59 protein-coding genes and 3 pseudogenes (1 of these 62 only partly in view) are annotated in these 57,671 nt (G+C 39.4%); 8 read left to right on the top strand and 54 right to left on the bottom strand.

The window, feature by feature from the left end:
* Window positions 1-7: 7 nt before the first annotated feature.
* From BSR19_RS11850 to BSR19_RS03520, 20 genes and pseudogenes are all read right to left on the bottom strand, one after another.
* Window positions 8-154: pseudogene (locus tag BSR19_RS11850) on the bottom strand (TfoX/Sxy family protein); the annotation flags it as partial.
* A 41-nt stretch (window positions 155-195) separates the two neighbouring features.
* Entirely contained in the window at window positions 196-948 is a 753-nt protein-coding gene (locus BSR19_RS03610) for a CPBP family intramembrane glutamic endopeptidase (protein ID WP_002890489.1), read from the bottom strand.
* Window positions 949-1,116: 168 nt separating this feature from the next.
* Window positions 1,117-1,458: a GntR family transcriptional regulator gene (locus BSR19_RS03605; RefSeq protein WP_002890488.1), complete on the bottom strand. Its 342-nt coding sequence runs from the start codon at window positions 1,456-1,458 to the stop codon at window positions 1,117-1,119.
* Window positions 1,455-1,676, bottom strand: a complete 222-nt coding sequence (locus BSR19_RS03600) for a DUF1648 domain-containing protein (protein WP_002890487.1) — start codon at window positions 1,674-1,676, stop codon at window positions 1,455-1,457. Before BSR19_RS03600 ends, BSR19_RS03605 begins: the two co-directional genes overlap by 4 nt.
* Window positions 1,677-1,694: 18 nt before the next feature.
* Window positions 1,695-3,254: a putative ABC transporter permease subunit gene (locus tag BSR19_RS03595; RefSeq protein WP_156246582.1), complete on the bottom strand. Its 1,560-nt coding sequence runs from the start codon at window positions 3,252-3,254 to the stop codon at window positions 1,695-1,697.
* The gene (locus tag BSR19_RS03590) at window positions 3,247-3,957 is read right to left on the bottom strand and encodes an ABC transporter ATP-binding protein (RefSeq protein ID WP_156246581.1); all 711 of its coding nucleotides are present in this window, start codon (window positions 3,955-3,957) and stop codon (window positions 3,247-3,249) included. Before BSR19_RS03590 ends, BSR19_RS03595 begins: the two co-directional genes overlap by 8 nt.
* Before the next feature lie 108 nt (window positions 3,958-4,065).
* On the bottom strand, window positions 4,066-4,683 hold the full coding sequence (locus tag BSR19_RS03585; RefSeq protein ID WP_002890483.1) for a TetR/AcrR family transcriptional regulator: 618 nt from the start codon (window positions 4,681-4,683) through the stop codon (window positions 4,066-4,068).
* A 135-nt stretch (window positions 4,684-4,818) separates the two neighbouring features.
* Window positions 4,819-5,949, bottom strand: a pseudogene (locus tag BSR19_RS03580) (IS3 family transposase).
* 299 nt (window positions 5,950-6,248) lie between these two features.
* Window positions 6,249-6,869 carry a class I SAM-dependent methyltransferase gene (locus tag BSR19_RS03575; protein WP_084869760.1) on the bottom strand — a complete coding sequence of 207 codons (621 nt, stop codon included), beginning with the start codon at window positions 6,867-6,869 and terminating at the stop codon, window positions 6,249-6,251.
* 150 nt (window positions 6,870-7,019) lie between these two features.
* Window positions 7,020-7,346, bottom strand: a pseudogene (locus tag BSR19_RS11455) (23S rRNA (uracil(1939)-C(5))-methyltransferase RlmD); the annotation flags it as partial.
* 628 nt (window positions 7,347-7,974) lie between these two features.
* Window positions 7,975-8,634, bottom strand: a complete 660-nt coding sequence (gene catA, locus BSR19_RS03565) for a type A chloramphenicol O-acetyltransferase (RefSeq protein WP_061424521.1) — start codon at window positions 8,632-8,634, stop codon at window positions 7,975-7,977.
* Window positions 8,635-8,955: 321 nt separating this feature from the next.
* Window positions 8,956-9,420, bottom strand: a complete 465-nt coding sequence (locus BSR19_RS03560) for a GrpB family protein (protein ID WP_230310989.1) — start codon at window positions 9,418-9,420, stop codon at window positions 8,956-8,958.
* A gap of 22 nt (window positions 9,421-9,442) precedes the next feature.
* Entirely contained in the window at window positions 9,443-10,024 is a 582-nt protein-coding gene (locus BSR19_RS03555; protein ID WP_061424519.1) for a nitroreductase family protein, read from the bottom strand.
* A 48-nt stretch (window positions 10,025-10,072) separates the two neighbouring features.
* Complete coding sequence (locus BSR19_RS03550) at window positions 10,073-10,597, bottom strand: DinB family protein (protein ID WP_031577803.1); 525 nt, start codon at window positions 10,595-10,597, stop codon at window positions 10,073-10,075.
* A gap of 131 nt (window positions 10,598-10,728) precedes the next feature.
* Window positions 10,729-12,192 carry an ABC-F type ribosomal protection protein Msr(D) gene (msr(D), locus tag BSR19_RS03545; RefSeq protein ID WP_156246580.1) on the bottom strand — a complete coding sequence of 488 codons (1,464 nt, stop codon included), beginning with the start codon at window positions 12,190-12,192 and terminating at the stop codon, window positions 10,729-10,731.
* Between the two features lie 119 nt (window positions 12,193-12,311).
* Entirely contained in the window at window positions 12,312-13,529 is a 1,218-nt protein-coding gene (gene mef(A), locus BSR19_RS03540) for a macrolide efflux MFS transporter Mef(A) (RefSeq protein ID WP_000417519.1), read from the bottom strand.
* A 430-nt stretch (window positions 13,530-13,959) separates the two neighbouring features.
* Complete coding sequence (locus tag BSR19_RS03535; protein ID WP_084870166.1) at window positions 13,960-15,531, bottom strand: recombinase family protein; 1,572 nt, start codon at window positions 15,529-15,531, stop codon at window positions 13,960-13,962.
* Between the two features lie 3 nt (window positions 15,532-15,534).
* Window positions 15,535-15,948, bottom strand: coding sequence for a recombinase family protein (locus tag BSR19_RS03530; RefSeq protein WP_084870164.1), 414 nt, complete (start codon window positions 15,946-15,948; stop codon window positions 15,535-15,537).
* Entirely contained in the window at window positions 15,949-17,508 is a 1,560-nt protein-coding gene (locus tag BSR19_RS03525) for a recombinase family protein (protein ID WP_061424514.1), read from the bottom strand.
* 62 nt (window positions 17,509-17,570) lie between these two features.
* Window positions 17,571-17,786 (bottom strand): SHOCT domain-containing protein, encoded by a 216-nt coding sequence (locus BSR19_RS03520; RefSeq protein WP_061424511.1) that lies wholly within the window; start codon window positions 17,784-17,786, stop codon window positions 17,571-17,573.
* A 328-nt stretch (window positions 17,787-18,114) separates the two neighbouring features.
* On the opposite strand from BSR19_RS03520, the gene BSR19_RS03510 reads away from it, so the two are divergent.
* On the top strand, window positions 18,115-19,431 hold the full coding sequence (locus BSR19_RS03510; RefSeq protein WP_156246579.1) for an ISL3-like element ISSpn3 family transposase: 1,317 nt from the start codon (window positions 18,115-18,117) through the stop codon (window positions 19,429-19,431).
* Window positions 19,432-19,438: 7 nt separating this feature from the next.
* On the opposite strand, the gene BSR19_RS03505 is transcribed toward BSR19_RS03510, so the two are convergent.
* The 3 genes from BSR19_RS03505 to rlmD form a co-directional block, all read right to left on the bottom strand.
* Window positions 19,439-19,696, bottom strand: coding sequence for a hypothetical protein (locus BSR19_RS03505; RefSeq protein WP_156246578.1), 258 nt, complete (start codon window positions 19,694-19,696; stop codon window positions 19,439-19,441).
* Window position 19,697: 1 nt separating this feature from the next.
* Entirely contained in the window at window positions 19,698-19,907 is a 210-nt protein-coding gene (locus BSR19_RS03500) for a helix-turn-helix domain-containing protein (protein WP_084870157.1), read from the bottom strand.
* Window positions 19,908-20,378: 471 nt separating this feature from the next.
* Window positions 20,379-21,740: a 23S rRNA (uracil(1939)-C(5))-methyltransferase RlmD gene (gene rlmD, locus BSR19_RS03495; RefSeq protein ID WP_084869183.1), complete on the bottom strand. Its 1,362-nt coding sequence runs from the start codon at window positions 21,738-21,740 to the stop codon at window positions 20,379-20,381.
* Window positions 21,741-21,953: 213 nt separating this feature from the next.
* Between rlmD and BSR19_RS03490 the strand changes: the two genes are divergently transcribed.
* Genes BSR19_RS03490 through BSR19_RS03480 form a run of 3 tightly spaced genes read left to right on the top strand, consistent with a single transcriptional unit; the run spans window position 21,954 to window position 24,554 of the window.
* On the top strand, window positions 21,954-22,502 hold the full coding sequence (locus BSR19_RS03490) for a carboxymuconolactone decarboxylase family protein (RefSeq protein ID WP_002885920.1): 549 nt from the start codon (window positions 21,954-21,956) through the stop codon (window positions 22,500-22,502).
* 32 nt (window positions 22,503-22,534) lie between these two features.
* Window positions 22,535-23,599, top strand: a complete 1,065-nt coding sequence (locus tag BSR19_RS03485) for an acyl-CoA dehydrogenase family protein (protein ID WP_004182902.1) — start codon at window positions 22,535-22,537, stop codon at window positions 23,597-23,599.
* 16 nt (window positions 23,600-23,615) lie between these two features.
* Entirely contained in the window at window positions 23,616-24,554 is a 939-nt protein-coding gene (locus tag BSR19_RS03480) for an SLAC1 family transporter (protein ID WP_004182904.1), read from the top strand.
* A 14-nt stretch (window positions 24,555-24,568) separates the two neighbouring features.
* Here BSR19_RS03480 and BSR19_RS03475 read toward each other — a convergent pair whose 3' ends face one another.
* The 12 genes from BSR19_RS03475 to BSR19_RS03420 form a co-directional block, all read right to left on the bottom strand.
* Window positions 24,569-25,990 carry an LCP family protein gene (locus tag BSR19_RS03475; RefSeq protein ID WP_156246577.1) on the bottom strand — a complete coding sequence of 474 codons (1,422 nt, stop codon included), beginning with the start codon at window positions 25,988-25,990 and terminating at the stop codon, window positions 24,569-24,571.
* A gap of 11 nt (window positions 25,991-26,001) precedes the next feature.
* Window positions 26,002-26,826 (bottom strand): prephenate dehydratase, encoded by an 825-nt coding sequence (pheA, locus tag BSR19_RS03470; protein WP_002890467.1) that lies wholly within the window; start codon window positions 26,824-26,826, stop codon window positions 26,002-26,004.
* Complete coding sequence (locus BSR19_RS03465; RefSeq protein WP_014634149.1) at window positions 26,817-27,308, bottom strand: shikimate kinase; 492 nt, start codon at window positions 27,306-27,308, stop codon at window positions 26,817-26,819. The genes pheA and BSR19_RS03465 overlap by 10 nt, the downstream gene beginning before the upstream one ends.
* Window positions 27,301-28,584, bottom strand: coding sequence for a 3-phosphoshikimate 1-carboxyvinyltransferase (gene aroA, locus BSR19_RS03460; RefSeq protein ID WP_037603974.1), 1,284 nt, complete (start codon window positions 28,582-28,584; stop codon window positions 27,301-27,303). Before aroA ends, BSR19_RS03465 begins: the two co-directional genes overlap by 8 nt.
* Window positions 28,585-28,664: 80 nt before the next feature.
* Window positions 28,665-29,615, bottom strand: coding sequence for an L-lactate dehydrogenase (locus BSR19_RS03455; protein ID WP_156246576.1), 951 nt, complete (start codon window positions 29,613-29,615; stop codon window positions 28,665-28,667).
* An 88-nt stretch (window positions 29,616-29,703) separates the two neighbouring features.
* Complete coding sequence (locus BSR19_RS03450; RefSeq protein ID WP_002890462.1) at window positions 29,704-30,042, bottom strand: YlbF/YmcA family competence regulator; 339 nt, start codon at window positions 30,040-30,042, stop codon at window positions 29,704-29,706.
* A 9-nt stretch (window positions 30,043-30,051) separates the two neighbouring features.
* Complete coding sequence (locus BSR19_RS03445) at window positions 30,052-31,158, bottom strand: prephenate dehydrogenase (RefSeq protein WP_084869392.1); 1,107 nt, start codon at window positions 31,156-31,158, stop codon at window positions 30,052-30,054.
* Window positions 31,159-31,187: 29 nt separating this feature from the next.
* Window positions 31,188-32,354 carry a chorismate synthase gene (gene aroC, locus BSR19_RS03440; protein ID WP_070439237.1) on the bottom strand — a complete coding sequence of 389 codons (1,167 nt, stop codon included), beginning with the start codon at window positions 32,352-32,354 and terminating at the stop codon, window positions 31,188-31,190.
* Window positions 32,355-33,422 (bottom strand): 3-dehydroquinate synthase, encoded by a 1,068-nt coding sequence (aroB, locus tag BSR19_RS03435; RefSeq protein WP_084869395.1) that lies wholly within the window; start codon window positions 33,420-33,422, stop codon window positions 32,355-32,357.
* A 12-nt stretch (window positions 33,423-33,434) separates the two neighbouring features.
* Window positions 33,435-34,292 carry a shikimate dehydrogenase gene (locus BSR19_RS03430; protein ID WP_084869397.1) on the bottom strand — a complete coding sequence of 286 codons (858 nt, stop codon included), beginning with the start codon at window positions 34,290-34,292 and terminating at the stop codon, window positions 33,435-33,437.
* Entirely contained in the window at window positions 34,282-34,959 is a 678-nt protein-coding gene (gene aroD / locus BSR19_RS03425; protein ID WP_037603987.1) for a type I 3-dehydroquinate dehydratase, read from the bottom strand. The genes BSR19_RS03430 and aroD overlap by 11 nt, the downstream gene beginning before the upstream one ends.
* Window positions 34,956-36,119: a class I SAM-dependent rRNA methyltransferase gene (locus BSR19_RS03420; protein WP_037603989.1), complete on the bottom strand. Its 1,164-nt coding sequence runs from the start codon at window positions 36,117-36,119 to the stop codon at window positions 34,956-34,958. Before BSR19_RS03420 ends, aroD begins: the two co-directional genes overlap by 4 nt.
* A 161-nt stretch (window positions 36,120-36,280) precedes the next feature.
* On the opposite strand from BSR19_RS03420, the gene BSR19_RS03415 reads away from it, so the two are divergent.
* Together BSR19_RS03415 and BSR19_RS03410 are read left to right on the top strand one after the other, a co-directional pair.
* Window positions 36,281-38,461, top strand: coding sequence for an LTA synthase family protein (locus BSR19_RS03415; protein ID WP_156246575.1), 2,181 nt, complete (start codon window positions 36,281-36,283; stop codon window positions 38,459-38,461).
* Between the two features lie 170 nt (window positions 38,462-38,631).
* Entirely contained in the window at window positions 38,632-38,817 is a 186-nt protein-coding gene (locus BSR19_RS03410) for a hypothetical protein (protein ID WP_002890454.1), read from the top strand.
* A 149-nt stretch (window positions 38,818-38,966) separates the two neighbouring features.
* Here BSR19_RS03410 and eno read toward each other — a convergent pair whose 3' ends face one another.
* Window positions 38,967-40,271, bottom strand: a complete 1,305-nt coding sequence (gene eno / locus BSR19_RS03405) for a surface-displayed alpha-enolase (RefSeq protein WP_002886048.1) — start codon at window positions 40,269-40,271, stop codon at window positions 38,967-38,969.
* Window positions 40,272-40,476: 205 nt separating this feature from the next.
* On the opposite strand from eno, the gene BSR19_RS03400 reads away from it, so the two are divergent.
* Entirely contained in the window at window positions 40,477-40,932 is a 456-nt protein-coding gene (locus BSR19_RS03400) for a YueI family protein (RefSeq protein ID WP_048790536.1), read from the top strand.
* Window positions 40,933-40,962: 30 nt separating this feature from the next.
* Here the strand turns inward: BSR19_RS03400 and BSR19_RS03395 are convergent, their stop codons facing one another.
* The 3 genes from BSR19_RS03395 to ccpA are packed head-to-tail and all read right to left on the bottom strand — an operon-like array spanning window position 40,963 to window position 44,219.
* The gene (locus BSR19_RS03395; RefSeq protein ID WP_156246574.1) at window positions 40,963-42,078 is read right to left on the bottom strand and encodes a glycerate kinase; all 1,116 of its coding nucleotides are present in this window, start codon (window positions 42,076-42,078) and stop codon (window positions 40,963-40,965) included.
* Between the two features lie 12 nt (window positions 42,079-42,090).
* A complete protein-coding gene (locus BSR19_RS03390) occupies window positions 42,091-43,158 on the bottom strand; it encodes an MmcQ/YjbR family DNA-binding protein (RefSeq protein ID WP_156246573.1) in 1,068 nt (355 codons plus the stop codon).
* Window positions 43,159-43,217: 59 nt separating this feature from the next.
* Window positions 43,218-44,219 (bottom strand): catabolite control protein A, encoded by a 1,002-nt coding sequence (ccpA, locus tag BSR19_RS03385; protein WP_014634136.1) that lies wholly within the window; start codon window positions 44,217-44,219, stop codon window positions 43,218-43,220.
* Between the two features lie 313 nt (window positions 44,220-44,532).
* On the opposite strand from ccpA, the gene BSR19_RS03380 reads away from it, so the two are divergent.
* The gene (locus BSR19_RS03380; RefSeq protein WP_156246572.1) at window positions 44,533-45,615 is read left to right on the top strand and encodes a M24 family metallopeptidase; all 1,083 of its coding nucleotides are present in this window, start codon (window positions 44,533-44,535) and stop codon (window positions 45,613-45,615) included.
* A 98-nt stretch (window positions 45,616-45,713) separates the two neighbouring features.
* Here BSR19_RS03380 and BSR19_RS03375 read toward each other — a convergent pair whose 3' ends face one another.
* The 15 genes from BSR19_RS03375 to pbp2b all read right to left on the bottom strand — a co-directional run.
* Window positions 45,714-46,082: a S1 RNA-binding domain-containing protein gene (locus tag BSR19_RS03375; RefSeq protein WP_156246571.1), complete on the bottom strand. Its 369-nt coding sequence runs from the start codon at window positions 46,080-46,082 to the stop codon at window positions 45,714-45,716.
* 1 nt (window position 46,083) lies between these two features.
* Entirely contained in the window at window positions 46,084-47,490 is a 1,407-nt protein-coding gene (locus BSR19_RS03370) for a Cof-type HAD-IIB family hydrolase (protein ID WP_037599247.1), read from the bottom strand.
* Window positions 47,491-47,636: 146 nt separating this feature from the next.
* Window positions 47,637-48,101 (bottom strand): SsrA-binding protein SmpB, encoded by a 465-nt coding sequence (smpB, locus tag BSR19_RS03365; RefSeq protein WP_002885905.1) that lies wholly within the window; start codon window positions 48,099-48,101, stop codon window positions 47,637-47,639.
* Between the two features lie 21 nt (window positions 48,102-48,122).
* Complete coding sequence (rnr, locus tag BSR19_RS03360; protein WP_073950827.1) at window positions 48,123-50,576, bottom strand: ribonuclease R; 2,454 nt, start codon at window positions 50,574-50,576, stop codon at window positions 48,123-48,125.
* 62 nt (window positions 50,577-50,638) lie between these two features.
* Window positions 50,639-50,875, bottom strand: coding sequence for a preprotein translocase subunit SecG (secG, locus tag BSR19_RS03355; RefSeq protein WP_002886135.1), 237 nt, complete (start codon window positions 50,873-50,875; stop codon window positions 50,639-50,641).
* Window positions 50,876-50,920: 45 nt separating this feature from the next.
* Window positions 50,921-51,067 carry a 50S ribosomal protein L33 gene (gene rpmG / locus BSR19_RS03350; protein ID WP_002890443.1) on the bottom strand — a complete coding sequence of 49 codons (147 nt, stop codon included), beginning with the start codon at window positions 51,065-51,067 and terminating at the stop codon, window positions 50,921-50,923.
* Window positions 51,057-52,280: a multidrug efflux MFS transporter gene (locus BSR19_RS03345; RefSeq protein ID WP_156246570.1), complete on the bottom strand. Its 1,224-nt coding sequence runs from the start codon at window positions 52,278-52,280 to the stop codon at window positions 51,057-51,059. The genes rpmG and BSR19_RS03345 overlap by 11 nt, the downstream gene beginning before the upstream one ends.
* A 50-nt stretch (window positions 52,281-52,330) precedes the next feature.
* On the bottom strand, window positions 52,331-52,924 hold the full coding sequence (gene coaE / locus BSR19_RS03340; RefSeq protein WP_064520750.1) for a dephospho-CoA kinase: 594 nt from the start codon (window positions 52,922-52,924) through the stop codon (window positions 52,331-52,333).
* Window positions 52,921-53,742, bottom strand: a complete 822-nt coding sequence (mutM, locus tag BSR19_RS03335; RefSeq protein WP_156246569.1) for a DNA-formamidopyrimidine glycosylase — start codon at window positions 53,740-53,742, stop codon at window positions 52,921-52,923. The genes coaE and mutM overlap by 4 nt, the downstream gene beginning before the upstream one ends.
* A gap of 44 nt (window positions 53,743-53,786) precedes the next feature.
* Window positions 53,787-54,686: a GTPase Era gene (gene era / locus BSR19_RS03330; protein WP_013990908.1), complete on the bottom strand. Its 900-nt coding sequence runs from the start codon at window positions 54,684-54,686 to the stop codon at window positions 53,787-53,789.
* Between the two features lie 22 nt (window positions 54,687-54,708).
* A complete protein-coding gene (locus tag BSR19_RS03325; protein WP_080611473.1) occupies window positions 54,709-55,113 on the bottom strand; it encodes a diacylglycerol kinase family protein in 405 nt (134 codons plus the stop codon).
* Window positions 55,094-55,591 (bottom strand): rRNA maturation RNase YbeY, encoded by a 498-nt coding sequence (gene ybeY, locus BSR19_RS03320; RefSeq protein ID WP_002890437.1) that lies wholly within the window; start codon window positions 55,589-55,591, stop codon window positions 55,094-55,096. The genes BSR19_RS03325 and ybeY overlap by 20 nt, the downstream gene beginning before the upstream one ends.
* Window positions 55,592-55,807: 216 nt before the next feature.
* Window positions 55,808-56,647 carry a BglG family transcription antiterminator LicT gene (gene licT, locus BSR19_RS03315; protein ID WP_197092257.1) on the bottom strand — a complete coding sequence of 280 codons (840 nt, stop codon included), beginning with the start codon at window positions 56,645-56,647 and terminating at the stop codon, window positions 55,808-55,810.
* 101 nt (window positions 56,648-56,748) lie between these two features.
* Window positions 56,749-57,345 (bottom strand): recombination mediator RecR, encoded by a 597-nt coding sequence (gene recR, locus BSR19_RS03310; protein ID WP_156246567.1) that lies wholly within the window; start codon window positions 57,343-57,345, stop codon window positions 56,749-56,751.
* 140 nt (window positions 57,346-57,485) lie between these two features.
* A protein-coding gene (gene pbp2b, locus BSR19_RS03305; RefSeq protein ID WP_156246566.1) for a penicillin-binding protein PBP2B crosses the window boundary here: on the bottom strand, window positions 57,486-57,671 show its final stretch. The gene runs 1,929 nt beyond the window's last position; 186 of the gene's 2,115 nt are visible here — the last part of the coding sequence; its start codon lies beyond the right edge, outside the window; it ends in the stop codon at window positions 57,486-57,488.

The raw sequence follows: 57,671 nt of genomic DNA, 5'->3' as shown, positions 1-57,671 counted from the left end.
AATTTAATTATTTTATTCTAGGTTTAGATGTTGGCAGTTCCTCATACATACCATCCAGTAGTTCCGTAATTAAATCCGAATCCCCAAATCTGTCGAATACATGCATTAATGTCTTTGAACCTTCATAGGGATAACTCAACTCGGAATCCGAAAGATACGAATGATATCCATCCCAGAAAACTTCCTGTGGGTCTTTTACAATGTTTCTACCTGCTTTTCCTTACTAATTCTATTACTCGCCAATATAGTATAAATTAAATAACCAATAAAAATGATAATAAAAATAACATTTATTTTTAACACAAAATAGAGATTTAACAAATTTGCGAACGCATGAAATAATATACAGTACCCCACAGATTTGGTTTGACGATAAAGAAGCCCTAAAACAAAACTTAAAAATAATGTATATATAAAAAATAAAATAAAAGGAAATCCTTGATGACTTTCTCCCACTATAAACCATAAAGGCAGATGCCAAATTCCCCAAATTGATCCTACAATCAAATTAGATTGCCAATACGTATATTTTTTATCAAGTAACGGTTGTAATATACCTCTCCATCCTAATTCTTCATGTCCACCACCAAAAAAAATTAATTGAATAAAGAATAGTGGCATCAGATAAAGTGATACTCCGTTTAATTCTAAGGAAGATACAGAAAATAGGATCAAAATTGCTAACATATGAATAATGAAATAAATACTACTATTTTCTCTCTTATGAAATACAAAATGTTTAAATTTTATATTATTACTTTTCAAATAAGACCCACTTGCAATAGCTGGTCCAAGAGCACCAACTATATGTAATATTCTCCCTATAAAAGTCTCTAATCCCAAAATATGAGATTGTGTAAATATGGCAAGAAGTCCCCAAGCTATATAAGTAATTCCAAATGTAAAATAAAGATAATTTTTTAAATTCTTTTTATCAATTTCTGTCATTTATCTTCCTTATCTTGATTACTTTATGAATAATTTTTTTACTGCTTCTAAGTTGCTCTCGATGTATAACTAGCTATATTCTATCACAAAAATGCAAGAAAAAGCCTTGAAATCAAGGCTTTTCTATACTTTCACAAATAATCCTAATAAATTTCCATTCAACTTCTTCTAAGCATCTTTTCTAAAAAATAAATTGACAATCTCATCTTCTGAAAAGCCTAGCTCACCAAGTTTTTCAAACAAAATTTTAACTAGCTTGTTAGATTCTTGATATCTTATCTCTTTTATTTCTTGCTCGCTTGCTATGACAAAATATCCTAATGTTCCACAGCTAGTAACCAAATTCTGTTCTTCGAGAACTTTCATTGCTTTTTGGACAGTTGCCGGATTACACTTCTCGTTTTCTGCTAATCTCCTTATTGAAGGAATTTGTTGTTCAGGTGCATAATCACCTCTTAAAATCTTCGTTCTTAATTTTGATGCAATTTGTAAATATAGATGGTGTTTCATTTAATCTTTTTATTATCACTTTCCCTAACAAACTTCCAATATGCAGAATAAGGGATGACTGTAGCTAGTAGAAGATAGTATTTATTTGCAAACATATCTGCTACTCCTTTTGCATTGAAATGAATAGGAACTTTCTCAGGGAGAAACCCACAAATAATGACTATGATGACCATCATTCCCAACAAAACCAAAATATCTTTTAACAGTCTATTTTTCATCTTATTTTCCTCCTTTAACTAGATAAAATTTAACTTGGTCATTTTTATATAAACTCTAAACGAAATAGCCAGTAAAATTACTGATACTGCTTGCAAAACAAATATAATTGGAAGATTAAAAAACCAATTAAGCAAAATAGGCGTAATAAGCGTAATCATACTAATAATTCCAGTTACAATAACAGGAAGACTTTGTTTGACAACTATCATCTCACTGTCCCAATCATAGTTGGGATATTTTTTATTTAATGAAATTCCGATTACCATTATAAAAAGGGAGTAACATATAGGAACAATAACTAGATTCATAACTTGAATAGGACTCATATCAAGTTTCAGCATAAATACAGATACAGAAATCATATATCCAATCAAATGAAGTGTAAGGTTGACAGCTATCTTAGCATTTAAAATCGTTTTCACTTCAACTGGAGAACTTTTCAAAATCCAAATATTTTTACCTTCTAAAGATATAGATGAAGCTGCTGGACAACTGAGTGAAAGCATAGATGCAATAAAGACGGGAGCTAAGTTTGAAAGATACTCATTTATATTTTCAATTCCTGCTGAATTTCCTATTTGACCGACAGAATTAAACAGGAAACATATACTAAAGACACATAAAAGAATCACTCCAAGCCCAGCATTCAAGACTGCCATATAAGAACTTAAAAATCGTCCAAGCTCTTTTTGATACAAGGAAAAAAATACCGATTTTCTTTCATAAGATACTTTGTCATTAGCATAACTTGATTTTGTATTGGCAAGTGTATTAAGTAGTCCATACTTCAACGAAGCAATTTTGACAAATAGATAAAAGACGACTATTGAAAGAACTATATAAAATCCCATCCCATAGTACATTGGAAAATTGTAGTATGACATAAATAGTCTAGAAATTGGATACAGTCCAGTAATTTGCTTAGCCAGAGTAACCCCAATACTACTTTCATCACCTGATTGCAAAGCTGATAATGCAAAATATCCAATTATACCTAGCATCGCAAATGAAAAAATAAGAGAGATAACATTTTTTCTTTTAAAAAAAGATGAAGCGACAACAATAACGAGTCCCATGCATGCCGCTATACACATGGGGATCAAAGGGGCAAAAATTATAGAAGTAAAATACAATATAATCTGTAGGAGGTTTAAACTTCCGTTAAAGCCCCATATAATTCCACCCGGAAGCATAAACATCAAGCCTATTAAAAAATTCAATAAGTACATAAACATGAACTTGCTGGTGATAATATACGAACTTTTAACAGGTAAGGATTGGAGAATTTCCATATCTCGACTGCCAAATAAAATGCCATTCGAATAAAATACTGTCAAAAATAATATTGAAAAACTTGAGACAGATACCATATATGCTGGAATCAAGTTCTGCTGTCCGACGTGTACCAATGTTTTCGCTGTTATTATATTATAAACAAAGCAAAATAAGGAAAGAGTTATTATGCCAAAACTCGCAATAGCCATTGAACTTTGTTTTTTATTTCGTGAATCTCTAATCTCGTTAATAGGAAAGAAATTAATCAATTGCGCTTTAAGCAGTATCCAAATGTTACTCATTGTTCTGCACCTCCATGAAAAATGCCTCCAATGATTCATCACCTTTGACGTCTCCTGTATTGCCACTTGCAATTAACTTTCCATTTTTGATAATGGCAATCTTATTACATAATTTTTCCGCAACATCCAATACATGGGTTGAAAAGAAAATAGCACCTCCATCTGAAACACACTCATGCATAATTTTCTTTAGTAGGAAAGTTGCTTTGGGATCTAGCCCAACAAAAGGTTCATCTAAAATCAACAGTTTGGGAGAATGTACAAGTGCAGAAATAATGGCTGTTCGTTGCTTCATTCCATGTGAATATGAAGAAATAATCCCCGAAAGATGATCAGTCATATCAAATAAATCACCGTATTTTTGTATTCTCTCCTTGCGTATTTTTGTAGGAATTTCAAACAAGTCAGCAATAAAATTAATATATTGAAGTCCTGTCATATGTTCATACAAATCTGGATTATCTGGGATATACGCCATCATTTTTTTACAAATAACAGGTTCTTCTTTAATAGAATGACCGTTGATAATTATACTTCCGTCTTCAAAATCATGGATACCGACAACTGCCTTTATCGTTGTCGTTTTGCCTGCACCATTTGCTCCAATAAAACCATAAATATCTCTAGGCTGTACTGAAATAGATAGGTTATCCACAACCTTCTTGTCCCCATAACTTTTACTAAAATTCTTTATCTCTAACATATTTTCACCTCTATTGACAATTTGTCAGTTATATTTTGAAATAATACCGATAGCTTGTTTTGATTTAGCTATCGGTACATAGTTCTCTTTACAAACATTCTATTTTTTTTAATTGCTAAAGAGTCCTTTTGTATTTAGATTTTGTTCCAGCATTATCTTAAATGCATTCAAGTAATCTTTGACAGGTTCTTTCTTTGAAGTTTTTATACCTATGTTATTTGAAACAAAAACATAGGCTGTCATCAGAAATTCTGCTGTTTCTGATGGATATTTTACAGAAAATACTTTTTCTGAGATGCCTTGATTTATTATCCTCTCAAAATATATAGTCAGTTTTTCAATGAGCTTATGGGATAACTTATCTAACATATAACGATTCTCTTCAAGATCAACCGTCTTTTGTAACTCAGTTCCCTCCGCTGAAACGTTATCTGTAGAGATTATTGTGGCATCTATAAAGGCTCTTATTTTTTCAATAGCAGTTTTATCCTCATCATAGACAATCACATGAATATCTCTCAGTAATTTCTCTGAATAACGTTCAACAAGACAATATAGAATATCTTCTTTATTCTTAAAATGATAATATAACAAACCTCGTGATATATTTACTTTATCAACTATATCCTGAGTTGTTGTGTTCGTATATCCTTTCTCCATAAAGAGGAGCATAGCAGCATCCATAATCTCTGCCCGTCGAATTTCCGGATCTTTTACATCTCGCATTTTATCCCTCCTGATTATAAGTTATACTACTTTACTGACAAACTGTCAATTAAAAAATTATAGTTTTGAAACCAGTAAAAAAGCCCTGTCACCAAGGGGCACTGCACCCCAATAATGGGACAAGAGAAAAACCTCTTATGCGACTAGTTTTCTGTACTCTACAGGAGACTGGTCATTTAATTTCTGTTGAATTCTAGTTTCATTATAAAATATGATGTAATTTTTAACAATATCTGTTATACTATCTTTAGTTAGGTTTCTCCACTTATGGAGATAGAAGGGTTTCAGACTTGAGAACAGAATGGAACCATTCGATACAGGCATTATCTGCTGGTGTTCCTTTTCGGGACATGGAGCGGGTGATGCCTTTTTCTGTACAAGCCTGATAGTAGGCTTTTGAGGTGTAGACAGAGCCCTGGTCGCTGTGTAAAAGTGCTCCTTGAGGTAGCTCAAGTTGATTAAGTGTGTCGAGCACGAAGTCCGTATCTTGGCACTCGGAGATGGTATAAGCTACAATTTCACGATTATAGAGATCCATGATCGAAGATAGATAAAGTCTACAGTTTTCAAAATAGAGGTAGGTGATGTCTGTGACAAGTTTCTCCATAGGCTTGTCTGCCTGGAAATCACGATCCAGCTTATTGTCTGTTACATGGTAAGGCTTCCCTAATTTAGGTCCCTTCTTGGGACGAACACGGCAAAGGCAGCCCTTTTCCTTCATGATGCGATAGACTTTCTTGCGATTAACGACGAGCTTATACACTTTTTTGAGCAAGCGAGTAATAGTTCGATAGCCGTAAATAAAGTGATTTTTCATACAGAGTTGTTCGATTTTATCTGCTATTTCATCTCTTTTCTGAGAATTCTTACACTCCTGTTTCCAGCGGTAAAAGGTTGAGCGTTTGACGCCGAAACATTCTAAAATAATCGATACAGGGAACGTTTTCTTATACTCTTCCACTAGCTTGATAAGACTTACTTTGTCGATTCTCTTACCAAGCTCTGATACTTTTTTAGTAATTCTACCTGCAAACGTAACTGTTCTACTTTGGATAACTGTTTCATCCCTTTACCATAAGTATATTGTTTCCCCACAGGTTGGTGGAAACGGTACAATTCATCATTCTGATACCATTGCCACCAAGTCTTGACCTGACTAACATTTTTGATGCCGAGGGTGTCCATGATAACTTTATTTGATTTACCTGCCTTCTTCATTTCGATACAGGCTAGCTTAGTTTCTACTGAATATGCTTTTTTGACCATAACAAAACACTCCTGTTTCTAGTTTACCAGATTTCAACAGGAGTGTTTTCTTTTGTCTCATTTTATGGGTGCAGTGCCCAATTTTCTTCAGTCTATTTCTTTTACTAGAAAAAGAGAAAAACTCTTAAGAATAGCGCTAAAACAGCATTCCTAAGAGTTTTCGCTAAGTGGTACCCAACCGACAAAATGACAATTTTTCTATTCCTAGTAGGGTTTGTCTACGTTCTGAGACGATAGTTTTTCTATCGCCTTTGGTTACCATTTTGATGAAATTTTTTAAATCATAAGAATAGAATCTGTTAAGCCACTTTTTGAGCAATCATCACACCAATCGGTGCAAGACCTCCATGTGCCAATTTCATTTCAACTACTGAAAATCCATATTCTTTAATAAAATCTTCAAATTCCTTTTTATCCCATTCTTGATACATCTTAAATCCTAAAATAGACATCAAACTTTTTATCATTTTTCTTTGTTTTCCCTCTTTCCATAGAAAAGTGGGGGCGAACAAAGTCCCATTAGGTTTTAACACCCTATATATTTCTTTCATCGCCTCATCCGGTTTAGGCATAATATGAAGTGCATTAGCAATTAACACACAATCAAATTTTTCATGCGAATAGGATAATGATACTGCATCGGCTGTTTCAAATGTAAGATTTTCGTATTCCCCACGCTTTTTAGCTTCCTTAATCATTTGTTCGGAAAAATCTGTGCCAATCCAACTTTTCGTATGCTTTGAAAGATTAAACGATAATTGTCCTGAGCCACAAGCAAGTTCAAGTACCTCCATGTCTTTATTCAAATGAGGACGAATGTATTCGCAAACTTTATCATATACTCCTTTGTCTTTTTTCATGAAAGGAGCATATAGCTTAGCAAATTTATCCCAAAATTTTTTATTGCTTTTATCAATCATTTCAACGCTCCTTTAAATATAAAAATGATCCTATCAATCTTTATATTGAGCCTATTTTCTCATTGATACCTTGCAAGAAAGGAATAATAGCTGTTCCTATACCAAGTAGGAATGTCATAAATGCAGAAAGTCATATGCTGTCATTCTTTTCTATTCAATCATTTTGAAGTGTCTCAAGGCATCCATGATAGCTTCTTCTTTTTCAGGTGTACACTGTGGAATAATTTGTTTCTCCTTTTTAGACTTGCTGTAATGTTCTCGTAATTCTATTCCACATTTCCTTTTTATCTGTGCAATATATAATGTCGGAACTTATAATTCAAATTTATTCCAAACATATTCTTTGATTTGAGCATATGTTGCCTTACTTTCAGCACTGGTCAAATCAAGCTCATCCAGCTCAATTTCAACGTCTATATGCTTATCGACATCGAGTTTGGACAAAAGTGATACCGCCTCAACGTGATGCGTTTGTGGGAGTTCAAAGCTCCAGTGGAGCTTTGAAGCATCTCGCCTTGAAATGTAAAAGCGAGATGTTTAACTGCGTTTTACCAATAAACTCACACACTCAACATGGCTCGAGTGTTCATTATTGATGTCAGCGTCCATGGGAACATATCAACCGTTTTTTAGCTGTTTCGAGGTTTAGGGGAACATATCAACGGTTTTGGGCGTTTGTGGAAACATATCCACTAATTAAAATGATGATACGTATTATGATAGAAATTAATCTGCTCAAGAGAAGGAACATGATACCCATCCTCAACTCCCAGCATATCACCGGCAATTAGTGTTTTTGCTCTGCTTAGGATAAATAGCACCAAAATAAAAATTAAACTCGTGATTGTCATATTAAATTCTTAGGATAAAAATACCTAGAAAAAGGATTAGATTTCTCTAATCCTTTGAAATGATGGTTCTATAATGAATGAATATATTACTCCACTTAGCTCAGACTCCTTCCAATCGGTCTTCGCTGTCACTCGCCTTCTCGGGAAGTCCTTGCATAGATGGAACATATACTTCTTCGGTCGCTTTGCTTCCTCACGATCTTAACAATATTTTCGATCTTTGTTTATAACTCCCGAGCACAAGCATTTTAATATTATTTTTCTCCTAACCATGTCTCAAAATTTGAGACTAATTCCTGTACCTCATTAAAAAATCTGCTGGTATGGTAACCGTCGCAAACCGCATGATGCACCTGTACAGACATAGGTAATAAAATTTTATTATCCTGCTGAAAATACTTACCCATAGTAAAAATAGGGATTAGATATGTTGCATCATTATATATATTCAAGTTGAATCCGGTAAAATTCACCCAAGGAATGCTGGACACATTAATTGTGTTAGCAGGTTGACCTGCCTTAGGCATGAAATTCATAACGTCGCTATAGTTTCTGATATCCTCAAGGTAATTATAGTAGAAACGTGGGAAGTTCTCGTCATACTCTGTCCAAATACTTGAAAAAGTTTCGTTATCCTTATGAAAGATAGTATAACTTGGGTTCATACTATCCCAGTATCCTAACTTACCGTTTTGATCAAAACTGGTGCGGAACTCCTTGTGACGATTAACTACAGTTGTGATGATATAAATAAGCGTAGGGTACAGTTTCAGGCCCTTAAGTTTAATTTCACGCAGTAAACTAGTTATCTCTAAATTTGCAGTCATACTGTAAGTGCACCTTACCGCATTTAAATAATGCTCAAAGTATGGCTTTCTATTCCAATCCTCTATATCTATCAAATTAAATTTCATAAATTAGCCTCCTAAAATTTTATTATTTAATTTTAGAAGGCTAATTTAACTGCCATCATCATCTTGCAACCTCCTGCTATCCAAGCATCTATATTTATAAGCAAGTACATTATACCATATAGAATCATGTAAATCAAATAGGGTCATAGAATATAAAACAAATACACTTGCTACTACAAATATATCCTTTATTAATTCGTGTTATTCCACCAATACGAATCAGCATGATATGTAATTGTTAGTTATACGGATTATCCTCAGCTGCTTCTTGCAATCCTTTGAGAATTTGCCACCATTGCAAAGCATCTTTCTCTAGCTGCTTTATAAAAGCATTCTTACGTAGCCTTCAATATCATCTGGAAATCGAAAAGCCAGTTTCATCTTTAATTCACCATACTCTAAAGCGATGTCAGGATGTGTACGCAGAAAGTCCCTTACCGCTATATGCCTATTAATATCTTTGTGATTGCTTTGCTCAAAAATATGAATCTGGTGTGTTCTATTATCGCCACCCTTGCGGAAATATCTCCGTCTTTCAACACCAAATTCACCCATACACTCATATCCAATGGCTACAAATTCTTCGTTATGCTTATCAACCAAACTAATATTTGTCACTACAGGCATTATATCAATGATTGGCTTAGCGGATAACCCTTTAACTGCTGTACTACCAATATGGTAAATCTCCACCAATATATCCTTCAATATGTTCCTTATCATCTGTGATTCATTTTCATACTCTACTTCCCAAAAGGGGTCATACGGAACTACTCGTATAAACAATATTAAACCTCCAATCTCGTTCTCAACGAATAATATTTACGACATTTTTACGAAGGGCAGCCTGTTTCGGCTCCTCTGCAGCATAACCCATAACGACAGACCCGTAAACAATATGATTTACGGGAACATCAAGATCTGATAAAAGCTCACGGATTAAGGGCATGTTTGTGAGTCCTGGCAGCTGATTTAGCCAGCAGGAACCAATACCGAGTGAGTGTGCTGCCAGCATCATATTCCCGATGGCTAATGCTGAATCCGGCATAGAGTTTCCGTTGTCCTTTAAGTTAGAAACAATAATAAAGGTAGGGGCATGATACAGGAAATTTGAACTCTCGTCTTTCGCTTTTTCAACAAGGCTCACAACATAAGGATGCGTTTCTGCTACAACAGGTATAGATATAAGGGTTAGGCGAATAGCCTCATTCACTTTTGCAAGTACACTGGTTTTTTGAATGACTGTAAACTTCCAGCTCTGTGTTCCCATCCCGTTAGGCGCATAGCTTCCCGCTGTTAGAATGGTATTTAAATCCTCCTCTGATATCTGAGTCCCTCTAAAAGTTCGTATGCTTCTTCTTGTTAATATGTTTTCTATTATACTATTCATTGGTAGTCTCCTTCTTTAAAAAAATTATTCTCGTATTTATCGCTATCTCTATTTTTTACAAGCTGCATATAGAAATCGTCCATAACCTATTTCGGCTACATTTTTCATCAATTCTCCATTTAACCATAATGCAGTATCAGCAAAGCTTCTACCCTCAAGTGGCCATTTTGCATACTGCTGTGATTGATATTCTGCATCCGACATATTGATTAATTTTTCAACCCATTTATCATGAAGAGTTTTTATTTCTTCTTTTGCTTTTTCAACACTTCCAGGCCAAGTAATGTCTTCCTTTTTCAAGGTACCATCTCCAAAATTGTAATCTAACGTAGTGCGCCACCAATATATAATATGCCACATAATCCATGCAATACTGGACGGTCCAATCTCGTAACTTTCGATTTCAGGCCAATCTATACTCCATCCATCGTCTTGCCTTCTTATCTGCAGACCCATGGGACTGAATGTCCAAAGTGCCTCTGTCTCCTTTAGATTCTCTGTGTGATAAAGATAAAGTTGCCAGCACATGTCTATCTGAAATAGTATATTCTCTTTTATTTCGATATCTCTCATTGATTTTAATACTCCTTATTAAAATTATTTTAGTATACATTAATTTTTGCCAAAGAAAAAAAGTCTTTATACTTTTTAACAATGGAGCCGCCAGCCAGTACAGACTACATTGACCGGCGACTACCTTAAATTTAATGTTTCAGATTTATTTTCTTATCACTAATTTCATAAACCACATCAGCCACATTGTCGAGTAGCCGTTTGTCATGGGTGATAAACACTATAGTTCCAGTATACTCCTTCATAAATATTTCCAAAGCCTCTAAGCTTGGTATGTCAAGGAAGTTACTGGGTTCATCCATTATTAGGATGTTATATCTACCCATGAGCATTTTAGCAAGCAACAATTTTATAATTTCTCCACCGCTTAAAACAGATAAACTTTTTCCAATATCGTTCTGTTTGAACCCCATAGATGCTAGCACTGAACGAATTTCTGATATATTGTAGTCACAATCCTTCTGCATAAACTCCATAACATTCTGATTACTGTTGTACTTGTAACCATTCTGTGCAAAGTAACCTATTTTTGCCTTAGGCGAAATAGAAATTCCTTCTTCATGGTTTAAGATCATTTGGATTAAAGTTGTTTTTCCGATTCCATTACCACCAGTTAACGCCACTTTTGCTCCTAACGGAATTTGAAAAGATGCATTTTCAAACAGAGCCTTATCCCCAAATACTTTATTAATTTCTGCACCGACTATAGGGTATGGATTATGGAGCTCCAATGCTTTACTTTGCCTGAAACGAATTCTGCGAATGCCTTCCGGAGCTTCTACTTTTCCTAAGGCCGCAATCCTGTGCTCTAGGGTTTTAGCAGCATTATACATCTTTTTTTCCTTACTTCCTATTGATTTTTGATGAGCTAAACGCCCTCCGTCTTCAGTACTTTTTTTCTTTGAAGAACCTTTTGCCTTCTGTCCTATTTTACGAGCCTGTTTTCGCTTTTCCTCCGCAGCCCTTTCCAATCGGGCACGTTCCGCAATAAATTGTTCGTATTCTGCAGCTTGGCTCTTACGTTCTTCCTCTTTCTGACGAAGATAATCAGAATAGTTTCCCCAATACTCAGTGATTTTGCCATCTTTCAGTTCCCATATTTTATCTACTATTTCATCAAGAAAATAGCGGTCATGGCTAATAACTAACAGTGCACCTGTAAAATATTTTAGCTGTCCTATTAGAAAATCAATTCCTTCACGGTCTAAATGGCTCGTAGGTTCATCCGCTAAAATACCATGAACCTGTGCCGATAAGGCCTGTGCTATTTTAAGCCTTGTTTCTTCACCACCGCTCATAGTCTGTATATTTAATTGCTCAACACCTAGCTTGCCTACAAGTGCAAAATCTTTTTCCTCCTGCAGAGTTACTTCGTCCAACTGGGGAATATAGGCAAGTTCACCCAGACGATTCATTTTACATCCTGGGGGAGTTAATTCTCCTAAAAGTACCCTGAGTAAAGTGCTTTTTCCAGCACCATTTGCTCCTACTAAACCAATACGGTCATAATCATATACTTCTAATTCATTTATATCTAAAACATCGCGTCCTTTGAATTCCACACGAATGTCTTTTGCTTTTAATATTAATTCCATAACATTTCCTCCTGTCTATAATCGCATGCTTTCATTTGCTTGTATGCAGGGAAAACCCTGCGATTTTAGCAGGAAGAGTTACATGAAAATAAGATACATAAATATTCCTCCAATATTGTTTATTTTAAATCTAATTTTCTAACCTCAGTTATCATTTGGCAAACTATAGCAATGCCAATAATTAAAATACCTGATAGTAAAAACCAATGATTTACACCGATTTTATCAGCAAAGAATCCAGAAAGAATTAACCCAATTGGCATAGCAAGTGACATGATACTTCCGATCAAAGAAAATACACGTCCTAAATATTCAGGCTTAATTTTCTCCTGAAAAAGAGCTGTTTGCACACCGCTATAAAATGGCACCGAAAGCCCCATTATTGCACAGCAAACTACGAATATTACAAATCCATTTGGAGGAAGTATTCCCGAAACGGCTAAACTGGTCCCCATTATAAAAAATGAACTTGTTATTAGTAATACATGCTTTTCGAAGCCCCCTAATCTTCCTAATAATAAGCCTCCTGCTAGCATCCCAAATGCAAAGGAAATTTCCGTAATAGAAATATGCACAGGCGTTCCATTAAAGTGTTCCATGCTTATTAAAGGAAATAGTGCATTGATTGGCATATAAACAAAAGTATATAGTGTTCCTAAGAGTAATAAGGCAAACAATCCTTTGTTTTGTCTCAGAACCACAACTCCTTCTTTCATCTCCCTTATGAAATTTGGTTCTAAACTTTGCACTTGATTACCCAGCTTAGGTATACGTACAATTGCTACCGTAATAGATGCAATCACAGCACCCAATACGTCGATGGCAATAATAGCATTTAAATCCCAAACGGAGTATAAGAGTGCTGCAACTGCCGGACTAACAATATAGCTTATAGACTGCAAAGACTGACTATAGCCTGCGCATTTCGTTAGCTGTTCTTCTGGTACTAAAAGTGGTGTAACCGCATTGAGTGCTGGGGTATGAAAAGCTGTTCCAATGCTACGGATAAACAATACTATCATAATCATCCAGACAGGTAGCTCCATACAGAATGCAACAATAGCAAGCACTGCACCAGCTGCTGCGATAATTAAATCGGCACCAATCATTATCTTCTTCCTATCATGACGATCCACTAGCACACCAATGGCAGGTCCCAAAATCGCATAGGGTAAAAAACCTACTAATGAAGCCATAGACAAGACCATCGCAGATCCTGTTTTTTCTGTAAGGTAAAAAATAATCGCCATTTGCAGGATGGCACTAGTGATTAATGATACTGCTTGCCCTGCCCATATTGCATAAAATTTTCGTTTCCAATTGTTGTATTTTTCCATTTATATTATCTCCTGCATATTATTTTGCTTGAATTTCTATTTTGAATAGCATTCTAGGCAATAAAAAATGCAGGCCAAACCCCACAATGTGGCTTTTGGTCTGCATACATACAATTTGGAAACATTCATATTAAAGACATAGTTAAATAAAGGTATAGTTAAATAACCAATATCCTCACCGTAACTAATGAATGCTCAATATCGTATAAATAAGCACAACAAAAAAGCCTATCATCGGGTATAGATTCTGCTTTTTTTATTGCCAGCTTATCTTAAACGCATTGAGGCTGTCATAGTTTCGGTTCCTCCTAAATTCTTATTTGGATCATCATATATTTTAACACAACAAGTCGTTTTAAGCAACTTTAAAATTAAAAAAATCCAATATTAACCGCCAAAGGGTGTTAGCCCTTAATTGGCGGTTAATATTCTATATCTCTTCGTCAATCTCAATCCCAGACTTGAATTCAACGGTGAGCTTATCTTCATATATCGTTACTTTTTCAATAAGCCGCCTTACCAACTGCTCATCATATTCCTCCAACTCTGCGGATTGTTTATTCAAGAAATCAGTCATTTCAGCGATTCGTTGCCTTTTTCCTTCTCGCTCTGCATTTTCAACAAGTGCATTTTGCTTCAATTCTCGAAGGCGGTAAATTTCATCAGCCACATCTTCATAGTCATTCTTGGATTTTGCTTGAATAAGAAGCTGTTGTTGTAATTCTTCCAATTTGCTATCAATGTCATCAGTGGCATTATCATTTTCTCCATTAAATACAGTAGCTATATTTTTCTGTAGCACCTTGAGGAATGGGTCTTTGTTAGCCAAAAGTTCGTTAATAGCCTTAACAACTGCTTTCTGCAATGTTTCCTCATTTATGGTAGGGGCAGTGCATTCAGACCCTTTTTCCTCCAATCGGCTGACGCATCTCCAAACAATAGATTTGTAACCTCGGTTATTCCAATGTACTCGTCGATAAATATCACCGCAATGTCCGCAGTAAACAATACTCGATAAAGCATACTTACTGCTGTAAACTCGCTTTTTACAGCCCTTGCCACCGCGAAGATTTGCTCTTCGAACCATCTCTTCTTGAACCTGCATAAAAAGGTCTCGTGGAATGATAGGCTCGTGGCTATTTTCTACATAATATTGGGGAACGATGCCGTTATTCTTGACTCGCTTTTTAGAAAGGAAATCAACCGTATATGTTTTTTGTAGAAGGGCATCACCGATGTACTTTTCATTCTGCAATATCTTTTTCAGTGTTTCCGGTCTCCATTTGGCTTTGCCTGCCGCTGTAAGGATACCGTCAGCTTCTAGTCCTCTTGCTATCTGTAAAAGACTAGCACCTTCAAGGTACTCTCTGTAAATCCGTTTAACAACCTCAGCACCCTCTGGGTCAATCACCAGTTGCTTGTTTTCATCCTTGGTGTATCCAAGGAAACGCTTATGGTTGACCTGGACTTCGCCTTGCTGATATCGATACTGAATTCCCAGCTTAACGTTCTGACTTAAGGATTGACTTTCCTGTTGGGCAAGGGATGCCATGATGGTCAGCAATACTTCACCCTTAGAATCCATGGTGTTGATATTCTCTTTCTCAAAGAATACCGCGATGTTTTTATCCTTTAACTGCCGGATGTATTTAAGGCAATCTAACGTATTTCTGGCAAATCGGCTGATGGATTTTGTGATGATCATGTCAATATTTCCAGCCATGCACTCTTCAATCATGCGGTTAAATTCATCACGCTTTTTGGTATTTGTACCTGTGATACCGTCATCCGCAAAAATATCCGCCAATTCCCATTCCTTGTTCTTCTTAATATAATTTGTATAATGTTCAATCTGAATGTCATAGCTTGAAGCTTGCTCCTCACTATCCGTTGAAACACGGCAGTAAGCGGCCACTCGTATTTTGGGTTTGCTTTCACTATTTTTATTATTTCCGACTCGTTTAATTGCCGGAATGACTGTTACATTCCTACTCACTGCCACTTGTTATACCTCACTTTCTATCAGACTGTAGGCATATTCCGCCTGCTTGTATGGATCTTCATATTTTTGCACCAGAGGTTTTGATTTGAACTTTACAGGGTAATCCCTTACCGGTTCATCTTTAGGCTCCCATATCCTTCCGAGCTTTTCTGCTCGTTTTCGTTTTTCTACTCTGGCTTTTTCAAAGGTCTCTTCATCAATAATTGGAGGGTAGAATTCATCGCCCAAGTAATGCTTGTTCTGCAACATCTTACTTGCTGTGGCATGGTAGCAGTCTATCCCAGCTTTTTTAGTAGCACCCTTCAAAGAAAGTCCTGCCAAGTATCCTGAAAATAATTCTTTTACTTGTTCTGCTGCTATTTCATCTACAACAGCCTTTCCATCTTCAATTCTATATCCATAGGGTGTGTGACCCATCTAATTCACCAACCTTTCCTTCAATGTGATTCCACATTTTAATTCAAATCCAACTTCCTCTCGTGAAAATACCATAATCTTTTCTACGTAATTTTCAAACAGCTCATCCTCATAGGCTGTAAGCATTTGGGACTTAGTTGCAAACTTAAGCAGACGGTCAACCTCTTCAACTTTTGTAAAATTCCCATTGACGGAACGAGTAAGTTGATCCTTTTCGACAAGAAGCCTTTCTCTTTCTGCTTCCAATGAATTCTTTTCTTTATTAAACAGAGCAGGTTCCAGATATCCTTTGGCCATTAAACCCGTCAGCATCTGACTCTGCTCCATGTTGTTTTCAATCTTAGTTTCCAACTCTTCAATTCTACGAAAACTCGCTACATTATTCTGGTTACGTAACCTATTCAAAAGTGGTCTTAATATGAACTTCTGACCGTAAATGAGTTTATTCATCATCGTAACAAAAGCAGTCTTTATATCTTCATCTCGAATGAACTGCATAGAACATTCCGTTATATTGCCTATATGCTTACTACAGCACCAAGCAACATATTTTCTTCCAGATGAATGAATTCGTCTTTTAAAGGTACTGCCACATTCCGAGCAAATAATTTTGCCAGAAAAGGAATATCGGTTTTGATATTTACTGTTGCGCTTTTCGATGCCTTTTTCCTTTGCTCTCTGATTGAGAACGACATCTACAGCTTCAAAATCTTCATGGCTAATAATTGCCTCATGATGGTTTTCTACTAAGTACATATTTTTCTCACCGTAATTGGTGTGCCTGTTAAAATGGCTGTCAGTATAGGTCTTTTGCAAAAGTACATCACCAGTATATTTTTCATTAGTCAAAATTCCTCGAATGGTAGTAGCCGTCCAACGGCCACCTCTTTTTGAAGGGATACCCTTTTGATTAAGATCATTTGCAACTTTCTGTGTACCTTTACCCGATAACACTTCTGCAAAAATATACTTTACAATTTCAGCCTGCTTAGGAATTACTATCATTTGACCATCCATGTTTTGATAGCCATAGGGTGGATAGGAAATTTTAAAGGTTCCGTTTTGAAATCGTCTTTGAATGGCCCACTTCGTATTTTCTGAAATGGAAATCGATTCGCTTTCTGCAAGTCCGCTTAAAATAGAGAGCATCAACTCGCTTTCCATTGTCCCCGTATTGATGTTTTCTTTCTCAAAATAAATATGAACCCCAAGGCCGATCAGTTTGCGAACCATCTCCAAGCAGTCTGTAGTATTTCTCGCAAATCGGCTGATAGACTTGGTAATGATGAACTCTATCTTGCCGTCCTCACAATCAGCAATCATAGAAAGAAGTCCGGCACGGACATCCTTTTTTGTACCCGTGATTCCTTCGTCATAGTAAAGACCCACATACTCCCATTCGTCATTGGAACGGATGTAATTTTCATAATGGGCCTTTTGTGCCTCAAGGCTGATAAGCTGCTCATCACTGGCTGTGGATACACGGCAGTAGGCTGCAACCTTCAGCTTTTTCTTTTGAATCAGGGTTTCGTTTACCCCGATTTTCGTTATCTTTTTCATCAACTCACCTCGCTTTTTGGGTAGTGACATATTCCCGTACTATCGCAGAAATATCAAGTTATTTAGCCCATAATCTCTGACAAAAACGGGGAGAAAGTTTTGCGATTTACAGCCGATATTTTGTGGAATTCATCCACAGAAATCATGCCGAACATGAACATGGTTTCGAGCATTTTCTGTGCCATGTAAAAGTCGTATTCACGCTGCAATTCCTCCTGCGTAATCTCGTGTGCCACGGCGTTAGGTATCTTAAAATTCTCAATCTGTTTTACTTCCATTGTGATTCCTCCAGTCCGGGGAACGGTGGAAATGTTCCCTCTGCCTATAAGCGAAAAGACAGGCTGAATCGAACCCCCTAAAGGCAAAAAAATAATGCCCTTCAAGGAAAAATCCTCAAAGGGCATCGTGTTAGTTCGGAATTTTGAGTTTCCAACCGCTATAAATCACATTGGAAGAAAGTCCATTCAGTTTCTTGATTTCGGTGTATGGTTCTATAATTTTTAGGGTTGATGGAATTTTTCCACCAACCCTATTTTGTGTATACAAAAAGGCCAACATCCATTATATTAAAAGCGCTGAAACCTAAAACAAAAGGATGATGACCATATGAACAATATACTAGAAGCTACACTACTAATCAAAGATAAAAACATGATTTGGGATAATAAAGTTCAAGAGAAGGTATTTAAAAAGAGAAAATCTTTATTTTATTCAGCTACATATACGCATAAACCAGAATTTTGTACTGTTTGTGGATGTGTTAGCCAAAATAATAATATCGTTAAAAACGGCACGAAAACATCTCGTATCACTCTCTGTTCTGTTTCAGGCCTTCCGGCCTACTTAAATCTACGCAAGCAGAGATTTCTCTGTAGAGAATGCGGCTCTTCATTTACCGCAGACACTAGTCGAATCGTAGAAAAACACTGTCATATCTCTAAAAGATTAAAAAATGAAATCAAATCAAAAATTAGTGAAACAGTATCTGAAACATATATCGCAAAAGAAACAAATGTTTCAGTTCATACTGTAAGACGTATCATAGATGATACAGCACGATTATTGACCATTAAACCATTACACGATTTACCTGAGCATTTGTGTTTTGATGAATTTAAATCCGTTAAATCTTCCGATAGTAATATGAGCTTCATTATTTGTGATAGCACTACACACAAGCTGGTCGATGTTGTACGAGATAGAAAATCTTACAGTTTGAAACAATATTTTTATCGTTTTGAGCCTAAGACTAGATTAAAGGTAAAAACCATCTCTATCGACATGTACGTACCGTACATTCAATTAATAAAAGAAATGTTTCCTAACGCTAAAATTATCATTGATCCTTTTCACATCGTACAAGCCTTAAATAGAGAATTAAATCGAACTCGGGTACGTGTCATGAATCAGCATCGTTATAAAGACGCTAAATTATATCGAAAGTTAAAACATTATTGGAAGTTAATTTTAAAGAATCCTAATGAACTTCAGAACTATAAATATAATCGTTATAAGCTTTTTGAAAGCTTTATGACAACCCAAGGAATTGTGGATTATATCTTAGAAAACAATCCATCTCTTAAACATGATTATGAGGTTGTACATTCACTTCGTGAATGTATACAGGATAGAGATTATATAGAATTCAAGGAAACGATTGAAGCAGCTACGCAATTAGACCTATCTCCTGGGTTAAAAAGAGTATTAAAGACTCTTATGACTTACTTGCCATATATTCAAAATACTTGTGAGTATCCAACTAGAACAAATGGCCCTATCGAAGGAATAAACAATAAAATAAAAGTGCTTAAAAGAAATGCCTACGGTTTTAAAAACTATTACCATTTTAGAAACAGGATTATCTTAATAACAAAAATGTTTGGCCCAAAACAAAAAGGAATTAAGCAACAATTAGTTGCTTAATCCCTTCCTAAAATTCTTCATCAACACTATTTGACAAAGAGCCAATAAAATCAGCATTTTCTTTCTTAAATGATATTTTTATTTCCACAAGTAAAGCACGATCTTTTGATTCGGCTAAAACGTATATATCTGTTTTAGGCTCCCCCTTTGAGCAGGTAGGTTTTCCAGATTTTCTGATTATGTAATCTACCCCAGATAATACAAACGATTGTCCAATCGCCAATAATCTTTGTATATTTCTCTCTGCATCTCCAAAAGTCGCCATATTATTCAACCCCCTTATTTTTATCAGCATTAGCTCCACCGCCGTTTTTAATCCATTCGTCAATTTCACTTATTTTAAATTTCCAAAGCCTTCCTACACGATGACAAGGAATACTCTTATTCTTAATCCAGCGATGCAAAGTGTCTTTATTGATACCAAGATGCTCTGCTATCTCTTTGCTTGATACCCAGTGTTCAACCTTATTATCCATTTGCACCCTCCTTAAATAAGATAATTAATTTTATCACATTTTTTTATGTTTGTATATAATTTAATTTGTTTTGATATGCATAGATATGTTTTAACATGTATAAGCACTTATTAAATATCGTGAATATCAGTAGACCAAAACAATAAAAAGCCAGAGTATATAAATACTTCTGGCAGATACTAAAACCAATTATTTATGATCTATTATCATTTATCGCGTACATACTAATAACTTTACACAACCAAACATGCATATAATTTCAATTTTACTTCATATATAACATCTATCCTATCTCCTCGACCCTACGAATTTATCTAACCTGTCAACTCAACCCCACGCACTTTATTACAGTCGACCTGTTTCCTCAATAAACAAAAACAAGGATTTTCAAGATTAAAAGGCACTGCCAGACATTAGGCAGAAAATCTTTCAACCTAGAAAACCCTTTATTTATCAGTGTTTTAAATACTCCTATTTCTCCACCCTTGACATCAATACTACGCACTCAACATGGTGCGTTTGAGGAAAAAGATCCACCGGCTGTACTTGTTTCAATTCATAGCCCAATTCTTGATAGCGTTTGATATCACGCGCCATGGTTGCTGGGTTACATGAGACATAGGTAATCTTCTCAGGTTGCATGGCAACACTAGCTTTGATGAAGCTTTCTGTCAAGCCCTTGCGTGGTGGGTCCACAATGATAACATCTGGTTTGATGCCATCCTTGCTCCACTTGGCCATGGCATTTTCAGCTGAGTAAGCCACATAGTGGGCATTTGTAATACCGTTGCGTTCTGCATTTTTCTTGGCATCTTCGACGGCTGTTTCGATGACTTCAACGCCGTAGACTTCCTTGACCTGTTTTGCAAATGACAAACCGATTGTCCCGATTCCTGAATAGGCATCAATAACAATGCTGTCGCTGTTTAAATCTGAGAAGTCAATAGCTGTTTGATAGAGTTTTTCAGCCATCTCGGTGTTAACCTGATAGAAAGACTGGGCAGAGATCTCATAGTCATTGCCCAACATCCTGTCTGTGATAGTGTCTTGGCCATAAAGGGTGCGGAACTCCTTACCAAAGATGGCGTTAGTGTTCTTATCGTTGATGTTTTGGATGATGGAAACAACACTCGGGAAGGCTTCCGTAATCTTAGCAATGACTTGGTCAATGCGGAAAACTTTTGGTCTGGTCGTTACAAAGACCAACATCATCTGACCTGAATAATGACCACGACGAACTACCAAATGACGAATCAAACCTGTCTGCTCCTTCTCATCATAAGGTTTGAGGTCATAGCGACGGAGAAGGTCACGGACAAAGACAATGAGTTTATCAATTTCCTTGTCTTGGATAAGGAAATCCTCAATTGGAATCAAGTCGTGCGAATTCTTACGGTAGAAACCTGTTTCAAGCTGACCTTTAACGCGGCGAACGGGCACCTGCGCCTTATTACGGTAAGCGTACGGTGTATCCATCCCCAATGTTTCAGCGACTTCTACGTCTGAGATACCTGCTGTCTTGTAGAGATTGTCCACAACTTGTTTACGTTTGAACTTGAGCTGCTCCTCGTAAGTCATATGACCAAAATCAGCAATTCCTGAACGGAGATAGGTTGCATCAATGTCCTGATTGCGGTTTGGTGAAAGAGTCACATACTCCTCAACCTTACCAAAGCCGATATTTTTCTTGAGCTTAAGCACTCGCATCTTGATGACTTCGCCTGGGAGGGCATTATCCACGAAAAAGACAAAGCCGTCCACCTTGGCAACGCCTGCTCCTTCATGTGTCAAATCAACAATTTCAACTTCTACAATAGCGTTTTTATTTAACATAATTCAACTTTCTTTACTCTTATAGGGCTTAAGCACATCTTCCAAAGCCTTTTACTACCCTCCATTATAGCACATATAAATCAAATTTATGGCTGGCCATAAATAATATAGATTTTTCAGAAAAGTCATACAGTGCTATCATAGGTCCATGACAAAAAATTTAACGGCTCGGCAACTTGGCTAGATGTCGTTTCTATCTAAAGGAGAATAATCATGCCAGATATTACCATTCATACAATCGAAACTGCACCAGAAGAAGTCAAAGACGTCCTTCAAACAGTCAAAGATGCCAATGGAGGATACATTCCAAACTTGATTGGTCTCCTTGCTAATGCGCCAACTGCGCTTGAAACTTACCGTACTGTCGGTGAAATCAACCGTCGCAATTCATTGACACCAACTGAACGTGAGGTTGTTCAAATTACAGCTGCTGTTACTAATGGTTGTGCCTTCTGTGTGGCAGGTCATACAGCCTTTTCAATCAAGCAAATCCAAATGACACCTCAACTTTTGGAAGCCCTTCGTAACCGTACACCAATCGAAGATGATCCAAAACTTGATACCCTTGCTAAATTCACTATTGCCGTGATCAATACCAAAGGTGCTGTTGGTGACGAAGCCTACAACGACTTCTTGGAAGCTGGCTACACTGCACAAAATGCCCTTGACGTTATCTTGGGTGTCAGCCTTGCAAGCTTGTGTAACTACGCTAACAATCTCGCACAAACACCAATTAACCCTGAACTTCAAGAATTCGCTTAATGCAAAGATAAACTAGAGGAGGACCTAAGCCTATGTCACATTTTTCAAAAGAATTCCTTACTTGGTTGGACACCAACGCTGACCATATTGACCAAGAGTCTGGACCAATTGCGGACCAACTTCTTGAAAAAATCGCTGAAAACGACGTCTTTAAGATCGGCGTACCTGCTGAGTTTGATGGCCTAGGTGGTGGTCCTACTCAAGTTGTTGATGTGCTTAATGAATTGGCACAACATTCTTTGACGGCTTCCTTTATTTCTTGGGGACACCGTACTTTCATCGAGTATATCCTAGCTAGCGACAATGCTTACCCTCGTGAAACATGGTTGAAAGAATTGTATACTGGTGAACGTGCTGGTGGAACTGGCTTGTCTAATGCAGTCAAATTCTTGTCTGATATTGAAGAATTGAATGTTACTATCAGCCAAGAAGGTGATGACTACTATCTCGATGGTCGTTTGCCTTGGGTGACTAACCTTCGTTCTGATAAATTCGCTGCTCTTTTTGCTGCTGACTTTAAAGACGGTAGCCAACCTTGGATTATCACCATTCCATCTGAAGCTGAGGGCCTCAGCCGTTCTGAAGATTTGGAATTTGTTTCCCTTCAAGGTGCTAACACTGCCTCTCTTACTTTTGATCACGTTAAGTTAGATCCTAATTGGGTCCTTTCAAAAGAGGGTACAGACTATATTGCTAAAACACGTCCGAACTTCCTTGGCTTCCAGTTTGGTCTTGCCTTTGGTTTGGCACAACGTTCTCTTGATGAGGTTGAAGCTAGTCTAAACAGTAACCGTAGCGTTCTTCGTGAGGAATTTGAAGCAACACGTGGAAATCTTCTTGCTATTCAAGACCAACTCTTTGCGGGTCTTAATGATGCTAATTATTTCATTGAAAAACCACGTGAACTTTTCCAATTGCGTATCGATATTGTCGACGTCGTAGCCAACAGCCTGCTCCTCGAACTTCAGGCTAGTGGTGGTCGTGGCTATTTGAAAGAATCAGAGTCAAGCTTTATCCGTCGTTGGAATGAAGGCGTCTTCCTTCCAATTGTATCTCCGAGTGCGGTACAGCTTCGTCACATTCTTGCAGCTAGCTAGAAAGGTCGGTAGACCAATGAAGGTATTTTTTAAGAAAATTCCCTTGGCCCTATCTAGTCTAGTTCTTGCCCTCTTTAGTTTATCCAATCAAATAAACCACTATGCCCTGATTGCTCAGGGCATTTGGTTTCTGGCAAGTATAGGTTTTATGCTTATACTAGGACGCTTGATTCTTGGCTTTGAACAAGTAAGGGAAGATTTGCACAATCCAGTCATTGCTTCGGCCTTTGCTAGCTACTTTATGGCTGCCTTTCTCTTTGCCAGCCGCCTTCCACTAGCTCAAATAGGCTTAAGTGTGACTTGGGTTGGGCTCCTTGGACTTTATATTGCCTATATTATTTTTTTCAGTCTGCGTTTTATGCGCCCACTATCTTTGAACCAAGTCTTTCCAAGCTGGTTCGTGATCTACGTTGGACCTGCTATCAGTCTTGTGACAGTACCAGCTAGTGTTCCAACTAGCATCAAGGGACTTATTCTGGGAGTAACGGCATTAGCGACTCTGGCCCTCTTTCCACTTGTTTTGTGGAGAATGAGACAGATAGCCATCCCTCACCTCTATCGACCTATACTTGCCATTTTAGCAGCACCTCTGGCCCTTCTCATTACCAGCTCAATCAAGAGTAATCAAAGACCTGCAACTATTATTTTACTTGCCCTACTCTTATTCTCGCAAGCATTCTTTTTCTATGCTCTTGATCTCTTCGTAAAACTGGTTAGAAAAGGCTTTATGCCACTTTTTGCAGCTTTTAGCTTTCCCTTGGTCAATAGTGTCAATGCTTTTAAGGCAGCCACTACCAGTCTTGGACTAGTCAATCCAGCTACCCAATTAGTTTATAAGGTAGAGTTCGTCTTCGTTCTTGGCATCATGACCTATTTGCTCTATCATTTTCTAAAACTCTTATACAAGGCGATTATACAAGCTCTTAATACCAAAAAACAAGCAGGTTCAGTGTGAACCTGCTTGTTTTCTTATCTAAATCCTAGTTCTTTTAATTTTGACTGATAGTTATCAAAATCAATTTCAATCCCTTGACCGCCATACAAATCATAACTGTCAATCCAATCACCATCCGAAGGAATGGTTTGCGAATTGATCCCTTTTTTGAAACTACCAGCATTTGAAAGTCCCAAATCCAACATATCAGTCATACTCATATTGGTTGAGGTCAGTGAGTAAACCTTCCCCAAAGCCTCAGGTCCATTGAAGAGATTAAGTGGATTCTTAAGCTGCTTCATAACAGCCTGCATCACTTGTTGCTGGCGCTTGGTACGGCCATAATCTCCCTCGTCATCCTTACGGAAACGAGCATAATTCAGAAGGGTGCGACCATCCATATCCTGCTTACCAACTTTAATGGTTTGATTTGGCACATGACCATTCTTGTCCATCTTCAAATCATCTGGGACTTGTACTGATGACACTTTTTTACCATCAATGGTCGCAAACTTCGCATTGATTTCCACACCATTCGGGAATAGGGTATCGACCCCTGTCGCAAAGGTTTCAAAGTCAACCATGGCATAGTACTTAATATCAATGTCAAAGTTTCGTTTGAGGGTCTCACGCATGAGCTCTGCCCCTTGATGATTATTTTGCTCACCAATATTGAAAGCCGTATTAAGTTTCAAGTCCTGAGAATAGTCGGTTTCTGAAGCCCCCTTGATATTGACCAAGGTATCTCGCATAAAGCTAACCATCTTAATCTTACCTTCTTTATTACCCACATTGACAACCATGATGGAGTCCGTTCTGGCATCGGTAGAGTCTTGGCTAACTCGCTGGTCAGAACCTAGAATAAGGATATTAACCCCATCCTTGGTATCCTTACCATTAAAGGTCTCAACTACAGCAGGCTGATAGGATTTACCATTATTACCTGCAGCAGAAAGGTCTGTTCCCTTGTAAAATTGATAGGCCATGGCTATCACTAAGAACACAACTCCAAGACTCAAGCAACTAAGCACCAGCTTAACAACTTTCTTGAGCCTTCTCTTTTTCTTTGGTCGCTTCTTCTTGGCTACTTGCGACTTGGACCTTGGAGCCGACATTGCTGAAGGAGTTACTTGTCTTTGAACCTTTTTACGTTTAGGTTTACTTTGAGCAACTTCCTCCCGATAGACGGGCAAACCTTCCTCAGTTAGCTGATTGACAGACTCATAATCACGTTCTTGATAGTAGTCAGAACGATTGTCATAAGGCTGGTGCCATGCTGCTTGATAGTCGTCTATTTGCGCTTGATACCGCCGCTCAGCTTCATAGGCATCCAACTTTCCTTGAAGATAATTGAATTCTGAGGCCTGCTGTCCATTCAGGTGAGCAAGATTTTTTAAAAGATAGCTGTAACGTAACCGTTCATGATGCGTAAACGGTCCATTGTTAGATTTGGTCATAAGATTTCCCTTTAAATTTCATAGACTTGGTAAGCACCCAAGATTTTATATCCAATTCCAACTGCAGTCAGCTCTTCAAGAGCGAACTGAGCCAACTTTTCCTTTGTATAATCACAATCAATAATAAAGAAATACTCGCCAAGTACCGTCTTCAAAGGACGACTTTCTATCTTGGTCAAGTCAATGCCTCGCCAGGCAAAGGTCGATAAGGCCTTGTAAAGTGCCCCTGGCATATTGTCAGGCAGGGTCAAGGCCAGCGTTAATTTGCAATCAATCTGATTGAGCGGAATCTCAGGAACGGTGTTCCCCAACACCCAAAAGCGGGTATAATTCTTTTCAATCTCCTGAATATCCTTAGCCAAGATTTGAAGACCGTATTCCTTAGCAGCTGCATGCGGAGCGATGGCCGCATATGGCTGATCTGGATTATCAGCGACAAAACGCGCCGCAAAGGCTGTACTGGCTGTTGTCTCAATCTTGGCATGTGGAAAATGCTGTTTAATATACTTTTTCCCTTGGGCAATAGCCTGTGGGTGTGAGAAGATTTTCTCAATTTTCTCATGATGTTTCGTCGCCATCAACTGCTGCTTGATGGGCTGAACAATCTCTGCCACAGCACGAATATCGGCCTGATGGAAGAGATAGTCTAAACTCTCATGAACAGAGCCCTCGATGGAATTTTCCACCGGAATGACCGCATAATCCACACGTCCCTCTTCATAAGACTTGATAACCTCAGTAATGGTGCCTAGAGAAACCAATTCTGCCTCAGGAAAAGCCTTTAAGGCTGCATTATGAGTAAACGACCCACTAGGGCCCAAATAACCTACATACATTTGATAAACCTTGCTACTTCTTCTGGCGTTCGGTTATCAACCGTGACAACCAAATCTGCTAAATCTTGATAGAGTGCCATTCGACCGTCATAAATAGCCTTAAAATCCTCTTTGGAATGGTTGAGAAAGAGTGGGCGCTGATTCTTGGTATCCTTTTCAATGCGATCATAGACCACATCGAAAGAAGCATGGAGCCAAACGTTATGCTTACGATTTTTCGCCAAGAGCTGACGATTGCGCTCCGTCACAACGACACCACCTCCAGTAGAGATGATGACGTCATCTCCCTCTTGAAGGAGTTCCTCCAAAGTCTCAGACTCAATCTGACGAAAGGCTGCTTCACCTTCTTTTGCAAAAAAATCAGCAATGGACATGCCGATTTTCTCCTCGATGACCTGATCCATATCCACGAAACGACCATCCAGGTATGGGGCGACGGAACTCTTACCAACTCCCATAAAGCCCAATAAAACCTTAGCCATGGAGCAATCCTTCCAAGTCACTAAAGAAGCTTGGGTAACTTGTATTGATAGCTTCCGCACGTTGCAAGTCAACCTCACCATCTTGAACCAAAAGGGCAGCAATAGCTGTCATCATACCAATACGGTGGTCACCCAAAGTATTGACCTCTGCCCCATGAAGAGCCGTCTTACCAGTGATAATCATACCATCCTCAGTTGGTACAATATCAGCACCCATAGCATTCAAGGCATCCGCTACCACCTGAATACGGTCAGTCTCTTTGACCTTAAGTTCTTCAGCATCACGAATCACAGTCTTACCTTGGGCTTGTGTCGCCAAGAGTGTGATAATTGGAAGTTCATCAATCAAACGTGGAATGATATCTCCACCAATTTCAGTTCCTTTAAGTTCTGAAGTTTCAACCGTAATGGTCGCAGATTTAGCAACCTGGTCAATATCTGAAAGGGTAATCTTACCACCCATGTCTTTGATCACATCAATGATACCCGTACGCGTCTCATTGATACCAACATTTTCCAAGACAATCTTAGAGTTAGGTACCACAAGTCCTGCTACCAACCAAAAGGCAGCTGAAGAAATGTCACCTGGGACCACAACTTCTTGAGCAGTGAAAGTTTGGCCACCAGAAATACGAATTTCCTTGCCATCTACCTGAAGCTGACCACCAAACTGCTGAATCATATCTTCCGTATGGTTACGTGTTTTTTCCTTCTCGATGATAACAGATTCGCCATCAGCTTGAAGAGCTGCAAAAATAAGGGCAGATTTAACCTGAGCAGAGGCCACAGGCAATTGGTAATGAATAGGTTTAAGAGACTTGCTACCATGCATTTTCAAAGGTGGCAAATCGCGGTCCGTCTGACCTGATACCTCTACACCCATCTGACGCAAGGGAATGGTCACACGGTCCATAGGGCGTTTTGAAAGGGAATCATCCCCAAACATCTCTACATCGAAATCTTGACCAGCGAGCACACCTGAAATCAAGCGAATGGATGTTCCAGAGTTACCCATGTCCAATTTGTTTTGAGGAGCCTTGAGACCATCAAAACCAACACCGTGAATGCGAACCACATCACCGTCATCCTCGATAGTCACACCCAGATCACGAAAGACCTGCATGGTTGAGAGGACATCCTCACCTCGTAAAATATCACGAACAGTTGTCACACCTTTAGCAAGACTTCCGAACATAATCGAACGGTGACTGATTGACTTGTCACCAGGGATACGCAAGCTGCCATGAAGACCTTGTGCCTTGGTTTCTAGTTTCATAGGTTACTCCTGAAAATTTTATAGTTACTCTCATTATACCATAATTAAAAGCCTAACCATAGACTGAATTGTCAAAATATTCACTCTCTAGTATTAGTATACTTTTCTCTTAGAAAGGCAACTGCCTCTTGAACACGGTTCCGAATTAAGTTAGCAGACTCCTCCAAGAGACGATTTTCCTCAGCCGACAAAGACAAGTGAACAGGTGCAGCCACCCCTTGACGCCCTAAAATAACTGGATAGCCAAGATAGGTCTGATAGGCTGCTTGATAGCTAGATACCGCCACTTCTTCTTGAGCATCAGAAAGGATAATAGATACCAAACGAAGAGCCGCACTGGCAATGCCGTATGAAGTATAGCCCTTACCATAAAAGACCTTGTGGCCACCCTTCATAGAAGCCATAAAAAGATTTTGACGCTCTTCTTCACTGGTCAATGCTGTAATATCTTGACCTTTGACCTTGACTTGACTCCAGGCTGTAAATTGGGAATTCCCATGTTCGCCAAGATTGTAGCCGGATACTGATTTTGGATTGACTGATAAATCATCTCCTACCGCTGCCTTCATTCTAGCTGTATCAAGTAGAGTCCCTGTCCCAATCACACGTTCTCTTGGCCAACCTGTGAACTCTTGATAGAGGGCTGATACGGCATCTACAGGGTTTGAGATAACCAAGAGTATACCTTTAAAATCCAATTTTTTGAGTTCCTGAGAAACCTGATAAACAGCTTCTCGGGTAAATGGAAATTCAGCAAAACGGTCCTCACCGGCATTATGCTGTAACTGAATATTTCCAAGAGATGAAATAATCACATCAGCATCTTCAAGTGCTGCATAATCATTAACCACGATGTTGGCATAGCTAGGCAGATTGGCCATAGCATCTTTAAAATCCTGGGCATCCGCCTCAGCCTTTTTCTCATTGATATCTATAAAGACATAACTATCAGCCAAACCTTGAGCAATAGCTCCATGAGCTACCGCAGCTCCAACATTTCCCATACCAATAATTCCAATTTTACGAGACATCATTCTCCTCCTTAATATTTGATCTTCATTCTTAGACAATCTCTTTTGAATGCAGAAAAGGGCCTGTCAACTGACACACCCTCTCTGATTAGCTATTCAATTCTTGCAAAGGTTTGAAGATGATACGTTCAATATCATTCAAATAAACAGACAAGCCTTGTTGTGCAGCCAAGTATTCTTTCAAAAGGGCATTAGCTTCCACTTTTTGCCCCAATTCTTGAACAGCTGCTTGTTCTTCTGCTGTTGGCATTGTACCAGCTTGCATTTTAGCATAGAAATCCTCTTGGAAATCAGTGAACTCTTTGAAAAGAGCACTAGCCTCAGCATCAGCTGCAATAGCTTCTTTTTTCTCTACCAAAGTTTTGTACTCAGGAAGGGCACGAATGCCACGTTCCAACTCATTTGCTAAATCATAAATATTTGTCATTTTATTCTCCTAGGCGATCACCACATGATAGTCTGTATTGGCTTCAATAACAGTCTTAGCATGTGTACGATCTTTTTCATTTTTAAAAGTAATTTGAAGGATACCGTGAATATCTTCACGATTTTCTTCATTGATACGAAGGTTAACCAAAGACGTTCCTCGCAACAATTCCATAATGCTAAGGATAACGTCCTCACGGTCAGGCACATCCACGAAAATATCGAAGGCACTTTCCACGCCACCCTTTTTGTGGATTTCCATCTCTTTACGCTTCTTACGACCATTGTCAAAGAACTCCCAAATGGCATTCTCATCCTCAGCCTTAATCAAGTCAGCCACATGGTCCAAACGTTTTTTGAAATCTTCAATACGATTCAAAACAGCAGGCCCATTAGTCATGAGAATGGAAGCCCACATACCCGGTTCACTCTCAGCAATACGAGTCATATCTCGGAATCCCCCAGCCGCAAAGTGATTAGTCATTTCGTGAGCCTGAGCATAATCAGCCGCCTGCTCCATAAGACCAGAAGCTAAAAGGTGCGGAAAATGACTGATTTGACTGGTTACACGGTCGTGTTCAGCCGCATCAATCTCCACAAAACGTGACTTAAGCCCAGACAAGATGTCCTTAAGCTCTGGGATAGTTGTCTCTCTTGTCAAACTTGTCGGTGTGAAAATATAATAGGCGTTCTCAAAAAGCGTCACGTCAGCTGCTATAGCCCCTGATTTATGGGAACCAGCCATAGGGTGGGAACCTACAAACTGAACATTTTTACCTGTTAGGTAACGTTCAGCTGCCTCAACGATATCCAACTTAGTAGACCCTGCGTCTGTGATGATGACATTATCTTTGAGATCTAAGTCAGCCAATTCCTGCAAGTAGGCCACAGTTTGCTTAATTGGCACTGCAAGGATAATCACATCAGCAAGTGGGGCAAACTCTTTGAAATCACTGGTTGCACGGTCAACGATACCACGCTCAAGCGCAATATTTCGAGAATAGTCAGAGCGATTATATCCAAGAATCTCATAATCAGGGTGGTCTCTTTTAATCCCTAAAGCCAAGGAACCACCAATTAATCCCAATCCTGCGATATAAATTGTTTTCTTACTCATTACTACTCCCATCTATTGTCTGATGTTGCTTAAAAGTTTTTCACATAGTCACGGTGACGTGCTACCGCTTCTTTCAATTCTTCCATGTTATCGGAAGAGAATTTGTCCAAGATTTCATTAGCTACGACTGTAGCAACTACGGATTCCATAACAACACCCGCTGCCGGCAAGGCCGTTGGGTCTGAACGCTCAACTGTTGCCTTGTAAGGTTCGTGTGTTTCGATATCTACTGACATCAAAGGCTTGTAAAGGGTTGGAATGGGTTTCATAACCCCACGCACCACAATTGGTTGACCATTGGTCATACCACCTTCGAAACCACCAAGATTGTTAGTGCGACGTGTATAACCATCCTCTTCATTCCAGAGAATCTCGTCCATCACTTGAGAGCCCTTGAGGTAGCCATCTTTGAAACCAAGACCAAATTCCACACCCTTGAAGGCATTGATGGATACAACTGCTTGAGCAATCTTAGCATCAAGTTTTGTATCCCATTGCACATAAGAACCAAGACCAACAGGAACACCACCAACGACAGTTTCAACGACACCACCGATTGTGTCTCCCTCTTTTTTGATCTGATCAATGTAATCTTTAATTTCTTGTTCACGCTCTTGGTTAACGACTGAAATCTCTGATTGTTGAGCCAATTCCTTGATTTGAGCTACCGTCAAATTCTCAGGCACGTCAATTTCCTTACCACCAAAGACAACAACATGGTTAGCAATTTCAATATCGAGCTCAGCCAAGATACGTTTAGCGACAGCACCTACTGCCACACGCATAGTTGTTTCACGCGCACTAGAACGCTCCAAGGAATTACGCAAATCATCGAAACGGTATTTCATTCCACCAACCAAGTCAGCATGTCCTGGACGTGGGTGAGTGATTTTACGTTTGGTTTTCAAACGGTCTTCAATGTCTTCCACAGCCATGATGTCCAACCATTTTTGATGGTCCTTATTGATAACATGAAGGGTGATTGGAGCCCCTGTTGTTTTCCCATGACGAACACCAGAAGTGATTTCAACTTTATCAGACTCAATTTTCATACGGCCACCACGACCATAGCCACCTTGGCGGCGTTTCAAATCAGCATTGATATCTTCAGCCGTCAAGGGAAGACCAGCTGGAACACCTTCGATAATTGCTGTTAAACGTGGGCCATGAGACTCACCTGCTGTTAAATATCTCATTTATTTCTCCAAGTACTCTTTCATTTCAACTAAAGGAATCTGATTGATAGCTGCCTTACCAATCTCTGGAACGATAACTGTCTTAATGCTATTACCACGGGCTTTCTTGTCATGTGTTAGGGCTGTATAGAGCTCTTCAACACGCCATGGCTCATAGTCTACTGGCAAGCCAAATTTGACACACATCTCAGCGATTTGACGTGTGATCCCCTTAGGCATCAGACCTTTTTCCTCAGCAACTCGTGAAATCTGAACCATTCCGATAGCTACCGCTTCACCGTGCATGACTTTACCGTAACCAGCTGTTTGTTCAACGGCATGCCCAATCGTATGACCAAAGTTTAGGTACATACGGACACCACCTTCAAACTCATCTTCAACCACAATTTTACGCTTAACGTTACATGAACGGTAAATAATGGTTTCTGAGTTTTCTAGGATACTGTGAACCGAACCATCAATGCTTTCAAGGAGGTGCCAAAGTTCAGGATCGTCAATCAAACCGTATTTGACAACCTCACCCATACCTTCGATCAATTCACGTTTACCAAGTGACTCAAGGACATTAGGGTCAATCAAAACCCCATCAGGCTGAGCGAAAGTTCCCACGATATTTTTGGCAAATGGTGTGTTCACACCGGTCTTACCACCAATAGACGAATCCACTTGGGCAGTGAGACTAGTTGGAACCTGAACGAAGTGAATGCCACGCATATAAGTTGAAGCGACAAAGCCTGCCAAGTCTCCAACAACGCCACCACCAAGAGCAACAATGCCATCACTACGAGTCATGCCATTCTTAATCAAAAACTCATAAGCCTTATTAACAGTTTTTAGATTTTTACTCGCTTCACCTTCTAGGAAATCAAAAACGACAACCTCAAAACCTTCGTGCTCCAAGCTAAGCTTAACTTTTTCTGCATATAGAGCTCCCACATGATTGTCTGTGATAAGAGCAATCTTTTGTGGTTCCCAAAGTGACTTCACCCATTTACCGACAGTCTTAAGGGCTCCTTTTTCAATAATAATGTCATAAGGGTTATGTGTTAAATTTACCTCTAGTTTCATCGTCGTCCCCTCCTAGCTATTGTAAATTTTTTCTAATTCCTGCCAAATGGCGTCTGTTGGCATGTCCTTGCCTGTCCACAATTTAAAGGCACCTGCTGCTTGATGAAGCAACATGCCAAGTCCGTTCACAGCCTCTATTCCCTGTTTTCTAGCCAAGGCCAAGAAAGGTGTTTCAAAAGGCTGATAAATGATATCAGCAATCAAGAGTCCCTTAGGAAATTTTGTATCTGTAGGAATAGGCAAGGATGCGCCATCCATACCTACACTCGTCGCATTCACCAATAAATCAGCCTGGCCTAGTTCCTCTTTAAAATACTTAAGATCATTTAAAGCATGAAACTCCAAGTGACAAGTTGTCTGTTCAAGTAAGGACTTAAAGCTCTCTTTTGCCTTATCCAATGACTGAGGGCGAACATAGACACTTACTTTTTTGGCACCATCAAGAACTGCCTGCGTCACAATAGCTTTAGCCGCACCACCAGCACCCAAAATCATCAGATGGGCATCTTTAGGGCTAAAGTTCTTTAGACTAGCAAAAAAGCCAAAACCGTCCGTATTATGACCAATCAAACGCCCATCACAATTAACAACTGTATTGACAGCACCAATCAGTTGAGCTGCAGGACTAATCTCATCCAAAAAAGGAATAACTGCTTCCTTATATGGCATGGACAAATTGATACCGAACATGTCGTAACGTCTAATATTTTCAACTGTCTCGGCTAGGTCTGATTCCGGAATCTCCCAGGCCACATAAACACCATTAACTTGTGTCTTCTCAAAGGCCGAATTATGAATGAATGGCGAAATCGAATGCTTGATTGGATTGGCGACAACAGCTGCTAGGCGTGTGTGTCCATCAATCTGCATCCAAAACCTCCCTGATTCTGCGCATGTCTGCTAAACTAATTTGTCCTGGAGCACTGGCATTATCAAGACTGGCAAAGGTCCATGATGACCCTATCAAGTCGCCCGCAAAACGTGACAAACGACCTAGTTTACCCATTGACATGGTCACAAACTCCTGCTCAGGATTAAAGGCCTTAAAGCCACGTGTGAAGTTCATAAGGTCGAGAACATCCTGCTCATTCTTAGGCATAACTGCCACCTTAACCACTCGTGGTGTCAAGTTTGCCATCTCAGACAAAAGTTCCATGAGGTTTTCAGGTGTCTCCTCAAAGTTATGATAAGACAAAACCAAGTTTGAAAATTCAAGCATTTGATCAAAGACAGCCTTACGTGTGAAATACTCAAAATCAATATAATCTGGCGAGTAAATCGCAGCTACATCCTTAATCAGTGCGACATATTCCGCATCCGTTAACTCAAGCCTACCACCCTCACGCGTTGTACGGATGGTAAAGATAATCTCAAAGCCTGCGAATTTCTCGAAAATAGCCGGAGCAACCGTTAAGATACTATCCTTATCTAAAAAATCTGCACGCCATTCAATAATGTCTGCCCCCTCAAAACGAGACAGTTCAAGCGCTTGTGCCTCCTCTAAACTAGTTGGCATAATCGGAACTACAATTTTCATTTATTTACCTTTATTGTGTATACTTTCAAATAATTTGATGTTGGATCATTAGGATTGACGGTAAAATCCGCTGGTAATTGTTGCAGGTTAACGAAGTCCGCTGAAACATCTCCCAAGCCCTTACGTAGTTGTTTCTTAAACTGTTGCACTGTCATATTAGCAGCATTGGTACTTGCGATGATTGTCCCATGCTCTGATAAAATATCAAGACTTTGTGCAATTAACTTGTGGTAATCCTTATTTGCTGAGAAAGTGCGTTTCTTATTTCGAGCAAAGCTTGGCGGATCGATGACGATAAGGTCATAAGATAAGCCTTTTTTCTTTGCATATTTGAAATAATCGAAGACATCCATCACGACCAAGCGATGATTTTCCATACTGAAGCCATTAGCTTCAAAATGAGCCGTCGATAATTCACGTGAACGCTTAGCCAAATCAACCGATGTCGTTTCAACCGCTCCCCCCATAGCTGCAGCCACTGAAAAAGCTGCCGTATAGGAGAACATATTCAAAACTGATTTTCCCAAAGCTAAGCCATTAACTAAGCCATCACGCACTTCATGCTGATCAAGGAAAATCCCCGTCATTAGCCCATCATTGAGGAAAACTTCATAAGTTACCCCATTTTCTAAAATGGTGAAGGTATCAGCCGCCTCTTGCCCAAAAAGATGGTCTGATTCGAAATCAAGACCCTTGAAGCGGATTTTCTCATAGCCTCCCAAGACCTCAGGAAAGACCATTTGGAAAGCATCTACAATATCATTTTTCAAGGAATAAACAAAGGCATTGTACCATGAAAAGAGGGCATAATCCCCATATAAATCAATTGTGAGACCACCAAAATCGTCACCATCTTGGTTGAAAAGACGAAAAGCTGTCGTCAACTCATTATCATAATAGGATTGACGTTTGGCCTTAGCCCTTTCAAAAAGTCCTTGAAAATAAGTCACTGTCAATTGTTGTTTTTTAGGGGACAGAAACCATCCTATCCCCTTATTTTGACTTGACAAATAGCCCGTTCCTAAAAAGTCTTTGGATTGGCTATATAGATAAACCAACTGATTATTTTCAGTTATATTTGGAAAATCTTCGGCTAAAAGAAGCTGTTTTCCTTGTTTGATTTTTTTCTCCGCAAAGGGACTTACCGTCAATATACTCATGTTACTATTATACCAAAAAAATGCTATTATTTCTGTTTCGTAACTAGATTTTATCAATTATATGTCAAGGAATATCACACTCAATGGCAGTAAATTTTTGAGAGTCATTATCTTATTTGGTATAATGATTAAGATAATATAGAATCAAAGGAAGTATTACTTTGAAAAAAATTACTGAAGCCTTTTGGAAAGGAGTTTCATCAAGACTTGGATTTATCCTCTTGTTACTCTTCTTTTACTGGCTAAAAACCATATTCGCTTATTACGTCAACATTAATCTTGAGTTGGAAAGCAGATATCAGGTTATGCTTTCGCTGATTAACCCTATTCCACTAGGATTAATGCTTCTAGGTTTAGGACTATACTTCAAGAAACGACGTTTCTTTTATAGCATTACCATTGCTATCTATGTCATCCTTAACCTCTTACTTATTGCTAATGTGATTTACTTTGGAGAGTTTACAGACTTCATCACTGTAAATACCATCCTAGCAAGTTCTAGTTCGGCAGCAGGACTAGGAGACTCAGCCAAGAACCTTCTTGAGCCAAGCTATATTTTCTACCTGATTGATGTTCCTTTCTTCATCTATGCTGGTTTCAGGAAAAAGCTTAAAATGGACAGCAAGCCATTTAATAAACGAGCTAGTTTCGCAGTTACTGCACTATCAACACTCCTACTCTCAGTTAACCTCTTCTTAGCGGAAGTTAACCGTGGCGAGTTGTTGACACGTGGTTTCTCAAATAACTATATTGTCCGTGCTATGGGGCTTCCCTTCTTCACAGCCTATTCTGGTAACTTAACTTATCAAGCTTCACAGGCTCGTTCATCTGCAACAGCTGAGGATATGAAAAAGGTTGAGGCTTACGTTAAGGAGCACTATGCGGCACCTGACCCTAAGTATTACGGAATTGCTAAAGGAAGAAACGTCATCGTTATTCACTTGGAAAGCTTCCAACAGTTCCTCATTGATTACAAGCTCAAAGTAGACGGTCAAGACTATGAGGTTACACCATTCATCAATTCCATTTATCACTCAAATGAAACTCTGGCCTTTTCAAACTTCTTCCACCAAGTAAAATCAGGTAAAACTTCTGATGCTGAAACCTTGATGGAAACGTCTCTCTTTGGACTAAGCACAGGGTCATACATGGTAAACTATGGTGGTACCAATACAGCCTATGCTGCGCCATCTATCCTAGCTCAAACAGGTGACTATACGTCAGCTGTTTTCCACGGAAACACTGGATCCTTCTGGAATCGTAACAATACCTATAAACAATGGGGGTATAACTACTTCTTTGACTCATCAGCCTTCACTGAAAAAACTGATGAAAACTCCTTCCAGTATGGTCTAAATGACAAGTACATGTTCCCAGATTCCATCAAGTATCTGGAACAAATGCAACAACCTTTCTACGTTAAATACCTTACAGTATCTAACCACTACCCATATACTTCTCTCTCAGGCGATGAAAAGGAACAAGGTTTCCCACTTGCCGAAACAAAAGACGAGACAGTCAACGGATATTTTGCAACAGCTAACTATCTTGACTCAGCAATCAAAGACTTCTTTGATTACCTCAAAGAAACCGGTCTTTACGATAACTCGATTATTGTCATGTACGGTGACCACTATGGTATCTCTGATACACGAAGCAGCAATCTTGCTGAACTTCTCGGTAAGAACCCTGAAACTTGGTCAAACTATGATAAAGCCATGCTTCAACGTGTTCCTTACATGATTCATATTCCAGGCTATACTGGTGGTGGTATCTCTAACACCTTTGGTGGTGAGGTTGATGCCCTTCCAACTCTCCTTCACGTTCTTGGCGTTGACACTAGCTCTTATATCCAGATGGGACAAGACCTCCTATCTCCTGATAATAAGCAAACCGTCGCATTTAGAACCTCAGGTCAATATGTTACTCCTCAATACACCAGCTACTCTGGTCGACTTTATAACACTCAAACAGGGGAAGAAATTACCAACCCTGATGAGACAACTAAAAAAGATAACGAAGCCATTCGTAAGGCAGTAGCAACTCAACTTTCGATGAGTGACGCTGTTCAAACAGGTGACCTTCTTCGTTTCTATACGCCAAACGGTTTGAAGCCTGTTGATTCTAGCAAGATTTCCTACACTAAACAGATGGATCAACTAAAAGAAATCAATAAAAAGCTGAAAGATAAATCAACCAGCCTCTACAAACAAAAAGGCAATAAATCAACAGCTGATCTATTCAAGACCCCATCTTACAAGGAACTACATCCTACAGAATCTGAGTCGAGCTCAAGTTCAAGTGAATCAGAGCCAAGTAGCTCCTCAACGGAACAACAATAAGCCTTAAAAGCAGTCCTGTTTGGACTGCCTTTTTAGATTAAACAATTATCAATCGTACTTAACTGGAAAATCAAAACCCTCATAGCACTCGCCTCAAACATATTTCTTGCTAGTTTACTATAAGCGTGATTAAATAGAGTTTGTAAGAAAACTTATAAAGGAGAACAGATATGAATCCAATGGACCTATTTAACCAAGTAAAAGAAATGATCGAAAAGAAAGATTTCGAAGCTGCTAAAAAGTTTGTCGATGACAATAAAGATGATTTGGGCGAATACTTCGACCAAGCTAAATCTCTTGTTTCAGGTAACGAAATGGTTAGTGGAGCTTTAGACAAGATTAAAGGTCTGTTCTAAGACGAAGTCCCCTCAATCAATAAGATTGAGGGGACTTTTTGTGTTTAGAGTTTCTATTTAGAGACAATGCATAACACAATCTAAGATTCTTTAGAAACACAAAAAAGAGATTCCTAAGGAACCTCTTTTTATTCTATATGACTATAGAATTATTTTTTCAAGTTGTAGAATGACTTCAAACCACGGTATTCTGCAACTTCACCAAGTTGGTCTTCAATACGAAGCAATTGGTTGTATTTAGCGATACGGTCAGTACGTGACAATGAACCTGTCTTGATTTGACCAGCGTTAGTTGCAACTGCGATATCAGCGATTGTTGAATCTTCAGTTTCACCTGAACGGTGTGATACTACTGCTGTGTATCCAGCTTCTTTCGCCATTTCGATAGCGTCGAAAGTTTCAGTCAAAGTACCGATTTGGTTAACTTTGATAAGGATTGAGTTAGCAGCGTGTTCTGCAATACCTTTTTCAAGGTAAGCTGTGTTAGTTACGAAGAAGTCGTCACCAACCAATTGAACTTTACCACCAAGACGTTCAGTAAGAGCTTTCCAACCGTCCCAGTCGTTTTCGTCCATACCATCTTCGATAGTGATGATTGGGTATTTGTTAACCAATTCTTCAAGGTAGTCGATTTGTTCTGCAGCAGTACGAACAGCAGCGCCTTCACCTTCAAATTTAGTGTAGTCGTAAACTTTACGTTCTGCATCGTAGAATTCAGATGATGCACAGTCAAATCCGATAAATACGTCTTTACCTGGTACATATCCAGCAGCTTCGATAGCTTTGATGATAGTTTCAACACCATCTTCAGTTCCGTCGAAACGAGGTGCAAAACCACCTTCGTCACCTACGGCTGTTTCAAGTCCACGTTCTTTAAGGATTTTCTTAAGTGCGTGGAAGATTTCAGCACCCCAACGAAGAGCTTCTTTGAATGTTGGTGCACCAGCAGGTACAATCATGAATTCTTGGAAAGCGATTGGAGCGTCTGAGTGAGAACCACCGTTGATGATGTTCATCATTGGAGTTGGAAGAACTTTAGTGTTGAATCCGCCAAGGTAGCTATAAAGTGGAACTTCAAGGTAGTCAGCAGCTGCGCGTGCTACAGCGATAGACACACCAAGAATAGCGTTGGCACCAAGTTTACCTTTGTTTGGAGTACCGTCAAGAGCGATCATTGCGCGGTCAATACCTTGTTGATCACGTACGTCGAATCCGATGATGTGTTCAGCAATAACGTTGTTTACGTTATCAACTGCTTTTTGAGTACCAAGACCACCGTAACGAGCTTTGTCACCATCACGAAGTTCTACTGCTTCGTGTTCACCAGTTGAAGCTCCTGAAGGAACCATACCGCGACCGAATGCACCAGATTCAGTGTAAACTTCTACTTCAAGTGTTGGGTTACCGCGTGAGTCAAGGACTTCGCGTGCGTAAACATCAGTAATAATTGACATTACAATACTCTCCTTATGAGTTAAAATTTTTTACACCTATATATTACCATAATATCAAGGCTTAAGCAAATTAAAACCAGAATTTTCTAGCGATTTTCTATTTTTTAATATTTTCAATTGTTTTTGAAAATCTCAGAAAGCAACTCAAATGAAAAGGAATTCAAAATATTGTATAATACAAGTAGAAAACTAAGAGGAGATTCCTATGACTTCACTTGAAAACAAAGTGCTCCAATGCGCTAGTGGCGAAAAACGCCTAAATCCCGATGAACTTCGTCAGTATTTTGGAACCTATGCGGAACGTGTAGTCCTAGCTGTTCTATTGGAAAATACCGAAAAGAAAACTGTAATTGACAATTTTCCGCAAATATTAAAAGACTTATTAGCCGTTTACCCTAATCTTAGTCTCAAACTTTCGCCAAAATTAGCCGACCAGACACAATTTACCTATATCAAGACCGCTCAAGCACTAAATATTTCTGCAACTATCGTTGACGAGGCCAAGGCCCATTCACCATACGGTCTTATCGTACATAGTAATCATGCAGAGAATCTTGATAAAGTGTTATTTTCAGAGCTCTATCCTGATATCCTTACTCCTAGTGAAACTGAACCTATCCTTGAAAAAAAGGGATTTTTTGCTAAACTATTTGGAAAATAAAAGCTGATGCAAAGTCAGCTTTTTCTTATATCACAATGTTTTACTGAGCTTGATGACATTCCCAATATTGAGTCCTGTGCGATAGAGATTCTCCTTAGCGGTAGCTAAAACTTGGTCTAACTCTAATACTTGTCCAATGATAGGGAAAGCAGCTGAGATACCTGCTACTGGAAAATCAGGCAAGTCATCCTTCAAACTACCACAGATAGCAATGACGGGAATAGCTGATGGTGTCCGCCTAGCCACCCCGACCGGTGCTTTACCAGACAAGGACTGGCTATCCATACGTCCTTCACCAACTATGACCAAATCAACTTCCTTCACACGTTGATCAAAATCAACGCAATCAAGTACAAAGTCAATCCCTGATTTAATTTCTGCGCCTGCAAAAGCTACTAAACCCGCTGCCATGCCTCCTCCGGCTCCTGAACCAGCCAGTTTTAAAACCTCAGGAGCAAAGTTTTCGTAGAATTGTGTCATGTCTTGGTCAACCTTTTTAAATTGTGAAGGAGCTAGGCCTTTTTGTCCACCAAAAATATAGGTCGCTCCATCTTGACCACACAAGGGATTATCTACGTCAGTAATCAGATGAATAGTAACACCAGACAAATCAATCTTATTTTTAGAGGATACCTTTTTAATAAGACCAAGATTAGCACCTATTGGCTCAAGCTCCTGTCCCTGAGAGTCATAAAAACGATAACCCAATCCATATGCCATACCAATACCACCATCATTGGTAGCAGACCCACCTACGCCTATGATAAAATCTCGGATGCCAGATTGAACCAAATGAACAATTACTTCACCCACGCCTTGTGTCGTTAGAGCTAGAGGATTTCGTTTATCCTTAGGAATCTGTTCCAAGCCACAAATCGCAGCCATTTCAAAAACGGCAGTCTGGCCATTGCTGGCAAAAGAAACACTTCCATCACTTGTATAGGTATGAGGAATCTTGATACTTTTCTTCTCAAGATTTAGATTTTCAGCAAGAGCATCTAAGGTGCCCTCGCCACCATCACCTATTGGCATGAGGTCAAATTCAGTGTCGGGTAAGGCCTTTTCAAAGCCCAATTTAAGAGCTAAGGCGACCTCTTTTGCAGACAAACTTTCCTTAAAGGAATCAGGTGCAATCAAAATTCGCATGATGTCCTCCTTCTATTTTTCTTTTAGGTAAGGGGATAAGGACTGAACTAACTCATCTGTCATATGTCTTGGACCTCGAACAGTTTTGATCCCTAAACTCTTTAGTCTATCACTGTCAAATTCGGTGTCATTAAAGGTGTATAAGGGTTTAATCCGCATCAAATCCTTAATACTCGCCTCTTCACGATAACCTTGATTAGGGATATTCGCTTCTAAAACCTGACAGAGGTAACGGATGGCCTTGGTAGGTGCCGTAATATAGATAGCCACCAAATCTCCCTTTTGCATACTAGCTTTCTGTGTCCAAAGAATCTCCTCATTTGTGGAGAACTCCTCTCCAATATCGTAGTATTTCAAATTTACCGGGATAATCCAATAATGAGGCTCAAAAGCCTTTCTAAGATGTTTGGGGGCCACTAGGGAGCGACTGTCACTAAGAAGCTCAATAATGGTTTGGTCCGACAATGTCTCGTCTAAAACAAGACTAATCCAGGTCTTCTTGGACATATGGTAGCTAGGGAAAACCCCTTCCATTTTCAAGAGTTTATCCATTTGCTTAGGATTAACCTTGAGGTTAACCACATCATATATTAAATCTGCCTTTTCTCCATCAAGCCCTAGTTTTTCGCCCTTAAGAGGAAAAAACAAGGCATACCATTTACCATCAACTCTAAAAGATAGATAGCTTGGTTCTTTCTCGAAAGGATGGTCTGCTTGGTCTGAAAATTCTTGAACTAAAAATTTAGCCAGACGATTAGCTTGTGGAGATGAGAATAATTGATCTTCATAACAAGAATCAGCTACCTGTGACAGAAGTTCTCCATAAGCCTCTCTGACTTGACCAACGTAAGTTCCAGTAGCCTGAGGACTCCTGAAGATATCATAAGGCTCATCAAGATCACTATCGACAACCTGTCCCGTCAACTTACCTTCTAAATCAATAAACAATCGAGCTTCAAGTTCTTCAGCTATCAGTGTTTTTCTGAACTCATAGCCTTGCTCGGTAGCTGTAAAACCAAAAGGCTCTAGGCTATCAGGTTTTAGGACTTTCTTTTTAAAATAAGCATCCTCAAAAGTCATTGGTTCTCCCTTTTTCTAAAAAAGAGAAGTTGAGACAAACTTATGTCCCAACTCCTTTTTTATTTTGTTGACTGACGTAAGGTAATACCGTGATTAAGAATAACATCTTTTTCTTCAAGCTCTTCCTTATTCATGATTTTAGTCAACATACGCATGCTAACTGCCCCTAAATCATAGAGAGGATGATTAATACTAGAAAGGTTTGGACGTGTGTAACTTGTAATTGGTGAGTCATTGCTTGTGATGATTTCGAAGTCTTCTGGAACTGATTTACCTGCAGCAAAGAGGCCATTCAAGAGACCTGCAGCCAATTCATCTTCTCCAACATAGGCAGCAGTGGCACCAGAATTCAAGACACGTTGTGCTAAATCAAAGCCGTCTTTATAGCTATATTTAGCTTCAAAGACAAGTCCTTCATTGTAGCGCAAATTATTCTTTTCAAGTCCAGCCTTATAACCAGCTAGACGGAGCTTGCCATTAATATCATCAATTAGTGGTCCTGATACAAAGGCAACCTTTTCATTATTCTTGGCAAGCTGCGTTACAGAATCCTCAACGGCAGCTTTATAGTCGATGTTAACACTCGGTAATTGGTGTTCGAGGTCCACTGTTCCTGCTAGAACAATCGGCGTACGGGTACGAGAAAATTCTGCACGAATTTTTTCCGTCAAGTGGTAACCCATGAAGATGATACCGTCTACTTGTTTGGCAAATAGAGAGTTAATCACGGTAACTTCGTGATCGTCATTTTCATCACTAGATGCAAGAACAATATTGTACTTGTACATCGTAGCAATATCATCAATCCCCCTTGCTAAAGTAGCAAAATAACTATTAGCAATATTTGGAATAACAACTCCTACAGTAGTGGTTTTCTTACTCGCCAAGCCACGCGCAACCGCATTTGGACGGTAATCCAAACGATCAATGACCTCAAGCACTTTTTTTCGGGTGTTTTCTTTTACATTTTTATTTCCATTTACCACACGAGACACAGTCGCCATCGAAACACCTGCTTCACGCGCAACGTCGTATATAGTAATTGTTTCATCAGTATTCATAAAAACACTTCCTTTCTCATTTTACGCTCATTTATTCATGCTAATTGTATCAGATTCTGAAAACACTTTCAATTATTTTGACTGATTTTTTACAAAAAAATGAAAGGGATTCCTTCTTTATGGTTACGAGGAAGAAAGCCGTTTCAGAAAAAGGCCTCTCATTTCGTGTTTCCAAGACTATCCATCGCTTACAAAACTAGCCTAAAAAAGTCTCAATGAAAGTAAATGATTTAATGAAAAGCCAAAAAAACAACTTGCATTTTCCCTATAAAAGTGACAGAATGAGTGTAAGAAATACAAAGGAGTTTTTTCTATGTCTAAACTTGATCGCATTCGTCATTTTTTGAATGAAAATAAAGCAGGGCTAGCTATTGTTTCAGATCCTGTAACTGTCAATTATCTTACTGGTTTTGATTGTGACCCACATGAACGCCAAATGTTCCTCTTCGTCTACGAAAATCGTGAGCCTGCCCTCTTTGTACCTGCTCTTGAGGTCGCACGTGCCTCTGCTGTACTCGACTTTCCAGTCTTTGGTTATGTGGATTCTGAAAATCCATGGCAAAAAATCAAAGCTGGTCTAGCAAGTACAGACAGCCCTATTATTTATGCAGAGTTTGACAATCTCAATGTGACTAAGTTCCAAGGATTGCAAACGGTCTTTGAAGGTCGCTTTGAAAACTTGACACCATTCATTCAAAAAATGCGCGTTATCAAGTCAGCTGATGAAATTCAAAAAATGATTGTTGCCGGTGATTATGCTGATAAAGCTGTTAATATCGGTTTCGACAATATCTCTCTTGACGTTACTGAAACAGACATCATTGCTCAAATCGAATTTGGCATCAAACGCTTGGGCTATGAAATGAGCTTTGAAACTATGGTCTTGACTGGTAACAATGCAGCCAACCCACACGGCATTCCTGGAAGCAACAAAATTGAAAAAGATGCTCTTCTTCTCTTCGACTTGGGCTGTATGGTGAATGGCTATGCTTCAGATATGACGCGTACCGTAGCTGTCGGTCAGCCTGACCAATTCAAGAAAGATATCTACAATATCTGTTTGGAAGCTCAACTCACTGCTCTTGATTTTATCAAACCAGGTGTAACTGCCAACGAAGTCGATGCTGCGGCTCGTAATGTTATTGAAAAGGCTGGTTACGGCGAATACTTCAACCACCGTCTAGGACATGGTCTTGGTATGGATGTCCATGAGTTTCCTTCAATCATGGAAGGAAATGACTTGGTTATCGAAGAAGGTATGTGCTTCTCTGTTGAACCAGGTATCTACATTCCTGAAAAAGTTGGTGTTCGTATCGAGGACTGTGGTTATGTTACAAAAGACGGCTTTGAAGTCTTCACACACACACCAAAAGAATTGCTCTATTTTGATGTTTAATTAATCCAGAAGGGTCTTCAATTAAGTTGAGGACCTTTTCGTCTGCACTCAAATTCAAAAGCCATATAAAAAGCTGACTCATCGTGAGTCAGCTTTTGCTATTTCTCCTCATGCTCTTGTCTAAGATAGTCAAGTCCTTCTTCAATCCATTCTGGCATTGCTTCTGCCAAAGGTTTAAAACCATAGTTCAAACGACTATCAGAGAAACGATGACGATGAGGGATTTTATTTTTTTCTTCCTCAAGGGTTCTCAAAGAAAGACTGGCCTTTTGTGTAAATTCATCAAAATCAACAACTTGAACTAAGACCTCCTGGTCTACCTTTAAGGTATTGTAGATATTGTCGATATAACCTGTCTTAATCTCTGAGATGTGAATCAAGCCTGTGGTACCATTTTCCAATGAAACAAAGGCACCGTAAGGCTTGATGCCTGTGATAACACCCCTAAGCTTGTCTCCAATTTTCATCTTAGTCTGCTACCTCAACTGTTTCAATTACAACATCCTCAAGTGGCTTATCTTGGGCGCCAACCTCAACATTGGCAATTTCATCAAGCACCTTGTAAGAGTCTTCATCCACCAATTGACCAAAGACTGTGTGACGACGGTCTAGGTGAGGTGTTCCCCCATTTTCAGCATAAGCTTCTGCGATTGGTGCTGGCCATCCACCACGTTCAAGTTCCTTTTTAGCATAAGGAATTTCAGACGTTTGAACGATGAAGAATTGGCTACCATTTGTATCTGGTCCAGCATTAGCCATAGAAAGCGCACCACGGAGGTTATAGAGCTCTTCAGAAAATTCGTCCTGGAAGCTACCACCAAAGCTTGACTCACCACCCATACCAGTACCAGTTGGGTCACCACCTTGAATCATAAAATCCTTGATAATTCTGTGGAAAATCACACCATCATAATAGCCACTCTTGGCCAAATTGACAAAGTTAGTAACTGTTAATGGTGCATGATCAGGGAAGAGTTTGATGACCAAATTACCATGATTTGTTTTAATTGTTGCGACTGGACCTTCTACTGTATCCAAGTCAAGTTGTGGGAAATGAAGTTCTTTTTCTACCAATCCGAGTTCCTCCAAGGCATTGAAAATGCCATCTTCTTCTATTGTTCCTGTAACGTAATCTGCTTTTTCTTTCAATTCTGGTGTGGCATTACCCATAGCAATCTTAAGTCCAACATAGTCAAAGATTTCCATATCGTTTGGACCATCACCAAACATCATGGCATTGACTGGTTTAAGATTTTCATGCTCCAAGACATGCTCGACACCAGAGGCCTTTGAGATACCATTTGCTACGACGTCAGAGGAGTGTTCATGCCAGGGTACCATACGGACATGGGATGCGAGTTCTTCTGGTAATTCAAGGTCACCATCATTTTCCGCAAAAGTCCACATATGGTAAACATCATTCGACAAGTGAAAGTCTGGCTCCACATCACAAAGACCATAGACTGGTTTCATAGCATTATCAATCAAATCTGAACGCTCTGAGACAACTGGCTTATCCTTACCAGCAAAGCCCCAAGCAATCCCAATCTCCTTACACCAAGCAACAAAGGCTTCTGTAACCTCACGAGCTAGGGGCTGGTTATAAATTTCTTCCCCTTTTCGATTAATCACATAAGTTCCATTGATGGTTACAAAATAATCGGGCTCTAGGTCTCGAATGTCCTCAACGACACCATAGTAGCCACGTCCTGTGGCAATCCCCGTCAAAATTCCTTTTTCTTTAAGCCCTTTGAAAACAGCCTTAATAGATTCAGGTATGTAGCCTGTCTTTTTAACACGAAGGGTGTCGTCAATGTCAAAGAAAACAATCTTAGTCTTCTTGGCCTTGTATTTTGTTTTAGCATCTACTGGCATCGCTAATCTCCTTTACAGTATCACAGCTAGAGTCAGGTATAGCTAGTATCCTAACTAAAGACCGCATGGTACTCTCATTATATCATGTCTTAAAGCCAAAAACAAAAAATCACCTAAGACTATAGTAGTCTTAGATGATAGGCAGTTTAACGGTTAACACTCTTGATAATACGTTTAATATCACGCTCTTGTTCACGACGCTTGATAGACTCACGTTTATCGTAATCGTGTTTCCCTTTGGCAATACCGAGCAATACCTTGGCAAAACCGTTTTTTAGGTAGACCTTAAGAGGAACTAGAGTCATTCCTGTACCCTTAAGATCATTTTGAAGTTTGGTGATCTGTTTCTTCTTGAGCAACAATTTTCTCGTACGGTCTGGATCTTGATTCCAAATATTTCCTTGCTCAAAAGGAGCAATATGGACATTGATTAACCAGGCCTCACCATTTTTGATTTGGGCATAGCCATCTTTAAGTTGGATGCGGGCCGCACGAACAGATTTAATCTCTGTTCCTGTCAGCACGATACCCGCTTCAATAGTATCAACGATACTATAGTCATGTCTAGCCTTTTTATTCTGAGCAACAACATTGCCTTCACCCTTTGGCATAGCAGTCCCTCCATTCTCATCCTATTTTCGTTTTTTAGCAACGTCCTTGTAAAAAGGTTTGTTCCCTTTTTTCTTACGACGACCACTCTCACGTCCCTTGTTATCATTATGAGGACGGTTTTGATTTTTACGTTTGTCTGGTTTCTTAGATGACTTACGTTTTTCGTCATAAGAGCCTTTACGACCATTACCATCTTGACGGTTACGGTTATCCCCACGTTTACCACGACGTTCGAAGTCTCCATTTTGACGGTCACGACGTGGACCTCTATTGCGGAAGGTTTTCGCCTTCTCTTCACGTTCCTGACGTGCCTTGTGGTCTACTTTTTCAGTGATGTCATACTCACTTGGAAGGTATTGGAAGTCAATGTCTCCTGTTTCCTTATCCGCACGTGTCAATTTGACACGGATAGGCTGACCAACTCGGAAAGTCTTACCAGTTTTTTCACCCTGAAGTGTCATGGTACGTTCATTGTAATTGTAAAATTCTGGAAGGGTCGTGATGTGAACCAAACCTTCGATGGTGTTTGGTAATTCCACAAACATACCGAATTTAACCACACTTCCAACAATACCGTCGAATTCTTGACCAACAAACTCTTCCATGTATTCCGCTTTTTTCATCGCTTCAACGACACGTTCGGCATCAATGGCACGACGTTCAAGGGTTGAAGATGATGTCGCTAACTCAGGAATAACCTCTTCAAAATGTTCACGTGTTTCTTGAGACATATTGTTAGTGTACTCACGAATCATTCGGTGAACCAAGAGGTCTGGGTAACGACGGATTGGACTCGTAAAGTGGGTATAATACTGAGCCGCAAGTCCATAGTGCCCATGATTGTGTTCTGAATAGCGGGCTTGTTGCATTGAACGAAGCAACATCATATTCATCACCTCTGCTCCAGGTTTCCCCTGAACTCGCGCCATGAACTCTTGCAAGTCTAGTTGATCCATCTTATTGGCAGTTCCTTTGATTTGAACACCAAAGATAGAGGCATAATCCATGAAGCGTTGTAATTTCTCAGCTTTTGGCTCTTCGTGGATACGGTAGATAAATGGCAACTTAGCCTTAGCGAAATGCTCTGCCACACATTCATTGGCAGCCAACATGAAGGATTCAATCATTCGCTCGGCTGTTCCACGTTCACGCACCACGATATCCACTGGCATCCCCTTCTCATTTACCAAGATACGAGCTTCAGATGTATCAAAGTTAAGGGCACCACGACGCTCACGCATGTCTTCTAAAATCTTATGCAGTTCTGCCATAGCTGATACAGAGTCCATGATTGGCTTAAACTGCTCAATCTTCTCTGGATTTCCAGCCAACATCTCATTGACATCACTGTAGGTCATACGGAAGGTTGTATTAATCACAGATTGACAAATCTTATGATTAACCACCTTACCTTTTGGAGTAATCTCCATAATGGCTGACTGAGTCAAGCGATCAACATTGGGATTTAGTGAACAAATACCATTTGAAAGACGCTCAGGCAACATTGGCACCACACGGTCTGTCACATAAACCGAAGTCCCACGTGCTACGGCCTCACGGTTAAGAGCTGAACCTTCAGTGACATAGTAGGACACATCAGCAATATGAACACCAAGCTCAAAATTACCATTTGGCAAACGTTTAATATGGACCGCATCATCCAAGTCCTTAGCATCAGCTCCATCAATAGTAAAGGTCACCTCTTGACGAAGGTCAACACGACCAAGGAGGTCTTCCTGACTAGGTGCATCTGGTACAGCTTCTGCTTCCGCCATGACATCCTCTGGGAACTCTGAAACAATATCCATTGATTCTAAGACTTCCAAGACATCAATACCAGCATCCCCTTGATGACCAATAATGTCACGAACATTTCCTACGAAATAATCATAGTGACGGTTAGGGTATTTTTCAATATCAACCTTGATAATTTCAGTACCGTCTAGGGCAACTGGTTCTTTCTTAATATAAATTGGCTGCTGAATTTTTTGATTTTTAGACTTAATGTAACCAGCATAAGGTTCTTTCTCGTCGCTAAGGATAAATTTCCCTACAACAGTCTTAAGCGAACGTTCTACAATTTCAACAACTCGTGCTTCTGCTGCCGTCCCACGCAAACGATCCGCTGGCTTCTTGATAACAACAGCAACAGTATCACCATCAATGGCATGGCCAACATCATTACGACCAATGAACATATCATCTTCACTGTCATCGACATGCAAGAAACCAAAACCGTTCTTATTGGCACGGAAAACACCTTCAACAGTCACCTGATTTGGATTTTCTTTCTTAGGACGCAAGGAAACAGAGCCATCTCGATTAAAACGCAACTGTCCCTTACTTTCCATGGCTGATATGGCCTTGATGAGCTGAGGAAACTTTTCTCCCCCAGCATGATTAAGAGCCTGGGCAATGTCGTTTACACTGGATTTCCCATGCTCCTTCAAATAATTTATAATAGATTCTTTCATGATTTCCTTTTCTTTTATTTATTGACTATAACGCAAAAAATGAGCCAACCTCAGTCAGCTCATTACTTACTTGAGAGAATGGAAAGGACGATTGCATCTACAATCCATAGAAAAACCATGATTCCTGTAAAGCGTTGCATAAAGGCTTCAAAACCACGTGGTTTACTACGTTCAAATAGTGCTTCTGACCCACCACCATCAAAGACATTGCTACTTGGATTCTTTTGTGGCTGCATGAATACCGCAATCACAATAATAGCTGACATCACCAAGAGCAGCGTTAATAATAAGTCGTACATAGTTATTCCTCCGAAAAAGTCCTTTTTATTCTACCATAGAACCCTTTAAGATTCAACATGTAAGGTTACTTTTCTATCCTTGGGGCAGAATTTGGGTACCTGAATTTTCTCAGGATGATTTTGTTTATTTTTACTTGTGAGATAGTTGATGCTCCCACATTCACTACACTTTAAATTAATTTTAACTCTCACCTATATTCTTGACTCCTAGCGATTTTCTAAAGATGATTAAGGACCAGACAAAATTTCCAAAGACAATCATTGCGGTCACAAAGAAGACCCAGCGATAACCTAGTCCAGTCGCAACTGCCGAACCAACAAAAGGACCTAAAACTTGTCCAATGTATGAAAAGCTTTGATTAAAGCTAAATATTCTTGAGATTCCTTCCTTGGGTGTCATCTTGGTCAATAAAGAATTGACACTAGGCATAAGGGCACCCACACCGAAGCCATAGGCAAAACGTAAGATACCCAATTGCAAGGCTGAACCGGCAAAACCACAAAGGAAATACAAGAGGAAGCTATAAAATAGCCCCATTAAAAGCAAGCGATGATTCCCAATACGGTCTCCCAATTTTCCCAGAAAAGGGGTACTCAAGAGACTAGAGAAGCTCATAGCAGAAACAATTAAACCTGAGTAAAACAGGATATTGTCCCTCTGACCTAAATAACGAATATAAAGGGCCAACATAGGCGCAATCGATTGGGCAGAAATCTGGATAATCATACTGGTCACAAAAAGGCCAATCAACATAGATTTGCTGGGAATTTTCGAAAAAACCTGAGAAAGAGTCATTATCTCTCCCTTTTCGATAGGTTGAAAATTCTCTCGCAAACCAAAGACAGTTAAGAGGCAGCAGATAAATAGAATGAGGCCCACCAATAAAAAGGTCCCTCTCATACCAAACGCCTCAGACAGGGTACCACCTAACAAAGGGCCAATCAGAACACCTGCCGTTAGGCCCGTAGATAAGGTCCCCAGGGCATAGCCAGAACGGTTCTGAGGAACCTGACTAGCAATTAAAGCTGTGGCATTTGGAACATACCCCGCAAACAAACCGTTCAGCGTTCTTAAGAAAAGCAGCCAGAAAACATTTGGGACTAAGGCAAGACCTCCCATTGTAAAAGTCATCACCATGCTGGCTCTAATCATCATGGGCTTTCGGCCATAACGGTCAGCCAAGCGTCCCCAAATAGGAGAAACCAGGGCCGAGGCTAAAGCAGAGATGGCAACAGACAAACCAGTATACCATTCAACCATGTCTCCTTTAACACCTAGTTCCTCAATGTAGAGGGCCATGAAAGGCATAACAATGGAGAAACTAGCTCCAGTAAAAAAGGTTCCTATCCATGCAATTTTAAGGTTACGTTGCCAATCAGTACTTTTAAGCTCTTTTTGGCGCAAATAATCATCTTCTTTCTAAAATTCACTATCCATTATATCACAATGACTAGCTATGAGGAGCTAGGTAAATCATTTATTGCGCTCTTCACTTTCTCCTTCAAATCATCGAGACTAGCATTATTATCAAGAACCAAGCTGGCATAAGGCTTTTTCTCTTCTAAAGACATTTGGCTATCAATACGCATCTTAGCTTCCTCAAAACTTAAGTGATTACGTTTCATCAAGCGTTGGCGCTGGACCTCAGGTAACACTGCCACCAACCAAATCTGGTCAAACCAGTCCTGATACCCATTCTCAATAAGTAAGGGAATATCCATGAAAAAAACATCTTCTTTCTTAGCCAAACAATCCCTTTGAGTTGCTAGTTCCTCTCGAATAATTGTCCCTTGAATCTCAGCAGACCGATGTCTCATCTCCTCATTCGAAAAAATCAGTTGCCCTAGTTTAGGACGATTCAATTCTCCATTAGGAAGGAGAATCCCCTCTCCCAACCAATCAAGCAAGGCACGATACAAACGGCCTCCTTTGGCCTGCATATCGTGGACAAGCTGATCAGCATCAATGACCTTGTAACCTGCCTCTTTAATCATTTCAACAACCGTTGATTTTCCTGAAGCAATACCACCTGTTAACCCAATAATCATCGTTTCTGACAATGAGGACACAAATGTGTCCCTCTCCCTCCTAACTTGATTTTCTCAATTGTGCTTGCGCAGCGTGGACAAGGCTGTCCCGTTTTTCCGTAAACCTGCAAATAGTTCTGCATGGTTCCGTCCTCACCAAGGGCATTACGATAGGTCCTTATGGTTGAGCCGCCTTTTTCAATGCCAAGCTGTAAAATGGCAATCGTTTGATCATGGACCCGCTTCATGGCTGCCTTGCTGAGTTCCTTTGCTGGCGTTTCAGGATGAACCTTGGCCGCCCAAAGCACCTCATCAACATAGATATTTCCTAGACCAGCCACCAATTTTTGCTCCAAGAGGAGACTTTTAATGGGCTTTGCAGAACTCATCAAGGCTCTTTCAAATAGAGCGTATTTAAAGGCCTTCTTAGTAGGCTCAGGACCAAGCTTTTTCCTTGTAAAATAAGCCTCCTCTTGACTTTTAGCCAATAAATCAAAGGTTCCAAACTTGCGGACATCTTGATAGACGAGGGTGGAGCCATCATCTAACTTAAAGAATAAGTGAAAATGCTTGTTGCTAGGAACTTGATCTGTAAACAGCAGGTATTTTCCCTCCATACGCAAGTGGGAAATCATAATCAACTGTCCAAAGTCAAAAATCAAGTACTTGCCTCTTCGTCGCAGGGCTTGAATGGTTTGACCAGGTAAATCAGTCAAAAAACTATCGTAGGAGGTCTTAATCATTTTTGGAACCTTGACCTCAAGCGACAAAATAGTCCGACCTACTACTAACCGTTCTAAACCTCGTCTAACAGTTTCTACCTCAGGTAACTCAGGCATCTGCTCCTCCTTCTAGCAAGAAAGCCGAGCAAGTGCCCAGCTTTTTAATATTCTTTTTCATTGTAACCAAAATCGGCCAAATCAAGTTTTTTATCACGCCAATTTTTCTTAACCTTAACCCAGGTTTCAAGGAAGACCTTGTCCCCAAGCATGACTTCAATATCTTTACGAGCAAGGGTACCAATTTTCTTGAGCATGGAACCTTGTTTACCAATAACAATACCTTTTTGGCTGTCACGCTCAACCATGATTGTCGCACGAATATGAATCTTATCCGTGTCTTCATCACGCTTCATCTCATCAATGACAACCGCAACAGAGTGTGGAATTTCTTCACGTGTCAACTGAAGGACTTTTTCACGAATCATCTCTGATACCAAGAAACGCTCAGGGTGATCGGTGATTTGGTCCGCTGGGAAATATTGGAACCCTTCCTCAAGGTTATCACTCAAGACATCCACAAGGTGGGAAACATTGTTCCCTTGGAGGGCAGATATCGGAATAATCTCTTTGAAATCCATTTGTGTACGGAAATCGTCAATCTGCTCTAGAAGCTGATCTGGATGGACCTTGTCAATCTTATTGATTACCAAGATAACTGGAACTTTAGCTTGTTTGAGGCGTTCGATAATCATATTATCACCCTTACCACGAGGCTCATCCGCTGGTACCATAAAGAGGACTGTATCAACCTCACGAAGGGTTGAATAAGCAGATTCCACCATAAAATCCCCAAGAGCCGTCTTAGGCTTGTGAATCCCTGGGGTATCGATAAAGACAATCTGTTCCTTATCGGTTGTGTAAATTCCCATAATTTTATTGCGGGTTGTTTGAGCCTTATCACTCATGATAGCAATCTTTTGCCCCATAACATGGTTCAAAAACGTTGATTTTCCTACATTAGGACGGCCGAGAATAGCCACAAATCCTGATTTAAATGTCATATAACTTCTTTCTTATTTCGTTTTAATTGAAAATTAAGTGCCAAATTTTAGGTATGAAAACAATCATCCCCGTAATGACTGCATAACAAGAAACCACTAAAACAGCTCCAGCGGCCATATCCTTGGCATTTTTGGCTAGCATCGAAAAGTGATAATTACTAGCTAAATCGACAACATTTTCAATGGCAGAATTAACAATCTCTAGGGCAATTACGAGAAAAACTGCCATCAAAAGAAAGAGCCATTCTATCGCAGACACACGAAAGACTAAGCCAGCCAATACCACCAAGATAGCTGAAACCAAGTGCTTGCGCATATTGCGTTCTTCTTTGAAAGCCGTTATTATTCCTGTCAGAGCAAACTCAAAGCTAGCTGTAAATTCTCTATTTTTCCACTTTTTTTGTGGATTATTGTCGCGTAAGTCCATAAGCAGTCAAAATTTCTTCCTGTAATCCAAACATTTCCGCTTCTTCTTCTGGGGTGTAATGGTCATAGCCATTGATATGGAGAAAACCGTGAACAGCCAAGAAACCCATCTCACGTTCAAAACTATGTCCATAATCCTCAGCTTGTTCATGAGCCTTATCAACGGAAATAAAGAGTTCACCGATATAACTATCAAACTCTCCCATCATTTCAGCTAATTCAGGATTTTCAGCCAACTCTTCCTCATCAAAGCTAATATCTAATTCAGGCTTATACTCCAAACTAATGACATCCGTTGGACGGTCTGTATCACGATATTCCAAGTTTAGTTCGTGGCTGCGTTCGTTGGTTACAAATGTAACAGCCATTTCCTTGTCTTCCTTGCCAAGTTTTTGTGCTGCAAAATCTAGCAACTCCAAGGTTTGTTCTTTTAATTTCTCAGAGACTTGTCCAGTCTCGTCAATCATTTCAATATACATAAGATTCTTTAGGAACGGCTATGCTCACTTCAAGCACAGAACCGCTCGCTTCCTTTCACTAACTCATTAGCTTTTTATAGAAATACTCAAATACATAGAATCCTAACTTTGAGTATTTTTAGTTTAATATTAATCACCTCATTATACCATAAGGACACAGAAAAAGCAGACTTAAGCCTAATTGTCTGCTTTTTGTATGGCCTCTCCGTGAATCGCTTACTTATCCAAACTATCCTTAAGACGTTGAATATGAATGGTTAAATAGACCTGTTCGTCCAAACTCAATTCAAAAGTATAACCTGTCTTAATATAGTTAGCAATCTTTTGGGTACAGATAAAGGATTCTGGATAATTTACCCTAACCTGCTCGTAAAGAAAAGCATCATTTTTACCACCACTAACCCCACTCACAATCCGTTGCGCTAGATAGCGAAGATGTGTAATAAATCGGTTATAAGAGAAACTATCCTCCTCCAAATCACAACCAAAATGAAGACGGACAATGTCACTAATTCCAACCACAATTTGAGTCATCTGTCGGTCTTTTTCATGGAGACCCGCATCCTTTTGTGCATTGACAAAATGTAAAGCGACAGAGGCAGCCTCATCATCTGCCAATTTAACTTCTAAATCCTTGGCAATCAAACGAAGAGCTTGTTTTCCAATCTCATACTCCCGAGGGTAAAATTTTCGAACCTCCCAAGCCAAGGGATTCTGCAGAGAAATACCTTCTCCACTTCTTTCAATGGCGTAATGTAGGTGGTCAGCTAGGGCGATGAAAAAAGAGGGGGCAAACTTGGTTTGTAAGACAGCTTCAGCAAAAGTAAGGATATTCAAAAAGACCTGCATTTCACCTTCAGGCAAATTGACATAAACACGAGACCATTCATCTACTGCCTCTGTATTTTCCAAAACAAAAGTCTTTTCAATCTTTTCCTTATCAACAAAGTCTCCAACCTTCTTTTGAAAGCCCAGTCCCTTGCCCATGACAATGTATTCCACATTATTATCCAAAGCATGAACAACATTGTTGTTTAAAATCTTTTCAATCTGCATCATGATCCCTCGTCATTAAAGCGTTTACTTTATTTTACCAAATTTTTAATGAGAAACCTACTTACTGCAAACAAAAAGCGCTGGACTTACCAACACTTTTCCTAAAGTTCTGTTCGATTTTCGATAGCTCTTAGCAAGGTCACTTCATCAGCATACTCGATGTCAGAACCAACAGCCAAACCACGCGCTAAACGAGTCACCTTGATTCCCGCAGGTTTGAGGACACGTGAAATATACATAGATGTTGCCTCACCATCTGCTGTTGCATTAGTAGCAATGATAACTTCGTCAACCTCACTATCCATAAGACGAGTAATCAAACTTTTCAAGTTAATATCATCTGGTCCAACACCATTCATAGGGGAAATAAGCCCTTGAAGCACATGGTAGAGACCACGGTATTCCTGAATCTTTTCCATAGCTGAAACATCTTTGGAGTCTTCAACAACCAAAATCTTAGTATGATCTCTCGTTTCATCTGTACAAATGTTACAGGGATCATCATCTGTCAAACGACCACAGACCGAACAATAAGTCAATTCACGTTTGGCTGCCAAGAGGTTTTTTGCGAAATCATTGACATCTTCATCAGACATGCTAATGGTATAAAAAGCTAGGCGAGTCGCTGTTTTAGCCCCTATTCCAGGGAGTTTTGAAAAACTATCAATCAGCTTCGCAATTGGAGTAGGATAAAGCATGAAGGTCTCCTGTTCTTTATATGATTTTATTCATCTCTTATCTTTTGTCACTGTCATGGATATGTCTTTACCCAAGAACAAATACTCAAACACTATATCACAGAAAAATCCCTCGTGCAAGGCACAAGAGATTTTCATATTTAGTGAGTATTTTGATAAAGTTCCATGATAGCTTTGACCGCAACTTGGGGGCTTTTACTCTTCCAATCAAGAACATGTGGGTACATGATTCCAACAGCCAACTTCGTACCATCTTTGGCGGTCGCATAGGCTACGGCATTAAGATTATATGTTTTTACTGTGTTACCTGAACTGTCTGTCGTATA

The sequence above is a fragment of the Streptococcus salivarius genome, from assembly GCF_009738225.1.
GTDB lineage: Bacteria > Bacillota > Bacilli > Lactobacillales > Streptococcaceae > Streptococcus.
Note: the sequence above shows the minus strand (reverse complement) of the source record. Positions and strands in the feature narration are given on the sequence as shown.

Bases quoted from the DNA above. Each gene is read 5' to 3' on its own strand.
- BSR19_RS03610 (WP_002890489.1), bottom strand. From the start codon at position 948: ATGACAGAAATTGATAAAAAGAATTTAAAAAATTATCTTTATTTTACA.
- BSR19_RS03605 (WP_002890488.1), bottom strand. From the start codon at position 1,458: ATGAAACACCATCTATATTTACAAATTGCATCAAAATTAAGAACGAAG.
- BSR19_RS03600 (WP_002890487.1), bottom strand. From the start codon at position 1,676: ATGAAAAATAGACTGTTAAAAGATATTTTGGTTTTGTTGGGAATGATG.
- BSR19_RS03595 (WP_156246582.1), bottom strand. From the start codon at position 3,254: ATGAGTAACATTTGGATACTGCTTAAAGCGCAATTGATTAATTTCTTT.
- BSR19_RS03590 (WP_156246581.1), bottom strand. From the start codon at position 3,957: ATGTTAGAGATAAAGAATTTTAGTAAAAGTTATGGGGACAAGAAGGTT.
- BSR19_RS03585 (WP_002890483.1), bottom strand. From the start codon at position 4,683: ATGCGAGATGTAAAAGATCCGGAAATTCGACGGGCAGAGATTATGGAT.
- BSR19_RS03575 (WP_084869760.1), bottom strand. From the start codon at position 6,869: ATGATTGATAAAAGCAATAAAAAATTTTGGGATAAATTTGCTAAGCTA.
- catA (WP_061424521.1), bottom strand. From the start codon at position 8,634: ATGAAATTTAATTTGATAGATATAGAGGATTGGAATAGAAAGCCATAC.
- BSR19_RS03555 (WP_061424519.1), bottom strand. From the start codon at position 10,024: ATGAATAGTATAATAGAAAACATATTAACAAGAAGAAGCATACGAACT.
- BSR19_RS03550 (WP_031577803.1), bottom strand. From the start codon at position 10,597: ATGAGAGATATCGAAATAAAAGAGAATATACTATTTCAGATAGACATG.
- BSR19_RS03530 (WP_084870164.1), bottom strand. From the start codon at position 15,948: ATGGGTCACACACCCTATGGATATAGAATTGAAGATGGAAAGGCTGTT.
- BSR19_RS03525 (WP_061424514.1), bottom strand. From the start codon at position 17,508: ATGAAAAAGATAACGAAAATCGGGGTAAACGAAACCCTGATTCAAAAG.
- BSR19_RS03520 (WP_061424511.1), bottom strand. From the start codon at position 17,786: ATGGAAGTAAAACAGATTGAGAATTTTAAGATACCTAACGCCGTGGCA.
- BSR19_RS03510 (WP_156246579.1), top strand. From the start codon at position 18,115: ATGAACAATATACTAGAAGCTACACTACTAATCAAAGATAAAAACATG.
- BSR19_RS03505 (WP_156246578.1), bottom strand. From the start codon at position 19,696: ATGGCGACTTTTGGAGATGCAGAGAGAAATATACAAAGATTATTGGCG.
- BSR19_RS03500 (WP_084870157.1), bottom strand. From the start codon at position 19,907: ATGGATAATAAGGTTGAACACTGGGTATCAAGCAAAGAGATAGCAGAG.
- rlmD (WP_084869183.1), bottom strand. From the start codon at position 21,740: ATGTTAAATAAAAACGCTATTGTAGAAGTTGAAATTGTTGATTTGACA.
- BSR19_RS03490 (WP_002885920.1), top strand. From the start codon at position 21,954: ATGCCAGATATTACCATTCATACAATCGAAACTGCACCAGAAGAAGTC.
- BSR19_RS03485 (WP_004182902.1), top strand. From the start codon at position 22,535: ATGTCACATTTTTCAAAAGAATTCCTTACTTGGTTGGACACCAACGCT.
- BSR19_RS03480 (WP_004182904.1), top strand. From the start codon at position 23,616: ATGAAGGTATTTTTTAAGAAAATTCCCTTGGCCCTATCTAGTCTAGTT.
- BSR19_RS03475 (WP_156246577.1), bottom strand. From the start codon at position 25,990: ATGACCAAATCTAACAATGGACCGTTTACGCATCATGAACGGTTACGT.
- pheA (WP_002890467.1), bottom strand. From the start codon at position 26,826: ATGTATGTAGGTTATTTGGGCCCTAGTGGGTCGTTTACTCATAATGCA.
- BSR19_RS03465 (WP_014634149.1), bottom strand. From the start codon at position 27,308: ATGGCTAAGGTTTTATTGGGCTTTATGGGAGTTGGTAAGAGTTCCGTC.
- aroA (WP_037603974.1), bottom strand. From the start codon at position 28,584: ATGAAACTAGAAACCAAGGCACAAGGTCTTCATGGCAGCTTGCGTATC.
- BSR19_RS03455 (WP_156246576.1), bottom strand. From the start codon at position 29,615: ATGTCTCGTAAAATTGGAATTATTGGTATGGGAAATGTTGGAGCTGCG.
- BSR19_RS03450 (WP_002890462.1), bottom strand. From the start codon at position 30,042: ATGACAAATATTTATGATTTAGCAAATGAGTTGGAACGTGGCATTCGT.
- BSR19_RS03445 (WP_084869392.1), bottom strand. From the start codon at position 31,158: ATGAGTAAGAAAACAATTTATATCGCAGGATTGGGATTAATTGGTGGT.
- aroC (WP_070439237.1), bottom strand. From the start codon at position 32,354: ATGAGATATTTAACAGCAGGTGAGTCTCATGGCCCACGTTTAACAGCA.
- aroB (WP_084869395.1), bottom strand. From the start codon at position 33,422: ATGAAACTAGAGGTAAATTTAACACATAACCCTTATGACATTATTATT.
- BSR19_RS03430 (WP_084869397.1), bottom strand. From the start codon at position 34,292: ATGCAGATTGATGGACACACACGCCTAGCAGCTGTTGTCGCCAATCCA.
- aroD (WP_037603987.1), bottom strand. From the start codon at position 34,959: ATGAAAATTGTAGTTCCGATTATGCCAACTAGTTTAGAGGAGGCACAA.
- BSR19_RS03420 (WP_037603989.1), bottom strand. From the start codon at position 36,119: ATGAGTATATTGACGGTAAGTCCCTTTGCGGAGAAAAAAATCAAACAA.
- BSR19_RS03410 (WP_002890454.1), top strand. From the start codon at position 38,632: ATGAATCCAATGGACCTATTTAACCAAGTAAAAGAAATGATCGAAAAG.
- eno (WP_002886048.1), bottom strand. From the start codon at position 40,271: ATGTCAATTATTACTGATGTTTACGCACGCGAAGTCCTTGACTCACGC.
- BSR19_RS03400 (WP_048790536.1), top strand. From the start codon at position 40,477: ATGACTTCACTTGAAAACAAAGTGCTCCAATGCGCTAGTGGCGAAAAA.
- BSR19_RS03395 (WP_156246574.1), bottom strand. From the start codon at position 42,078: ATGCGAATTTTGATTGCACCTGATTCCTTTAAGGAAAGTTTGTCTGCA.
- BSR19_RS03390 (WP_156246573.1), bottom strand. From the start codon at position 43,158: ATGACTTTTGAGGATGCTTATTTTAAAAAGAAAGTCCTAAAACCTGAT.
- ccpA (WP_014634136.1), bottom strand. From the start codon at position 44,219: ATGAATACTGATGAAACAATTACTATATACGACGTTGCGCGTGAAGCA.
- BSR19_RS03380 (WP_156246572.1), top strand. From the start codon at position 44,533: ATGTCTAAACTTGATCGCATTCGTCATTTTTTGAATGAAAATAAAGCA.
- BSR19_RS03375 (WP_156246571.1), bottom strand. From the start codon at position 46,082: ATGAAAATTGGAGACAAGCTTAGGGGTGTTATCACAGGCATCAAGCCT.
- BSR19_RS03370 (WP_037599247.1), bottom strand. From the start codon at position 47,490: ATGCCAGTAGATGCTAAAACAAAATACAAGGCCAAGAAGACTAAGATT.
- smpB (WP_002885905.1), bottom strand. From the start codon at position 48,101: ATGCCAAAGGGTGAAGGCAATGTTGTTGCTCAGAATAAAAAGGCTAGA.
- rnr (WP_073950827.1), bottom strand. From the start codon at position 50,576: ATGAAAGAATCTATTATAAATTATTTGAAGGAGCATGGGAAATCCAGT.
- secG (WP_002886135.1), bottom strand. From the start codon at position 50,875: ATGTACGACTTATTATTAACGCTGCTCTTGGTGATGTCAGCTATTATT.
- coaE (WP_064520750.1), bottom strand. From the start codon at position 52,924: ATGATTATTGGGTTAACAGGTGGTATTGCTTCAGGAAAATCAACGGTT.
- mutM (WP_156246569.1), bottom strand. From the start codon at position 53,742: ATGCCTGAGTTACCTGAGGTAGAAACTGTTAGACGAGGTTTAGAACGG.
- era (WP_013990908.1), bottom strand. From the start codon at position 54,686: ATGACATTTAAATCAGGATTTGTGGCTATTCTCGGCCGTCCTAATGTA.
- BSR19_RS03325 (WP_080611473.1), bottom strand. From the start codon at position 55,113: ATGGACTTACGCGACAATAATCCACAAAAAAAGTGGAAAAATAGAGAA.
- ybeY (WP_002890437.1), bottom strand. From the start codon at position 55,591: ATGTATATTGAAATGATTGACGAGACTGGACAAGTCTCTGAGAAATTA.
- licT (WP_197092257.1), bottom strand. From the start codon at position 56,647: ATGCAGATTGAAAAGATTTTAAACAACAATGTTGTTCATGCTTTGGAT.
- recR (WP_156246567.1), bottom strand. From the start codon at position 57,345: ATGCTTTATCCTACTCCAATTGCGAAGCTGATTGATAGTTTTTCAAAA.